Source organism: Streptomyces sp. NPDC028635 (assembly GCF_040637635.1).
Classification (GTDB): domain Bacteria; phylum Actinomycetota; class Actinomycetes; order Streptomycetales; family Streptomycetaceae; genus Streptomyces.
Genome location: NZ_JBEZWX010000001.1, coordinates 138,022 through 195,692, shown reverse-complemented (window position 1 = coordinate 195,692; position 57,671 = coordinate 138,022). Strand labels below are relative to the sequence as shown.

The 57,671-nt window shown below is 75.3% G+C and carries 30 protein-coding genes (2 of these 30 only partly in view); 5 read left to right on the top strand and 25 right to left on the bottom strand.

Annotated elements, in window-relative coordinates:
• From AB0E88_RS00610 to AB0E88_RS00535, 16 genes are all read right to left on the bottom strand, one after another.
• Positions 1-6,228 carry the 5' portion of an amino acid adenylation domain-containing protein gene (locus AB0E88_RS00610; protein ID WP_361621401.1) on the bottom strand. Its footprint begins 1,488 nt before the window's first position, so 6,228 of the gene's 7,716 nt are visible here — the first part of the coding sequence; it begins with the start codon at positions 6,226-6,228; the stop codon falls past the left edge of the window.
• 233 nt (positions 6,229-6,461) lie between these two features.
• Positions 6,462-7,784 carry a PLP-dependent aminotransferase family protein gene (locus tag AB0E88_RS00605; protein ID WP_361621398.1) on the bottom strand — a complete coding sequence of 441 codons (1,323 nt, stop codon included), beginning with the start codon at positions 7,782-7,784 and terminating at the stop codon, positions 6,462-6,464.
• Positions 7,781-7,999 carry an MbtH family protein gene (locus tag AB0E88_RS00600; RefSeq protein ID WP_361621395.1) on the bottom strand — a complete coding sequence of 73 codons (219 nt, stop codon included), beginning with the start codon at positions 7,997-7,999 and terminating at the stop codon, positions 7,781-7,783. Before AB0E88_RS00600 ends, AB0E88_RS00605 begins: the two co-directional genes overlap by 4 nt.
• Positions 8,000-8,055: 56 nt before the next feature.
• Entirely contained in the window at positions 8,056-8,811 is a 756-nt protein-coding gene (locus AB0E88_RS00595; protein ID WP_361621393.1) for an alpha/beta fold hydrolase, read from the bottom strand.
• Positions 8,808-9,836, bottom strand: a complete 1,029-nt coding sequence (locus tag AB0E88_RS00590) for an alpha-ketoacid dehydrogenase subunit beta (RefSeq protein WP_361621390.1) — start codon at positions 9,834-9,836, stop codon at positions 8,808-8,810. Before AB0E88_RS00590 ends, AB0E88_RS00595 begins: the two co-directional genes overlap by 4 nt.
• The gene (locus AB0E88_RS00585) at positions 9,833-10,879 is read right to left on the bottom strand and encodes a thiamine pyrophosphate-dependent enzyme (protein ID WP_361621387.1); all 1,047 of its coding nucleotides are present in this window, start codon (positions 10,877-10,879) and stop codon (positions 9,833-9,835) included. Before AB0E88_RS00585 ends, AB0E88_RS00590 begins: the two co-directional genes overlap by 4 nt.
• Positions 10,876-12,312 (bottom strand): enoyl-CoA hydratase/isomerase family protein, encoded by a 1,437-nt coding sequence (locus AB0E88_RS00580; protein WP_361621384.1) that lies wholly within the window; start codon positions 12,310-12,312, stop codon positions 10,876-10,878. The genes AB0E88_RS00585 and AB0E88_RS00580 overlap by 4 nt, the downstream gene beginning before the upstream one ends.
• A gap of 17 nt (positions 12,313-12,329) precedes the next feature.
• The gene (locus AB0E88_RS00575) at positions 12,330-26,915 is read right to left on the bottom strand and encodes an amino acid adenylation domain-containing protein (RefSeq protein ID WP_361621381.1); all 14,586 of its coding nucleotides are present in this window, start codon (positions 26,913-26,915) and stop codon (positions 12,330-12,332) included.
• The gene (locus tag AB0E88_RS00570; RefSeq protein WP_361621378.1) at positions 26,912-34,756 is read right to left on the bottom strand and encodes an amino acid adenylation domain-containing protein; all 7,845 of its coding nucleotides are present in this window, start codon (positions 34,754-34,756) and stop codon (positions 26,912-26,914) included. Before AB0E88_RS00570 ends, AB0E88_RS00575 begins: the two co-directional genes overlap by 4 nt.
• Before the next feature lie 120 nt (positions 34,757-34,876).
• A complete protein-coding gene (locus tag AB0E88_RS00565) occupies positions 34,877-35,584 on the bottom strand; it encodes a response regulator transcription factor (protein WP_361621375.1) in 708 nt (235 codons plus the stop codon).
• A gap of 687 nt (positions 35,585-36,271) precedes the next feature.
• Entirely contained in the window at positions 36,272-37,093 is an 822-nt protein-coding gene (locus AB0E88_RS00560; protein WP_361621372.1) for a 4'-phosphopantetheinyl transferase superfamily protein, read from the bottom strand.
• Between the two features lie 27 nt (positions 37,094-37,120).
• Positions 37,121-38,899 carry an acyl-CoA dehydrogenase gene (locus AB0E88_RS00555; protein WP_361621369.1) on the bottom strand — a complete coding sequence of 593 codons (1,779 nt, stop codon included), beginning with the start codon at positions 38,897-38,899 and terminating at the stop codon, positions 37,121-37,123.
• Positions 38,896-39,852 carry an aromatase/cyclase gene (locus tag AB0E88_RS00550; RefSeq protein WP_361621366.1) on the bottom strand — a complete coding sequence of 319 codons (957 nt, stop codon included), beginning with the start codon at positions 39,850-39,852 and terminating at the stop codon, positions 38,896-38,898. Before AB0E88_RS00550 ends, AB0E88_RS00555 begins: the two co-directional genes overlap by 4 nt.
• Positions 39,853-39,862: 10 nt before the next feature.
• Complete coding sequence (locus AB0E88_RS00545) at positions 39,863-41,680, bottom strand: FAD-dependent oxidoreductase (protein ID WP_361621363.1); 1,818 nt, start codon at positions 41,678-41,680, stop codon at positions 39,863-39,865.
• Positions 41,670-41,993 (bottom strand): antibiotic biosynthesis monooxygenase, encoded by a 324-nt coding sequence (locus AB0E88_RS00540; protein ID WP_361621360.1) that lies wholly within the window; start codon positions 41,991-41,993, stop codon positions 41,670-41,672. The genes AB0E88_RS00545 and AB0E88_RS00540 overlap by 11 nt, the downstream gene beginning before the upstream one ends.
• Positions 41,994-42,022: 29 nt before the next feature.
• Positions 42,023-43,633 carry a class I adenylate-forming enzyme family protein gene (locus tag AB0E88_RS00535; RefSeq protein WP_361621357.1) on the bottom strand — a complete coding sequence of 537 codons (1,611 nt, stop codon included), beginning with the start codon at positions 43,631-43,633 and terminating at the stop codon, positions 42,023-42,025.
• Between the two features lie 585 nt (positions 43,634-44,218).
• On the opposite strand from AB0E88_RS00535, the gene AB0E88_RS00530 reads away from it, so the two are divergent.
• Together AB0E88_RS00530 and AB0E88_RS00525 are read left to right on the top strand one after the other, a co-directional pair.
• Complete coding sequence (locus AB0E88_RS00530) at positions 44,219-45,295, top strand: serine hydrolase domain-containing protein (protein WP_361621354.1); 1,077 nt, start codon at positions 44,219-44,221, stop codon at positions 45,293-45,295.
• A gap of 10 nt (positions 45,296-45,305) precedes the next feature.
• Positions 45,306-46,061 carry an SDR family oxidoreductase gene (locus AB0E88_RS00525; RefSeq protein WP_361621351.1) on the top strand — a complete coding sequence of 252 codons (756 nt, stop codon included), beginning with the start codon at positions 45,306-45,308 and terminating at the stop codon, positions 46,059-46,061.
• Positions 46,062-46,131: 70 nt separating this feature from the next.
• Here the strand turns inward: AB0E88_RS00525 and AB0E88_RS00520 are convergent, their stop codons facing one another.
• Positions 46,132-46,998, bottom strand: a complete 867-nt coding sequence (locus AB0E88_RS00520; protein ID WP_361622287.1) for a methyltransferase domain-containing protein — start codon at positions 46,996-46,998, stop codon at positions 46,132-46,134.
• 194 nt (positions 46,999-47,192) lie between these two features.
• Between AB0E88_RS00520 and AB0E88_RS00515 the strand changes: the two genes are divergently transcribed.
• Genes AB0E88_RS00515 through AB0E88_RS00505 form a run of 3 tightly spaced genes read left to right on the top strand, consistent with a single transcriptional unit; the run spans position 47,193 to position 49,368 of the window.
• Entirely contained in the window at positions 47,193-47,627 is a 435-nt protein-coding gene (locus tag AB0E88_RS00515; protein ID WP_361621348.1) for an ester cyclase, read from the top strand.
• The gene (locus AB0E88_RS00510) at positions 47,627-48,496 is read left to right on the top strand and encodes an NAD(P)H-binding protein (protein WP_361621345.1); all 870 of its coding nucleotides are present in this window, start codon (positions 47,627-47,629) and stop codon (positions 48,494-48,496) included. Before AB0E88_RS00515 ends, AB0E88_RS00510 begins: the two co-directional genes overlap by 1 nt.
• Entirely contained in the window at positions 48,493-49,368 is an 876-nt protein-coding gene (locus AB0E88_RS00505) for an NmrA/HSCARG family protein (RefSeq protein ID WP_361621342.1), read from the top strand. Before AB0E88_RS00510 ends, AB0E88_RS00505 begins: the two co-directional genes overlap by 4 nt.
• Positions 49,369-49,438: 70 nt before the next feature.
• Here the strand turns inward: AB0E88_RS00505 and AB0E88_RS00500 are convergent, their stop codons facing one another.
• The 8 genes from AB0E88_RS00500 to AB0E88_RS00465 all read right to left on the bottom strand — a co-directional run.
• Positions 49,439-49,888, bottom strand: coding sequence for an ester cyclase (locus AB0E88_RS00500; RefSeq protein WP_361621339.1), 450 nt, complete (start codon positions 49,886-49,888; stop codon positions 49,439-49,441).
• 24 nt (positions 49,889-49,912) lie between these two features.
• Complete coding sequence (locus AB0E88_RS00495) at positions 49,913-50,950, bottom strand: zinc-binding dehydrogenase (RefSeq protein ID WP_361621336.1); 1,038 nt, start codon at positions 50,948-50,950, stop codon at positions 49,913-49,915.
• Positions 50,947-51,807 (bottom strand): NAD(P)H-binding protein, encoded by an 861-nt coding sequence (locus AB0E88_RS00490; protein ID WP_361621333.1) that lies wholly within the window; start codon positions 51,805-51,807, stop codon positions 50,947-50,949. Before AB0E88_RS00490 ends, AB0E88_RS00495 begins: the two co-directional genes overlap by 4 nt.
• 126 nt (positions 51,808-51,933) lie before the next feature.
• Entirely contained in the window at positions 51,934-52,308 is a 375-nt protein-coding gene (locus AB0E88_RS00485) for an ectoine synthase (RefSeq protein ID WP_361621330.1), read from the bottom strand.
• 238 nt (positions 52,309-52,546) lie between these two features.
• Positions 52,547-53,599 (bottom strand): hypothetical protein, encoded by a 1,053-nt coding sequence (locus tag AB0E88_RS00480; protein ID WP_361621327.1) that lies wholly within the window; start codon positions 53,597-53,599, stop codon positions 52,547-52,549.
• Between the two features lie 2 nt (positions 53,600-53,601).
• Complete coding sequence (locus AB0E88_RS00475; protein WP_361621324.1) at positions 53,602-53,865, bottom strand: acyl carrier protein; 264 nt, start codon at positions 53,863-53,865, stop codon at positions 53,602-53,604.
• 123 nt (positions 53,866-53,988) lie between these two features.
• Complete coding sequence (locus AB0E88_RS00470; protein ID WP_361621321.1) at positions 53,989-55,293, bottom strand: hypothetical protein; 1,305 nt, start codon at positions 55,291-55,293, stop codon at positions 53,989-53,991.
• Positions 55,290-57,671, bottom strand: partial view of a DEAD/DEAH box helicase gene (locus tag AB0E88_RS00465; protein ID WP_361621318.1) — the 3' portion only. 537 nt of this gene lie beyond the right edge of the window; 2,382 of the gene's 2,919 nt are visible here — the last part of the coding sequence; its start codon lies beyond the right edge, outside the window; it ends in the stop codon at positions 55,290-55,292. Before AB0E88_RS00465 ends, AB0E88_RS00470 begins: the two co-directional genes overlap by 4 nt.

The following is a 57,671-nucleotide window of genomic DNA, read 5'->3' as shown; positions in this document are numbered from 1 at the left end:
GGCGTCGGCCATGCGCACCGGCGCCTCGTCGGAGAGCGCGGTCAGGACGTCGGTGACGGTCACCGCGCCGAGGCCGGGCAGTTCCCGCAGCAGCCGGGCGCACTGGGCGACCAGCCGCTCGGCCTCGGCGTCGGCGAGCCGGGCCCGGTCGTGGACGGCGGCCAGGACCAGGCTGCCGTCCACGTCGCGGTAGGCGAGCAGGGTGACGGGGAAGGCGGTCTGGGAGCCGGCCGCGTCCGGCAGTTCGACGCTGATGCCGTGCTCGGCGAGCGTGGACTCCAGGTCGTCGGACGTACGCGGGTAGTTCTCGAACACGATGAGGCTCTCGACGAGCCGCTCGTCGGGCCGGCGCCCGCTCCACTCGTGGATCTGCCCGGTCGACACCCACTCGTAGGCGGCCATGTCCAGGGCCTGGTCGCGCAGTTCGGTCAGCAGCCGGGTGACCTCGGCGGACGGGTCGACCCGGATGGTCATGGGCAGCGAGTTCATCAGCAGGCCGGGCAGCCGCTCGACGGCGTCGAGGGCGATGCCGCGGCCGGAGACGGTGACACCGAAGCCGACCGGTGCGGCCCCGTCCACGCCGCCCGCCCGGTAGAGCAGCAGCGCCCACACGGCCTGCAGCGCGCTGGACTCGGTGGCGGCGCAGGACGCCGCCCAGGCGCGCAGCCGGTCGGCGTCCGCGGCGCCGATGCGGACCTCGGCGCGCCCCGAACCGCTCTGCCCCGTGGCCGGGCCGGGGACCGCGGGCCGCACGAGGGGGGCGGTGTCCGGGACGGCCGAGGACCAGAACTCCCGTGCAGGCGCGGTGTCCTGGGCCTTGAGCCAGCGCGCGTAGTCCCGGATGTCGGGACGCCGCTCGCCGCCCGCCAGGAGACCTCCGGCGAGGTAGGCGCGGTAGAACTCCTGCACCAGGACGGAGACGCTCCAGCCGTCGAGCAGGACGTGGTGGAAGGTGAGCAGGATCCGCACGGAGGGCTGCGCGCCCTCCTCAGCGGCCTCGTCGAGGAGGTTCACGCGCAGCAGTCCCGGGCTGCGCAGATCGAAGCCGCGCAGCAGGTCCCGCCGGGTCAGGTCCTCCCAGTCGACCGATCCGGCGGCGTGCCGGGTCACCTCGGCGCTCACGTCGTCGTGGAGCACCAGGCGCGGCTCGTCCTGCCAGTCGAAGGCGGCCCGCAGCACGGTCTCGCGGTCGAAGACGGACTGCCAGGCGGCGGTGAACCGGTCGGTGTCGAGGGGGCCGTGCCAGCGCCAGAACAGCTGCTCCACATAGCGGCCGGTGCCCTGGTGGGCGAGCGCGTCGAGGAGCAGGCCGTGCTGCTGCGGGGTCACCGGTACGGTCTCCGGCCCGTCCGCGGCCGGCAGGGCCGGCTGGGCGGCGGGGCGCGGTGCCGGTGCGGCGGCGCCCGGCGCGGCGATCTCGGCGGGGACGACGGTGTGGGGGTCGGCCCCCGCCAGGGTGGCCAGCACCCAGGCCAGCTGGGCCACGAGCGCGTCGACACCGGCCTCGTCGACACCGTCGGCGGGGCTCGGCACCCAGGTCAGTCCCATGCGCAGCCGGCCGCCGTGCACGATGCCGTACACCTCGATGCCGTAGACGCGTTCGCAGCGGGCCGAGTGCTCGCGCGGGATCGGCCGCTCCGACATGGTGAAGCCGCCCGACGGGCTCAACTGGTCGGCCTGGCCGTAGTAGTTGAAGCACACCAGGGCGGGCGGCAGCTCGCGCAGCAGTGTCCGCAGTGCGGGGTCGGGGGAGAACTCGCGGCAGGCGCCGAAGCCGACTCCGCCGTCGGGCACCGCGTTCAGGTCGGCGCTGATCCGCGCCAGGTAGCGCTCCGGGGGCAGCGCGCGGTCGGCACCGAGGACCACCGGGTGGATGGAGGTGAACCAGCCCACCGTGCGGTAGAGGTCGTCGCGGCCGTGGCGGCCGTGGGTCTCCACGTCGAAGGTGACGGTCCGGGCGCCCCGCCAGCGGGCCAGGGCCTGCGCGAACGCTCCGGTCATGACCTGGTGGACCTGGAGTCCGAGCCGGGCGGGCAGCGGGCCGATCAGCCGGGCGGTGACCTCGGGGTCGAGGGAGAACTCGACCCGGCGGATGCGCTCTTCGTCCGGCGCGGGGGTGGTGAGCAGCAGGGTGTGCGCCTCCTGGCGGGCCGCCGCCAGGGCTCGCCAGTGGTCGGCCTCGCCGGGGCGCTCGGCCACGGCGGGCAGCGCGGCGACCCAGTCCTCGTAGCGGCACGCCTCGGGCGGCAGGGCGGGCAGGACGCCGTCGGCCAGCGCGGTCAGCGCGTGTTCGAGGTCCTCCAGGAGGACACGCCAGGAGACTCCGTCGACCACGAGGTGGTGGACGGCGATCAGCAGGTGGGCGGGCGTGGCCGGGGAGCGCCGGTCGTGGACGAGGACGGCGCGCACGTGGACGCCCTTGAGCGGGTCGAGGCTGCCCTCGGCGTCCTCCAGGGCGCGGTCGAAGCCGCTCTCGTCGGTGATGTGGCGTTCCCACAGGACGTCGCGGGGCGGGTAGGCGGCGAACGGCTCGGCCGCGACCATGAGCCGGCCGGCCGGGTCCGTGTCGTCGCCGTCGCGTTCGAAGCGCGCCGACAGCGCCGGGTGCGCCGCGACGACGGCCTGCAGGGCCAGCCGCAGGGTGGTGGGGTCGACGGGGCGGTTGAGCTGGAGCAGGACGGACTGGTTCCACTGGTGCAGGTCGGTCCTGATGTGCCGGAAGAACCAGGCCTGGACGGGCGCGAGCGGTGAGGCACCGCCCGAGGGGGCGGGGGCGGCGGCCGTGCGTGCGGCCGGGGCGTGGCCGGGCGTCTGCCGCTCGTCGGTGCCGCCGCCCAGGTGCGCGGCGAGGTCGGCGAGCACCGGATGGCGGTAGATCTCGCGCAGGACCAGCGAGAAGCCCTCGCGGCGCAGCCGCGACACGAGTTGCATCGCGAGGATGGAGTCGCCCCCGGCCTCGAAGAACTGCGCGTCGTCGCTCGCGCTGCCCAGCAGATCGGCCCACACGGCCCGTACGGCCTCCAGGGCCCGCCCGGAGGCGGCGGGCGCCTGCTGCGGGGCGGCGTCTCCCGCGGTGCCGCCGGGGTTCGGGGGCGCGGCCGGGTCGCCGGGCGGCTGCGTCGCCGGTCGGGCGGGCGGGAGCGTCCCGGCGGCAGCGGTCCCGCCGGCCCCGGGCGCCGCCGGCGCGGTGCCGGCGGGACGGGCGCCGGCGTCCGGCGACGGGCCGGTACGCTCCGGCCCCCCGGCGCCGGCGGCCGGTGCCGTGCCGGACCTTGCTGCCGGGCCGTCGGTGTCCGGGAGGGCCAGTTGGGCCAGCGCGCGGCGGTCGGTCTTGCCGTTGGGCAGGAGCGGGATGCGCGGCACCTGGTGGATGTGCGCGGGGATCATGTGCGAGGGCAGCAGGGGCCGCAGAGCGGCGCGCAGTTCGCCGGGCGCGACACGCGTCACCACATGGGCCACGATCTGCAGGCTCCCGCCGGCGTGGCGGGCGACCTGGACGGCGGCGTCCTCGACTCCGTCCAGGCCGGCCAGCGCGGCGCGCACCTCACCGAGTTCGACGCGGTTGCCGTTGATCTTCACCTGGTCGTCGAGGCGGCCCAGGTGGGTGAGCACGCCGCCGGGCAGCAGCCGGACCAGGTCGCCGGTGCGGTAGACGGTGTCGGTGCGGCCGCCCAGCCGCAGCGAGCGGTAGCGGTCCGCGGTGCGCGCCGGGTCGCCGACGTAGCCGTCGGAGACGGTGCCGCCGCCGATCCACAGCTCGCCCGGCGCTCCGGGCGGCAGCAGCCGCAGGTCCTCGTCGAGGACGTAGCAGCGGATGTTGTCGAAGGGCACCCCGATCGGCACCTCGGCCCGGCGGGTCCAGAACGCGTCCTCGCCGCGGCTCCAGGAGAACACCGTGGAGTACGACGTCTCGGTCGGCCCGTAGGCGTTGTGCAGCCGGGCCGGGTGCACCGCCTCGAACGCGGAGCGCAGTTCGTTCGGCAGGGCCTCTCCCGTCGACACGACGGTGCGCAGCGTCCGGTTGGCCGCGAACGCCCGCGCCTCCAGCAGCAGCCGCAGCTGGGACGGCACCGCGTGCAGCAGGGTCACCGCGTGCCGGTCCAGGGTCTCGGCGAGCAGGTCCGGGTCGCGTTCGGCGTCCGGCGGCGCGACGATCAGGCGGGCGCCGGCCACCAGCGCGACGAGCATCTCGTGCGCGCTGACGTCGAAGGTGAAGGGTGCCTTGAGCAGCACCGCGTCGTCCGGCCCGATGCCGAAGTGCCGTATCGCGGCGAGGATGTCGGTGACCAGGGCGCGGTGGCTGAGCTGGACGCCCTTGGGCAGGCCGGTGGAGCCGGAGGTGTACAGCACGTGCAGGGCGCTTCGCCCGTCCGGGCCGGGCAGCCGGGGGCGGCCGCCGCGTACGGCGAGGTCGGCGAGCGTCAGCTGCCGGGGACCGGACGGGCAGGCGCTCGCCGTGTCCGGGTCCACCAGGGCGAGCCGCATGCCGCTGCTGTCGACGATGTGACGGCGGCGCACCTCGGGGTGGGAGGCGTCCAGGGGCACGTAGGCCGCGCCGGCGCGCAGCACCGCGAGCATCGCGGCGACCGCCTCGTCGCTGCGCGGCAGCAGGACGCCGACCCGGTCACCGGCGCGTACGCCGTGGGTCTCGAGGCCGGCGGCGTAGGCGTCGACGCGCTCGTCGAGCTCGCGGTAGCTCCAGCGGGAGTCGCCGAACTCGACGGCGGTGGCGTCGCCCCGGTCCGCGGCACGCTCGCGCAGCAGGGTGTCGATGTCCGTGTCGGGGACGGGGTGGTCGGTGGCGTTGAGGAAGTCGAGGGTGGCCCGGGCGCGCGGGCCGAGGCCATCGAGGTCGGCCACGGGCCGGTCGGGGTCGGCCACCAGTTGGGCGGCGAGGGTGGCGATGTGCTCGGTGAACGCCTCGGCGGTGGCGGCGTCGACGCGGCTCGCGTCGTACTTGAGCCGGCCGTGCAGCCCGCTCTCCCCCTCGTACAGCTCCAGGGTGAGCAGCCCGAGGCCGGGGGCGTGCACGTCCTGGCGCCAGTGGGCACGCAGTCCCTCGCGCAGCGCGACGCCGTCGGTGGCGGCGCTGGTGGCGTCCGCCCAGCTGTGCAGGACGAAGGTGCAGTTGAACGGCGGCCGGTCGGCGTCGCCGGGAGCGAGCCGGGCGATGCGCGGGAAGGGCAGCCGGGCGTGGTCGACGGCGCGGGCCAGCTCGGTCTGCACGGCGGTGACGAAGGCGGCGGCCGTCGGTGCCGGGCCGTCGCCGGGGCGCTGTTCGGGGGCGCGCACCAGGAGGGTGCGCACGAAGTGGCCGACGGTGCGGTCGAAGCGCGGGTCGGTGCGGGCGCCCAGCGGGACGCCGACGGTGGCCGCGGACTGCCGGCCGTAGGTGGCGAGGGCCTTGAGGTAGGCGGCGAGCAGGACGGCGGCGGCGCCCGCGCGGTGGGTGCGGGAGAAGGCCCGGACGCGGTCCCACAAATCCGCGTCGAGGTCGAGGGGTACGGCGGCCTCGCACGCCTCGGTGGCGCCGCCGGGGGTGTCGTGCGGGAAGTCGACGGTGAGGTCGGCGCCGTCGAGCCGCTCGAGCCAGTACGCCTCGGCGGCGGCCGTGTCCCGGGCGGCCTCGGCGGCGCGGTGGGTGACGTAGGCGTCGAATTCGGCGGCCGGTGCGGGGCCGGGCACGTCGCCGTGCTCGTACGCGGCGAGCAGGTCGGCGAGGAGGATGCCGGTGGACTCGCCGTCGACGACGACGTGGTGGACCACGAGCAGCAGGGTGTGGTGCTCGGGTGCGTGGCGCACGAGGACGGCGCGCAGGACGCCGTCGTGTTCCAGGTCGAGTTCGCGGCGGGCCTCGGCGGCCACCGCCCGGGCGGGCCAGACGCCGTCGGGGCCGGTGCTCGCGGTGCGCCGCTCCAGGCGGGGCACGCGGGCCGGGTCCAGGTCGAGCAGCGGCAGCCCGTCGCCGTCCTCGTCGTCGGCGACGCGCGCGGACAGCAGCGGGTGCCGGGCCACGGTGCGGGCCAGGGCGGCCTCGAGGGCTTCCGTGTCCAGGGGGCCGCGCAGGTCCACGGCGAGCGGCACGTTGTACGGGGAGGCGGCGGGGTCGGCGCGGTGCTGGAGCAGCAGGCCCAGCTGGTCCTCGGTCAGCGGCAGCCGCCGTGCCCGGTCCGCTCCGGGTGCGGCGGTCGCGGTCTGCCGCTCGCCCGGCGGCTGGAGCTTGGTCATCGGGTGTCTCCTGGGTCGGATCCGAGGCCTCGGCCCGGCGGTCTGCACCGCCCGCGCCGAGCGTGCCGCACCGCCCTGGCACGGCACTGACGAGCGGCTGATACGACGCCGCGCCCGCCGGCCCCGCCCGCCCGGCGGTCCTGGGGGACCGTGGGGAAGCCGGGGCGGGAGGGGAGGCGGGCGGGCCGGGGGGTGGCCGCTGGGGGGCCGCCGGGGGGTGGGCGCGGGGCGGGTCAGTGGGGGGTGCGGGAGGTGATGAACGCGGTCAGCCGGTCCAGGCCGGTGGTGATGTCCTCCCGCGTCAGCACACTGAACGACAGCCGCAGCTGGTGCAGGCCGCCGCCCGTGCCCGCGTAGAAGTGGTGCATCGGTGTCCACAGCACGCCGAAGCGGCGGGCGGACTCCTCGAGGGCCTCCTCGTCGGCCACGAACGGCACCGTGAGCACGGCGAACAGCCCGCCGGCGGGCACGTTCCAGCTCACCGGCCCGCCGCGCGGGAAGCGGGCGGCCAGCCCGTCCAGCAGCGTGCGCAGGTTGCGGCGGTAGACGGCGGCCTCGCGGGCGCAGGCCCGTTCCATGCTGCAGCCGTTCTCCAGCAGCAGTCCACCGATGGCGGCCTGGGCGACGGCGGAGGTGTTGAGCGTGAGCATGCTCTTGAGCTTGGCGAGCTGGTCGGTGAACACCCCGCCCTCCGCGACGGGTTGCCCGGCGACGACGTAGCCGATGCGGGCCGCCGGGTAGGCGGTCTTGGCGAACGAGCCGAGGTACACGACCCGTCCGCCGTGGTCCAGCGACTTCAGCGTCGGCGGCCGGCCCGCGCCGTCGTGGAACATCCCGTAGGGGTTGTCCTCGATCAGGAGGATGTCGTGCTCGTCCGCCACGCGCAGCAGGTGCCTGCGGTCCTCCTCGGACATGCGGGCGCCGCCGGGGTTGGAGAAGTCGGGGACGACGTAGGCGGCGCGGGGGCGCAGCCCGGCGGCGCGGGCCTCGGCCACGGCCGCGCCGACGGCGGCGGGGTCGAGCCCGGCGGGTCCCTCGGGTACGAGTCCGACCCGGGTCTCGGTGAGGCGGGCCGCGCCGGTGAAGCCGACGTAGGTGGGGGCGGCGGCGAGGACGACGTCCCGCTCGTCGCGGCGCAGCGCGCGCAGCACCAGGACCATGGCCTCCTGGCAGCCGGTGGTGACGAGGATGTCCTCGGGGCCGGCCTCGATGCCCTCGTCGAGGCGCAGGTGACGGGCGATCAGTTCGTTGATGACGCCTTTGGTGGGCCCGTACTGGAACAGGGTGCGGCGCACGCCGCGCGTGTCCAGGCCGCGGTCCTGCTCCAAGTACCGCGTGAACAGCCGCAGGTGACGGTGGAGCGCCTCGGTGTCGAAGAAGCCCTCGTAGGGGCGCCCCGCCGCGAACGACACCGCGTCCGGGTGGTCGCCGGTGATCTCGTTGAGCAGGGTCATGGACGTCAGCGCGGGATCGCTGAGGCTGGCGTGCAGGTCCGCCGTCGTCAGTGCGGACGCGGTGCGGCCGGGTGCGGCGAGCACACCCGCGCCCGACGTCATGCCGCCGTGCCCTTCATGGCCTCGGCGAGGCTGCGGGGCCGCATGTCGCTCCAGTGCTCGGTGACGTAGGTGAGGGCGCTGTCGCGGTCGGTGGCGGACAGTGCGACCGTCCAGCCGGCCGGGACCTCCGCGAAGGACGGCCACAGCGAGTGCTGGCCCTCGTCGTTGACGAGGACGAGATAGGTGCCCTCGGGGTCCTCGAAGGGGTTGCTCATGTCGTTGCTCCCGGTGTTCGGCGGCGGGTCGGGGTGGTCCCGATCCACTGTCGCCCTCACCCCTGCCAGCCCACTGACGTGTCGCTGACGAGGTCGGCGAGCACGTCCAGCAGGACCGGCGCGGGCTCCTCGGCCAGGTGGAAGTGGCCGCCCGGGAAGGTCTGCCACCGCACCTCGCCGTCGGTGACGCCGGCCCACTGCGCGGCCTCCTCGGCGGTCAGTTCCGGGTCCCCGGTGGCGCGGTGCACGGTCACCGGGGCGCTGAGGCGGGCGCCGGTCCGCTGCCGGTAGCGCTCGCCGAGGGCGTAGTCGGCGCGGGCGGTGCGCAGCACCATCGCGAGCAGGTCGGGATGGGCGGCCACCTCGTGCGGCAGCCCTCCCAGGCGCCGCAGTTCGGCGAGGAGCCCGGCGTCGTCGGCGAGGTGCACGGTGCCGGGCCGGACGCGGTGGGGCGGCGGCATCCCGGACACGACGAGCCGGACGGGCCGGTGCCCGGCGGCTTCCAGCCGCAGCGCGGTCTCGTAGGCGACGAGGGCTCCCAGGCTGTGCCCGTAGAGGGCGAACGGCTTGCCGAGCAGGGGCCGCGCGGCGTCGGCGGCGGCGTCGGCGAGCAGGTGCAGGTCGGTGTGCAGGGGCTCGCCGATGCGGTCGGCGTGCCCCGGGTACTGCACGGCGTGCACCTCGACGGTCCCGGGCAGCAGGGCCGGCCAGTCGCGGTAGGCGCTCGCCGAGCCGCCGCCGTGCGGGAAGCACAGCAGCCGCATCCGCGCCTCCGGGCGGGGGGCGAAGCAGCGGTACCAGGGGGTGTTCATGCCGCGGCCGTCCGGTGCGCGGGCCACTCCAGGCGGGCGACGGCGTCCAGGACCCGCCGGACACCGGGCAGATAGTGCGCCTCCACGAGGGGCGGCGGGTAGGGGACGTCGAAGCCGGCGACCCGCAGCACGGGCGCTTCCAGGCGGTAGAAGCACCGCTCGGTGATGGTGGCGGCGATCTCGGCGCCCGGCCCGGCGAAGCCGTGGGCCTCGTGGACGACGACGGCGCGGCCGGTGCGGTCCACGCTGGCGCACACCGTCTCCTCGTCCAGCGGGGACAGCGTGCGCAGGTCGACGACCTCCAGGCTGACACCGTCGGCGGCCGCCTCCTCGGCGGCCTGGAGCGCCACGGGCACGGCCGGGCCGTACGCGACGAGTGTGGCGTCGGTGCCCGGGCGGCGTATCGAGGCCCAGCCGAGGGGACCTGTGTCGGTGGGCAGTGCGGTGTGTTCCTTCTGCCAGTAGAGGCGCTTGGGTTCGAGGAAGATCACGGGGTCGTCGGACTCGACGGAGCGGCGCAGCATCGCGTACGCGTCGGCGGCGGTGGCGGGCGTGACGACGGTGAGGCCGGGCGTGGCCATGTAGTAGATCTCGGAGGAGTCGCTGTGGTGCTCCACGCCTCCGATGCCGCCGCCGTAGGGGATGCGGACGGTCAGCGGCAGGGGCAGCGCGCCGCGGGTGCGGGCCCGGAACTTGGCTACGTGGCTGACGAGTTGCTCGAAGGCCGGGTACGCGAACGCGTCGAACTGCATCTCGACGACGGGGCGGCGGCCGTACATCGCCATGCCCACGGCGGCGCCGATGATCGCGGACTCCGCGAGCGGGGTGTCGAAGCAGCGTTCGTCGCCGAACTCGCGGGCCAGGCCGTCGGTGATGCGGAAGACCCCGCCGAGGGCGGCGACGTCCTCGCCGAACACCACGACGCCGGGGTCGGCGCGCATCGCGTCCCGCAGGGCCGCGTTCAGTGCCCTGGCCATGGTGACCGTGGTGTCCGCCGCGCCGGGGGGCTGCGGGGTGCGGGTCATGCTCTGTCCTCCTGCCGCCCGGCCAGTTCGCCGGCCAGCCGGGCCGCCTGGGCGCGCAGCCGGTGCGGCGGGTGCCGGTAGACGTGCCGGAACATCTCGGTGGGGTCGCTCTCGGGGGGCGCGTCGAAGGCGCGGCGCAGCCGGCGGGCGAACTCCTCGGCGGCGCGGGCCGTTTCGGTCACGGCGGCCTCGTCGAGCGCGCCGCTCGCCAGCAGCCGGCGCTCCAGCCGGGCGATGGGGTCCTTGCGGGCCCAGGACGCGACCTCCGCGGCGTCCCGGTAGCGGGTGTCGTCGTCGGCGTTGGTGTGGGCCGCCATGCGGTAGGTGACCGCCTCGATCAGGGTGGGGCCCTCGCCGCCGCGGGCGCGGGCGGCGGCCTCGGTGACGGCGCGGTGCACGGCCTGCGCGTCGTTGCCGTCGACGCGTACGCCGGCGGCGCCGTAGCCCGCCGCCTTGTCGGCGAGTGAGCGGGCGGCGGTCTGCTTCGACAGCGGCACACTGATCGCGTACTGGTTGTTCTGGACGAGGAAGACGACGGGGGCGCGGCGTACGGCCGCGTAGTTGACGGCCTCGTGGAAGTCGCCCTCGCTGGTGGCGCCGTCGCCCACGAACGCGAGGGCCACCAGGTCCTCGCCGGCGGCCCGGGCGGCGTCGGCGAGACCGGCGGCGTGCAGGCACTGGGTGGCCAGCGGCGTGCACTGCGGGGCGGTGCGGTGGGCGCGGGGGTCGTAGCCGCAGTGGCGGTCACCGCGGAAGAGGGTCAGCACCTCGACCGGGTCGATGCCCCGGGTGAGCAGGGCGACGCTCTCCCGGTAGGTGGGAAACAGCCAGTCGGTGGCGCGCAGGGCCAGCACGGGCGCGGTCTGGCAGGCCTCCTGTCCACGCGACGACGGGTAGACGGCCAGCCGTCCCTGCCGGGTGAACGCGGTGGCCGTCGCGTCGAAGGCCCGGCCGGTGACCATGGCCCGGTACAGGGCCAGGGCCGTGCGGCTCTCGCCCTGCCGCGCGTCGGCGGGGGGCGCTTCCTCCTCGAGCACGGTCATCGGGAGTCCTTGCGGGCGGTGCGGTGGATCCAGGTGCGCTCGAGGGTGGTGATGAGGGCCGGGCTGTGCAGCAGGCGGGCCTGTTCGTAGGCGTAGCGGGCCAGGTACCGGCGGAAGAGGCCGGTGGGCTCCTCGGCGAGGGCGAGCATGCGCCGGTTGGCGCCCACGGCCGGGTGGTCGAGGTGCCGGGCGGCGCGGTCCACGGCCGTGTCCATGGTGTCGGCGGGCACCGTCTCGTCGACGATGTGGGCGGCCTCCGGGTCGCTCGCGCGCAGCGTGCGGCCCCCCAGGATCAGCCGGCGCGCGGCGCGCGAGCCGGTCAGGTGCAGCAGGCGCAGGTTGGCCAGGCCCGGGACCAGGCCCTCCTCCATGGCGGGCAGGCTGAACCAGGCGTCGTCGGCGGCGACCACGCGGTCCATGACGGGCAGGATCTGCATGCCGCCGCCGATGGCGAAGGAGTCGACGGCCGCGACCCACGGCTTGTCGGCGTCGGGCCACCAGCCGTCGCCGTGCGTGTCGTCCAGGCACAGTCCGCGCACAAACTTGGCGAGGTAGCCGGCCTCGCGGCGCAGCATGAAGCCGAGCAGCGAGATGTCGCCGTGGTAGAGGTGGGTGAGGTTGATGCCGGCGCTGAACACGCGGCGTCCGGCGTAGGAGGGGTGGGTCTGCGGGGCGCCGCGCAGTACGCCGACGTGGCTGGCAGGGTCGAGGAGCACGAGGTCCGTGCCGGTCTCCAGGGCCTCGACGGCGGCGTCGTCCTCGGCGTTGAGGAACTCGTCGTTGCACAGCTCCAGATGGGCGATGCCGTCACGGCGGGTGACGGTGGCCACGCCCAGGTCGGCGTGGCCGGTGAGCTGGTAGCCGGGCAGCGCGTCCAGCGCCCGGCCGGTGGGGCGGAGCATGGCGCGCAGCAGGTGCTCACCGGCGGCGGGGGCGTTCAGCACGGCCTGGAAGAACAGCCCGACGGCGACTTCCCAGCCCTCCTTGTTGCGCTGGAGGTGGCGGGAGTCCTCGGCGAGCTGGGTCCGGGTGGGCACCAGTCCGGGGAAGGCCCGCGCGGCCTGCTCGGTGAGTTCTTCCAGGCGCAGCGAGCGGGTGCGGCCGTCGGTCAGTTCGGCGTAGACGCGTTCGGCGTGCGCGGCGAGGAAGCGGCGCCGCAGGTCGTGCGCCTCCTCGTGCACGGTGGCCGCGTGCCGCTGCGCGGCCGGGGTGCGTCCGGTGCGCGGCCCGTAGCCGGCGATCCGCTCCACGGCCGCCTGCAGGTGGGCGGTGACCGCGGCCCGGTCGGCGGTGAAGTCACCGGACAGGGCGGGCGGCCGGGCGAGGTCCGGCCCGGGCGCGGTGGCCCGGCCGGCCGGGGCCGGCCGGGTGGAGGGGGCGACCGGGGCGGTGGCGGCCCGCGGGGTGTGGCCGCGCAGGGTGGGTGTGCGCACGGTGTTTCTCCGTTCGGTCAGGTGCGGTTCCGCCGCGCCTCGCGGTCCGCGAGCGTGCGGGCGATGACTCCCAGGACGTCGGGCCGGGCCAGGCCGGCGTGGTCGGTGTCCAGGTGGTGCTCCTCGAGGCGGCCGGTGAGGTGGGGGCGCCACGCGCCGGGGGTGAGCGCCGGGTCGGTGCGGCCGGCCGTGGCGGCGAAGAACACCATGTCCCCGTCGAAGCGGGCGGGGGTGAAGTCCTGGATGAGCCGGGTGTTGTTGAGGAAGACGCCGGTCATGCGGGCGATCGCGGCGTCGTCGAGGTGGGCCAGGGCGCTGCCGCTGTCGCGCAGGGCGGCGAGGACGTCGGGCCGCCGGAGCGGCGCGTCGCCGAAGGTCTCGGCGCGGTCCACGCCGGCGGCGTTCAGCAGGATCGCCAGCACCTGCTCCTCCCCCACCTCGTGCTCGGACCCGTCGTAGGCGCCGGGGTAGGCGTCGAGCACGGCCAGCAGGTCCACCGTGGCGCCCTCGGCCTGCAGCCGGGCGGCGACGGCGTGGGCGACGAGCCCGCCGAAGGACCAGCCGAGCAGCTGGTAGGGGCCTTCGGGAGCGGTCTTGCGGATCTGTTCCGCGTAGTCCCGGGCCATGGCGTCCAGGTCGCCGGGCAGGGGCTCGTCGCGGCTCAGACCGCGCGCCTGGACGGCGTACACCGGCCGCTCACGGTCGGTGTGGCGCAGCAGCGCCGAGTAGATCCAGCCGAAGCCGCCGGCGGGGTGAACGCAGAACAGCGGGGGCAGGGTGCCGCCGGCGCGCAGCGGCAGCACCACCGCGAACGGGTCGTGCGCGTCGTCCAGGGTGCCGTCGATCCGGGCGGCGAGGGCGGCCACGGTGGGCGCTTCGAAGAGGGTGCGCACGCCGACCTCGGCGCCGAGGACGGCCGTGATGCGGCCCGCGAGGCGGGTGGCGAGCATGGAGTGCCCGCCCAGTTCGAAGAAGTTGTCGTCGATGCCGACCCGCTCGGCGCCGAGGACCTCGGCGAACAGGGCGCACAGCACCTCCTCGCGGGGGCCGCGCGGCAGCCGGCCGCCACCGCCGCCCCAGTCGGGCTCGGGCAGCGCGTCCCGGTCGAGCTTGCCGTTGGGCGTCACCGGCAGCGCGTCCAGGGTGACGAAGGCGGCCGGGATCATGTAGTCGGGCAGCGACCGTTCGAGTTCGGCGCGCAGCGCGGCGGGGCCGGCGGCGCCGGGAGCGGCGTCGGGTGCGGCGACGACGTAGGCGACGAGGACCTTGTCGCCGGCCCTTCCCGGCCGGGCGACGACGACGGCGCGGGTGACGTCGGGGTGGGCGGCGAGCGCGGTCTCGATCTCGCCGGGTTCGACGCGGAAGCCGCGGATCTTCACCTGTTCGTCGGCCCTGCCGAGGAACTGCAGGACCCCGTCCGTCCCGTGGCGGGCGATGTCGCCGGTGCGGTACATCCGCCCGCCCGCGTCGCCGAACAGGGCGCCGAAGGGATCGGCGGTGAACCGTTCGGCGGTGCGGGCCTGCTGGGCGACGTAGCCGCGGGCCAGGCCGGCGCCGGCGATGTACAGCTCGCCGGGGACACCGGGCGGGACGGGCCGCAGCCGTTCGTCCAGGACGTAGGCGCGGGTGTTGTCCAGCGGGCGGCCGATGGGCACGGAGGCGGGCACCTGTTCCGCCGCGGTGAAGCGGTGCCAGGTGCAGCCGAGGGTGATCTCGGTGGGCCCGTACAGCACCTTGACGACCGTGCCGGGGCAGGCGTCGAGGACCCGTCGTACGGCGGTGGGTGACACGACGTCACCGCCGGTCCACACGTCCCGTACGCCCGCGAAGACGCCGGGGTCGTCGTCGGCGACGACGCCGAACAGCCCTGCCGTCAGCAGCAGTGAGGTGACGCCCTGCCGCGCCAGCAGACGGCGCAGGGTGGGCGCGTCGAGGTCGCCGGGCGGGGCGACGACGATCCGGCCGCCGGCCAGCAGCGGGCTCCACAGTTCGTAGGTGGAGATGTCGAAGGCGTACGGGGAGTGCATCAGGACGCGGGAGGAGGCCCCGGTCTCCCAGCAGCCGTCGACGGCGAGCGCGACGGCGTCGCGGTGGGTGATGCCGATGCCCTTGGGGGTGCCGGTGGAGCCGGAGGTGTACATGATGTACGCCAGTTGGTCGGGGGCCACCGTCACCTCCGGTGCCCGGGCGTCACCGGGCAGGTCGGTGTCGGCGGCGAGGGTGCGCACGCCGAGCCGGCCGGCGACGGCCGCGTACCGGCCGTCGGTGAGCAGCAGCGTGGCCCCGGTGCCGGCGAGCACCTGCCGCATGCGTTCCTCGGGGTGGGCGGTGTGCAGCGGGACGTAGACACCGCCGGCCATGAGGACGGCGAGGGTGGTGACGACCAGGTGCGCGGAGCGTTCCTGCAGGACGGCCACCGGGGTCTCCCGGGTCACCCCCTCGGCGATCAGGCGGTGGGCCAGGCGGGCCGCGCGGGCCTGGAGTGCGGCGTAGGTCAGGGTGGTGCCGTCGGGTTCGGTCACGGCGATCGCGTCGGGGGTGCGGGCGGCCTGTTCGGCGACGCGCCGGGGCAGGGACGCGTCGGCGGCTTCCCGGTGGTCCGGGCGGGCCGTGTCGTTCCATCCGGTCAGGACGAGATCGCGTTCGCCCTCGCCGAGCAGCGGGGCGTCCGCGACGGGCAGGTCGGGGTCGGCGGCGACGGCCGCCAGGAAGGCCAGGAGCCGGTCGACGAGCGCGTCGGCGGTGGCCCGTTCGAACAGGTCGGTGCTGTACTCCAGGACCGCGTCGATGCCGCGCGCCTCGCCGCCGGGGCCGTGCCGCTCGGCCAGGTTGAAGGTGAGGTCGAACTTGGCGGCGCCGAGGGTGACCACCTCGGGCCGGGCGGTGAGCCCGGGCAGCGCGAGGTCGGCCTCGGGGGTGTTCTGCAGGGCGAGCAGGACCTGGAAGAGGGGGTGGCGGGACAGGGAGCGGCCGGGGCTGATCTCCTCCACCAGCTTGTCGAACGGCACGTCCTGGTGGGCGTAGGCCGCGAGGTCGGTCTCGCGGACCCGCTCCAGGAGTTGCCGGAACGTCGGGTTGCCTGAGGTGTCGGTGCGCAGGACCAGGGTGTTGACGAAGAAGCCGACCAGGTCGTCCAGCGCCTCGTCGGTGCGGCCCGCGACGGGGCTGCCCACGGGGATGTCGGTGCCGGCCCCGTGCCGGGTGAGGACGGCGGCGAGGGCCGCGTGCAGGACCATGAACAGGCTGGCGCCGGCCGAACGGGCGAGGTCCAGCAGCCGTGCGTGCAGGCCGGCGTCCAGGGTGCGGAAGACGGCCTCCCCGCGGTGGCCGGGGACGGCGGGGCGGGGTCGGTCGGCGGCGAGCTGAAGCTCCTGCGGCAGCCCGGCGAGGGCGTCCTTCCAGTAGGCGAACTGGCGGGCCGCCGTGCCGGAGGGGTCGTCCGGGTCGCCGAGGAGGTCGCGCTGCCACAGGGTGTAGTCGGCGTAGGTGACGGGCAGCGGCGCGAAGTCGGGCGCACGGCCTTCTCGGCGGGCGGCGTAGGCGGTGGCCAGGTCGCGGGTGAGGGGGGCGAGGGACCAGCCGTCACCGGCGATGTGGTGCAGCAACAGCAGCAGCACGTGCTCGTCCTCGCCGAGCCGGAACACGGTGGCGCGCAGCGGCAGGTCCCGGGTCAGGTCGAAGCGGTGCCGGGCGGCTGCCTCCAGGGCGCCGGGCAGGTCGTCCTCGGAGGTGTCGCGCACCTCGAGGGCGGGCCGTACGGCGTCGGCGTCGAGCACCAGCTGCCGGGGGCTGCCGTCCTCCCCCTCGGGGAAGACGGTGCGCAGCGTCTCGTGCCGACGGGTCAGGTCGGCGAGCGCCGCGGTGAGCGCGGCGGTGTCCAGCGTGCCGGTCAGCCGCAGGCCGATGGGCATGTTGTAGCCCGGGTCGCCGCCGGTGAGCCGGCCGAGGAACCACAGCCGGCGCTGGGCGTACGACAGCGGCAGTACGGCGGGGCGTTCGGCGGCGGGCGCCGGCGCGGGCCGCCGGACGCCGTCGGCCCGTGCGGCGAGCGCCGCGAGCGCGGCCGGCGTGGGCCCCTCGAACAGTTCGCGCAGCGAGATCTCGGCGCCCAGCACGGTACGGATCCGGCTGATCAGCCGGGTGGCGAGCAGCGAGTGGCCGCCCAGGGCGAAGAAGTCGTCGTCGATGGAGACCGGGCCGGGTGTCTTCAGCACCTCGGCGAACAGGCCGCACAGGATCTCCTCGCCCGGGGTGCGGGGCGTGCGTCCGGCGCGCTCGGCGGGGGCCGGTGCGGGCAGGGCGGCCCGGTCGAGCTTGCCGTTGGGGGTGAGCGGCAGGTCGTCCAGTACGACGTAGGCGGAGGGCACCATGAAGTCGGGCAGGGTGCGGGCGAGCGCGGCGCGTACGGCCCGGGTGTCCACGTCGCCGCGGACGACGAGGTAGGCCACCAGGCGTTCCTCGCGGGCGAGGACGGCGGCGCGCGCGATGCCGTCCAGGGCGGTGAGCGCGGCCTCGACCTCGCCGGGCTCCACGCGGAAGCCGCGGATCTTGACCTGGTGGTCGGCGCGCCCGGCGAACTCCAGTTCCCCGTCGGCACTCCACCGCCCGAGGTCACCGGTGCGGTACATGCGCGCCCCCGGCTCATCGAACAGGGCGCCGTACGGGTCGGCGACGAACCGCTCGGCGGTCAGGGCGGACCGGCCCAGATAGCCGCGGGCGACTCCCGCACCCGCCAGGTACAGCTCCCCCGTCACTCCCGGCGGCACCGGACGCAACGCGCCGTCCAGGACGTACACGCGGTCGTGGTCGACCGGCCGCCCGATGGGCACGGCCGCCGGCCAGGCGGCGGGATCGGCGGGCAGGGTGTGGGTGGTGACGGCGTGGGTCTCGGCGGGGCCGTACACGTTGTGCAGGCGCCGGGCGGGAACGGCGTGCGCGAAGTCGCGCACCCGGGCGCTCGGGGCGAGCGCCTCGCCGCCCTGGAGGATGTCGGTGAGGTGCTCCAGGGTGCGGCCCTGTTCGGCGGCGGCCTCCGCCACCGCCTCGATGACGAGGTTGGGGGCGAACAGCTCGTTGACGCGCTGCTCGTCGAGCCAGGCGGTGAGCCGCTCGGCGCTGCGGCGGGTCTCCTCGTCGGGCACGACCAGGGTCCGGCCCGTGACCAGCGGTGCGAGGATCTCCTGCACGGAGAAGTCGAAGCCGATCGCGGTGAACTGGGCGGTGCGCCGTCCGGGCCCGCCGGGGAAGCGGCGGGCGTGCCAGGTGAGGAGGTTGACCAGGGCGGCCTGCGGCATCACGATCGCCTTGGGCCGGCCGGTCGAGCCCGACGTGTGGATCACATACGCCGGATGCTGCGGCAGCAACGGCTCCAACCGGTCCGCATCACCCAGATCCGACTCCGCATACCCGGACAGATCCTCCGGCACCGCGTCCAGCACCAGCACCGGATCCGTCTCCGCCAGCATCGACGCGACCCGCTCCGCCGGATACCCCACATCCACCGGCAGATACGCCGCACCCGCCTTCAGCACCGCCAGCAACGCCACATACAACTCCACCGACCGCGGCAACCGCAGCGCCACCACCCGCTCCGGCCCCGCACCCCGCTCCACCAGCCACCGCGCCAACCGGTTCGCCCGCGCGTTCAACCGCGCATACGACCACGACTCCTCCCCCACCACCAACGCCACCGCATCCGGCACCACACCCACCCGACGCTCGAACAGCTCCGGGACGCGCACACCGGCCGGCGGCCGGGGGGCGTCGGTGGTGTTCCAGTCGGTGAGGACGCGGCGGTGTTCGCCGGCATCGAGCAGTTCCAGCCGGCCGATGGTCGTGTCGGGGTCGTCCGCCACCGCCCGCAGCAGGCGCAGCAGCCGCTCGGTGAGCGCCTCCGCCGTGGCCCGTTCGAACAGGTCGGTGCTGTACTCCAGAGCGGCCCGGATGCCGCCGGGCGAGCCGTCCCCGGCCCGCTGCTCGACCATGCTCAGGTGCAGGTCGAACTTGGCGACGCCGACCCCCACGGGGACCGCCTCGGCGTTCAGGCCGGGCAGGTCCAGGCGGGCCTCGCCGCTGTTCTGGAAGGCGAGCATGACCTGGAAGAGGGGGTGGCGGGCCAGCGAGCGCTCGGGGCGCAGGCGCTCCACCAGCTTCTCGAAGGGCACGTCCTGGTGGGCGTAGGCCGCGAGGTCGGTCTCCCGCACCCGCTGCAGCAGTTGCCGGAACGTCGGGTCGCCTGAGGTGTCGGTGCGCAGGACCAGGGTGTTGACGAAGAAGCCGACCAGGTCCTCCAGCGCCTCGTCGGTGCGGCCCGCGACGGGGCTGCCGACGGGGATGTCGGTGCCGGCCCCGTGCCGGGTGAGCAGGGCGGCGAACGCCGCCTGCAGCACCATGAACAGGCTGGCCCGCTCCTCGCCCGCGAGGCCGGTGAGCCTGCGGTGCAGCGTGGGATCGACGCTGAAGGGGACCGTCGCACCGCGATGGGCGGCGACCGCCGGACGCGGGTGGTCGGCGGGCAGCGGGAGTTCCTCCGGAACGCCGTCGAGGGCGCGGGTCCAGTACGTGATCTGGCGGGCGAGGCGGCTGTCCGGATCGTGCTCGTCGCCGAGCAGGTCGCGCTGCCACAGCGTGTAGTCGGCGTAGGTGACGGGCAGCGGCGCGAAGTCGGGCGTACGGCCCTCGCGGCGGGCGGCGTAGGCGGTGGCCAGGTCGCGGGCGAGCGGCGGCCAGGACCAGCCGTCGCCGGCGATGTGGTGCAGCAGCAGCAACAGCACGTGCTCGTGCTCACCGAGCCGGAACAGCGTGGCCCGCAGCGGTGGTTCGCCGGCCAGGTCGAAGCCGTGGCGGGCGGCCCGGGTGAGGTCGCGTTCGAGCTGTCCGGCGGTGGTGGGCACCGTCTCGAAGGGGGGTGCGACCGCCTCGAGGACCTGCTGGCGGGGGACGCCGCCGTGCTCGGGGTAGACGGCGCGCAGCGCCTCGTGGCGGGCGACGACGTCGGTGAGCGCGGCGCGCAGGGCCCCGGTGTCGAGGGCACCGGTCAGGCGCAGGCTCATGGGGATGTTGTAGGTGGCGCTGGGCCCCTCCATGCGGTGCAGGAACCACAGCCGGTACTGGGCGAACGACAGCGGCACCTCGTCGGGACGCTCACGCGGTGTGAGGGCCGGGCGGGCCTCGTGGGCACCGTCGACCCGTTCGGCGAGGGCGGCGACGGTCGGGGCCTGGAACAGGTCGCGCACGGCGAGTTCCACGCCGAGCACGGTGCGGATCCGGCTGAGCAGCCGGGTCGCGAGCAGGGAGTGGCCGCCCAGGTCGAAGAAGCTGCGGTCGACGCCGACTCCCCCGGGCAGTCCGAGGACCTCGGCGAACAGGGCGGACAGGACCTCCTCGCGCCGGGTGCGGGGGGCCTGGCCGGCGGCGGCCGCGTCCTGGTCGGGGGCGGGCAGCGCGTCCCGGTCGACCTTGCCGTTGGCGGTGACCGGCAGCGCGTCCAGCACGACGTAGGCGGCGGGCGCCATGTGCGCGGGCAGCCGCTCGGCCACCTGGGCGCGCAGACCGTCGAGCAGCGCCTCGTCGCGGCGGCCGCGGGAGGGGTCGTTGGCGAGGGGCCGGTCGCCGGGGCGGGGCCGGTGGGCGGGGCCGGGGCCGGTGCACACCTCGAAGGTGGCGTCGTCCTCGCCCCAGGCGCACACGGCGCCCAGGCGGTGCACCCGGTCCGGGTCGAGGGCGTCCTCGGGCGGGGGGCCGTCCAGCAGGGCGACGGCCTCGGTGACGGCGCCGCGTTCCAGGGCGGCCAGGGCCCGGTGTTCGCGCACGGTGCGGGCGTTGGGCACACCGGTTACCCGGACGGGGTCGTTCGTGGCGAGGGCGCGGGCGAGCTCGTCGATCCCGGTGACGTCGGTGCCCCAGCGCAGTTCACGGGCGGCCGGCGCCGCGGCAGCCGGTGCGCCGGTGAGCAGGACGTCGTAGCGGTGGCGGCTCATCTCGTTGTGGTGGGCGCCCGCGCGCAGCATGACGTCGACGCCGTGCAGGCGCGGGTCGTCGGCGACCACGGTGGTGAAGAAGTCGGGGTCGAGCAGGAGTTCCTTCTCACCGGCGACGGACCGTTCGACGGCGCGGCGCAGGGCGGCGGCGTCGGCGAAGGTGCCCGCGCGGCGCAGTTCCACGGCGGCCCGGAAGGTGCGCAGCGTGCGCAGGTTGCGGATGTCGCCGAGGAAGATCGTGCCGCCGGGGGCGAGGAGTTCGGCGGCGCCGTGCAGGACGGCGGCCAGATAGGCGGCGTCGGGGAAGTACTGGACGACGGAGTTGAGGACGATGGTGTCGAAGCGGCCGCGCGGCAGCCCGTCCGTCACATGCGCGGGCTGGGTGCGCACGGTGCACTTCGCGGCCAGTTCGGGCCGGGCGTCGAGGTGGCGGCGCAGCTGCGCGACGACGGGGGCCGACAGGTCGGTTCCCCAGTACTCCTCGACGTGCGGGGCGACGCGGGAGAGGATCAGGCCGGTGCCGCAGCCGATCTCCAGGACGCGGCGCGGGCGCAGCGCGAGGATGCGCTCGGTGGAGGCGGCCCGCCACTCGGTCATCTCCTCCAAGGGGATGGCGTCGGTGGTGTAGCTGCTGTTCCAGCCGGAGAAGTCCTCGCCGAACGCACGGGCGAGCCCCGCCTCGTCGGCCCGGTACAGGGAGTCGTACGTCTCGCGCCACATCTCGACCTGTCCGGTGCCGTCGGCGGCCGGGTCGTGGCCCGGGTCGCGCACCACGTAGGCGACCAGGCGCTTGTCGCCGGGCTGGTCCTCGCGTACGACGACGGCGCCGGCCGCGACACCCGGATGGGCGGTGAGCGCGGCCTCCACCTCGCCGGGCTCCACACGGAAGCCGCGGATCTTCACCTGCTCGTCGGCGCGCCCGGCGAACTCCAGTTCGCCGTCGGCACGCCACCGGCCGAGGTCGCCGGTGCGGTACATGCGGGCGCCGCGCTCACCGAACAGGGCGGCGAAGGGGTCGGCGACGAACCGTTCGGCGGTCAGCGCCGCCCGGCCCAGGTAGCCGCGGGCCACGCCGGGCCCGGAGATGTGGATCTCGCCGGTGACGCCGGGCGGCACGGGCCGCAGCCGCTCGTCGAGGACGTACACGCGGGCGGCGCCCACGGGCCGGCCGGCGGGCGGGCTCACGGCGCCGGCGACCGGGGCGCTCATGGTGGCGCACACGGTGGTCTCGGTCAGGCCGTAGGCGTTGACCATGGCCCGGTCGCGCCAGAAACGGGCGGCCTGGCCGGGCGCGGTGACGTCACCGGCGACGATGAGGTCGCATCCGGGCGGCAGGGCGCCGTCGGGCAGGGCGGGCAGCGCGCTCGGGGGCAACGCGAGCAGGGTGACGCCCGCTTCCTCGACCAGCCGGGCCAGCCCCGGCCCGGGCAGCAGGTCGTCGGCGCTGCCGAGGACGAGCCCGGCACCGGTGAGCAGGGCGGCGGTCAGCTCCCACAGGGCCGCGTCGAAGCTGATCGACGCGAACTGCAGGACGCGGCTGTGCGGGCCGAGGCCGAACCGCGCGGCCTGCGGCGGGATGGTCGCCGCCACCGAGGCGTGCGCCACGACGACGCCCTTGGGCGTGCCGGTGGAGCCGGAGGTGTAGATGACGTACGCCGGGTGGTGGGGCAGCAGCGCGGTGACGCGGTCGGCGTCGGTCAGGTCCGTGTCCGGGTACGGCGAGAGGTCCGCCGGCACCGAGTCCACGACCAGCGCGGGCCGGGCGTCGTCGAGCATGAAGGCGATGCGTTCGGCGGGGTAGCCGGGGTCGACGGGCAGATAGGCGGCGCCCGCCTTCCACACCGCGAGGACGGCGGTGACCAGGTCCAGGGAGCGCGGCAGCCGCAGGGCGACGATCCGCTCCGGGCCCGCGCCGCGCTCGACGAGCAGGCGCGCCAGCCGGTTGGCCCGCGCGTTCAGCTCCGCGTACGTCAGCGAGCGTCCCGCCATGACGAGCGCGGTGGCGTCGGGGGTGCGCGCCGCCTGGGCCTCGAACAGCGCGGTGAGCGTGGCGGGCGCAGGCGTCTTCGCCTGCGGGTCCGGGGAGTTGAGGCCGACGAGCAGCCGGTGGCGTTCGGCGGCGTCCAGCAGGTCGACGGAACCGATGGTGCGCCCGGGGTCCTCGGCGACGGCGCGCAGGAAGTGCACGAGCCGTTCGCCGAGGGCCTCGACGGTGGTGCGTTCGAAGAGTTCGGTGCTGAACTCCCAGTCGCCGCGCAGGCCGGCCCGTGCGCCGTCGGCCGTGTGCTCCTCGATGAGGGCGAGCCCGAGGTCGAACTTGGCGAAGCCCACCCGGACCGGCTCGGCGGCGACGTCGAGGCCGGGCAGGGCGAGGCGGGCGGCGGGCATCGACTGCAGGGCGAGGACGACCTGGAAGAGCGGGTTGCGGGCCAGGGTGCGTTCGGGGTTGAGATGCTCGACGAGCTTTTCGAAGGGCAGGTCCTGGTGGGTGTAGGCGGCCAGGTCGAACTCCCGCACGCGGCGCACCAGGTCGCGGAAGGCGGGGTCGCCCGAGGTGTCGGTGCGCAGGACCAGGGTGTTGACGAAGAAGCCGACCAGGTCGTCGAGGGCGTCGTCGGTGCGGCCGGCGACGGGGCTGCCGACGGGGATGTCGGTGCCGGCGCCGTGCCGGGTGAGGAGGGCGGCGAACGCCGCCTGAAGCACCATGAACAGGCTGGCGTCGCAGGCCGCGGCGAGCGCGGCGAGCTGCTCGTGCAGAGCGGCGTCGACGTGGAAGGGCACCGTGGCGCCGCGGTGGCTCGCCACCGCGGGCCGGGGGTGGTCGGTGGGCAGGTCGAGGCGGGCGGGCGCCCCGGCGAGGGCGTCCCGCCAGTGGGCCAGCTGGGTGCCGTGCCGGCTCGTCGTGTCGTCCGGGTCGCCGAGGAGGTCGCGCTGCCACAGGGTGTAGTCGGCGTAGGTGACGGGCAGCGCGGTGAACGCGGGCGCACGGCCCTCGCGGCGGGCGGCGTAGGCGGTGGCCAGGTCGCGGGTGAGGGGGGCGAGGGACCAGCCGTCCCCGGCGATGTGGTGCAGCAACAGCAGCAGCACGTGCTCGTCGTCGCCGAGCCGGTACAGGGTGGCGCGCAGCGGCAGGTCCCGGGTCAGGTCGTAGGACCGGTCGGCGGCCTTGGCCAGCAGGCCGGCCAGCCGGGCTTCGTCGGCGTCGACGACGTCGAGGGCGGGCACGGTGTCGCCGGGCGGCAGGATGTGCTGGTACGGCTCGCCCGCGTGGCTCGGGTAGACGGTGCGCAGGATCTCGTGCCGGGCGGTCAGGTCGGCCAGCGCGGCGCGCAGAGCGGCCCGGTCGAGCCGGCCGCGCAGCCGGAGTGCGAGCGGGATGTTGTAGGTGCTGTTGGGCCCGTCGAGCCGGCCGAGGAACCACAGACGGCGCTGGGCGTGCGAGAGCGGCAGCCGCTCGGGACGGCGGGGTCCCGCGACGGCCCGCAGCGGGGGGCGGGCTCCCGCCGTGCCGTCGAGTCGCTCGGCGAGCCGGGCGACCGTGGGGGCGTCGAACAGGTCGCGCAGCGGCACCTCGGCGCCCAGGACACCGCGGATGCGGCTGACCAGGCGGGTGGCGAGCAGCGAGTGGCCGCCCAGGGCGAAGAAGTCGTCGTCGATGCCGACCGGGCCGGGTGTCTTCAGCACCTCGGCGAACAGGCCGCACAGGATCTCCTCGCGCGGTGAGCGGGGGCCGCGCCGTACGGTGGCCGTGGTGCGGGGCTCGGGCAGGGCGGCCCGGTCGAGCTTGCCGTTGGGGGTGAGCGGCAGGTCGTCCAGCTCGACGTAGGCCGTGGGCACCATGAAGTCGGGCAGGGTGCGGGTGAGCGCGGCGCGCAGGGCGGCGGGGTCCAGCGGCCCCTGCGCGGGCACGACGTAGGCGACGAGCCGCTTGTCGCCGGGACGGTCCTCGCGGGCGAGGACGGCGGCGCGGGCGACGGCGTCCAGGGCGGTGAGCGCGGCCTCGACCTCGCCGGGCTCCACGCGGAAGCCGCGGATCTTGACCTGGTGGTCGGCGCGCCCGGCGAACTCCAGCTCCCCGTCGGCACTCCACCGCCCCAGGTCACCGGTGCGGTACATGCGCGCCCCCGGCTCATCGAACAGGGCGCCGTACGGGTCGGCGACGAACCGCTCGGCGGTCAGGGCGGCCCGGCCCAGATAGCCGCGCGCCACTCCCGCACCCGCCAGGTACAGCTCCCCCGTCACCCCCGGCGGCACCGGACGCAACGCGCCGTCCAGGACGTACACGCGCAGGCCGGCCACGGGACGCCCGAGCGGGGCGGTGTCGCTCCACCGGGCGGGGTCGGCGGGCAGGGCGGTGCCGGTGACCACGTGCGTCTCGGCAGGCCCGTAGTGGTTGTGCAGGCGCCGGCCGGGCGCGGCGGCGGTGAACGCGCGTACGGCCGGGCCGAGGACCAGGGCCTCCCCGGCCTGGACGACGTGGCGCAGCGCGGGCAGGGTGCGGCCCTGTTCGGCGGCGGCCTCCGCCACCGCCTCGATGACGAGGGTCGGCGCGTACAGTTCCGCGACGCCCTGCTGGTCGAGCCAGGCGGTGAGCCGCTCGGCGCTGCGGCGGGTCTCCTCGTCGGGGACGGCGAGGGTCTTGCCGTGCAGCAGGGCGGAGAGGACCTCCTGGGTGGCGACGTCGAAGCCGATGCTGGTGAACTGTGCCACCACCGTGCCCTGCTCGCCCGGGATCTCGTCGGCGTGCCAGGTGAGGAGGTTGACCAGGCCGGCTTGCGGCATCACGATCGCCTTGGGCCGGCCGGTCGAGCCCGACGTGTGGATCACATACGCCGGATGCTGCGGCAGCAACGGCTCCAACCGGTCCGCATCACCCAGATCCGACTCCGCATACCCGGAAAGATCCCCCGGCACCGCATCCAGCACCAGCACCGGATCCGTCTCCGCCAGCATCGACGCGACCCGCTCCGCCGGATACCCCACATCCACCGGCAGATACGCCGCACCCGCCTTCAGCACCGCCAGCAACGCCACATACAACTCCACCGACCGCGGCAACCGCAGCGCCACCACCCGCTCCGGCCCCGCACCCCGCTCCACCAGCCACCGCGCCAACCGGTTCGCCCGCGCATTCAACCGCGCATACGACCACGACTCCTCCCCCACCACCAACGCCACCGCATCCGGCACCACACCCACCCGACGCTCGAACAGCTCCGGAACACACACACCGGCCTGCGGCCGCGGGGCGCTCCCGCGGCCGGGGCCGAGGGCGGGCAGGATCTCGCCGGGCAGCGGCAGGTCGGCGCGGCCGACGGGCAGCGCTGCGCCCTGCTCGGCGATACGGGCCAGCAGGGCGTCCAGGCGGGCCAGCAGCCGCTCGGCGCCCGCGGTGTCCAGGACGTCGAGGCGGTGGTCGAGCCGGAAGCGCAGCCGCTCACCGGGGATGGCGAGCAGGCTCAGCGGGTAGTGGGTGGCGTCGCCGACCTCGAAGGAGGCCAGACGCAGTCCGCGGGCCTCGGCGCTCAGCACCGCAGGGTCGAGCGGGTAGTTCTCGAACACGACGACGGTGTCGAAGAGGTCGCCCGCGCCGGCCAGCGCCTGGATCTCGGTCAGCGACAGATGCCGGTGCTCGATGAGGGCGGCCTGTTCCCGTTGCAGCCGGGACAGCAGCTCACCGAGGCTCTCGTGGGGGCGCAGGCGCACCCGTACCGGCAGGGTGTTGATGAACATGCCGATGGTGGACTCGATGCCGGGTATCTCCGGCGGGCGGTGGGCGACGGTCGCGCCGAACACGATGTCGTCGCGGCCCAGTTCCCGGCCGAGGAGCAGCGCCCACGCGCCCTGGACCAGGGTGTTGGCGGTCAGGCCGAGGGTGCGGGCGAGCGCGGTGAGACGGTCGGTGGTGGTCCGGTCCACCTCGTGCCAGATCTGTCCCGGCAGCGCGGCCGCGTGGTCGGCGCCGCGGCCCGCGCCCGCCCCCGCGACGAGGCTCGGCTCGTCGAGACCGGCGAGGGCCTCGCGCCAGGCGGCGCGGGCGGCTTCGCCGTCACGGCCGGCGAGCCAGGCGAGGTAGGCGCGGTAGGGGGTCACGGGGGGCAGGGACGCGTCGTCGCCGTGGTGCTCGTACAGCGTGAACAGTTCGCGCACCAGCAGCGGCATCGACCAGCCGTCGAGCAGCAGGTGATGGGTGGTCAGCACGAGCTTGTGATGGCCGGGGCCGAGGGCGATCAGTGTGAAGCGGATCAGCGGCGGCACGCCGGGGTCGAAGCGCTCGGCGCGGTCGGCCGCGGCGAGGCGGGCCGCGGCCTGCTCCCGTTCGGCCTCGGGCAGCCCGGTCAGGTCGTGGTCGCGCCAGGGCAGCGGGACCTCGCGCGGCACGAACTGGACGGGGCGTTCGACGTTCTGCTGCCAGAAGCCGGCGCGCAGGTTGGGGTGGCGGCGCAGCAGGGTGCCGGCCGCCGCCCGCAGCGACGCCTCGTCGAGCGGGCCGCGCAACTCGAAGACCATCTGGACGGTGTAGACGTCCTGGCCCTGGCTCTCGGCGCCGTAGGCGACCTGGAAGAGGAGCCCTTCCTGGAGCGGGGACAGGGGCAGGACGTCGGCGAGTCCGGACTGCGTCATCGGGCAACCTTCCAGGCGGCTTCGAGCTGGTCGATCTGGTCCTGGCTGAGCTGGACCAGTGACAGGTCGGACGGGGTGATGCCGCCCGCGTCGGGGCGTTCGGCGTGGGCGGCGAGGGCGGTCAGGGCGCGGAACCAGCTCTCGCCGAGGTCGCGCACGGCCTCCTCGTCGAGGAGCCGGGACGCCCAGGTCCACACGGCCCGCAGACGGGGGCCGGTGGCCTCGTCGAGGGTGAGCGCGTTGACCTCGACGGCGTGCGCGAGGGGCAGCCGCGGGTCGGTGCCGTCGGTGAGGGCGTCGGTGTCGGGGGCGGCGGCCCACAGCCCGTCGTCGAGGGCGGGGAACCGGCCGAGGTAGTTGAAGCCCAGATCGGGTGTGCCGTACGGGGTCAGCGCGGCCAGTGTGCTGCCGGACCGGGCGTCCAGGTGGCGCAGCACTCCGTGGCCGAGCCCCGAGTCGGGGATCTGCCGCAGCTGCTCCTTGACGCGTTTGACGGCCTGTCCTGCGGCCGGGCCGCCGGCGAGCGCCTCACGCCGGTCGAGCGGGCCGGGTGCGAGCCGTACCGGGTGGATGGTGGTGAACCACCCGACCGTGCGGGACAGTTCGGCGCCGCTGTCGCCGGGTTCACGACCGTGGCCCTCGACGTCGACGAGGACGGCGTCGCTGTCGCCGAGGCCGCGGCGCTGCCGCCAGTCGGCGACCGCCAGGGCGAAGGCGGTGAGCAGCACGTCGTCGACCCGGCCGTGGAAGGCGGCGGTGACGGTGGTCAGCAAGGCGGCGCTGGTCTCGCCGTCGAGGTCGAGGGCGATGCTGCGCGCGGTGCCCGCGGTGTCCAGCTCCGGGTCGAGGTGCTGCGCGGTCACGGGTGCCGCTCCCTGGGCCAGCATCTGTGTCCACAGCGCGAGTTCCCCGCTCCGCTGCCCGGAGCGCGCCTGCTCGGCGAGGTGGAGCGCCCAGGCGCGGAAGGGGGTACCGACGGGGAGCAGCGGGTCCACGGCGGCGCCCTGCCGCTCGCCGGCCTCCCAGGCCGCCCGCAGGTCGGGCAGCAGGATGCGCCAGGAGACGCCGTCGACGACGAGGTGGTGCAGGGTGAGCAGGAGGCGGCCCGGGCGGTCGGGTCCGGCGTCCAGCCAGACGGCTTCGCCGGTGCGGCCGGTGAACGGATCGAGCCGGCCGCGTGCGGCGGCGGCCTCGGTGGCGACGCGTGCGGCCAGGGCCGCGTCGTCCAGTCCCCGGGCATCCACGTGGCGCACCCGGTCCGCGGCCCGCACGGTGCCGGGCGGGTCGATGCGCAGGGTCCAGGTGTCGCCGCCGGTGCGGTCGAAGACGGCGCGCAGGACGTCGTGGTGGTCGATCAGCGTCTGGAGGGCGGCCGTCAGCCGGTCGAGGCCGAGGCCGGGCGGCACGGGGACGTTCATGGACTGGCTGAACGCCTCGACGGGGCCGCCGCGTTCGCGCAGCCAGTGCATCACCGGGGTGAGCGGGACCTCACCGGTCGGCTCGGCCGCGAGAGCGCCGAGCGGGGTGTCCTGCTCTTCGGCGGCCTCGCTGCCCGCCACCTGCGCCAGGGCGGCCACCGTCTTGTGCTCGAACACCTGGGCGGCGTTGACCACGAGTCCGGCGCGCCGGGCCCGCCCGACGAGCTGGATGACCATGATGCTGTCGCCGCCGCGGTCGAAGAAGCTGTCGTCGACCGAGACCCGGTCCACTCCGAGCACCTCGGCGAACAGCACCGCGAGGACCTCCTCGCGCGGGGTGCGCGGCGCCCGGTGCTCGCCCGCGGCCCCGAAGTCCGGAACGGGCAGGGCCCGGCGGTCCAGCTTGCCGTTGGGGGTGAGCGGCAGCGCGTCGAGTTCCATGAACGCGGCCGGAACCATGTAGTCGGGCAGCGCCGCCGCCACATGGGCGCGCAGGGCGGCCGGATCGGCGCCGGTGCCGGGTGCGGGGACGACGTAGGCGACGAGCCGCTTGTCGCCCGGCCGGTCCTCGCGCACCAGGACGGTGGTCTGGGCGACGTGGGGGTGGGCGCCGAGGACGGACTCGATCTCGCCGAGTTCGATGCGGAACCCGCGCACCTTGACCTGGTGGTCGACGCGGCCGAGGAACTCGAGGACGCCGTCGTGGCGGCGGCGCACCAGGTCTCCGGTGCGGTACATCCGTGCCCCGGCGGGCCCGAACGGATCAGCGACGAATCGTTCCGCCGTGGCCTCGGGCCGCTTCAGGTACCCGCGGGCCAGCCCGGCGCCGCCGATGTACAGCTCGCCCGGCACTCCCGGCGGCACCGGCCGCAGCCGGCCGTCGAGGACGTGGCAGGTGGTGTTGTCGAGGGGGGTGCCGATGGGCACGGTGGTCTCCTGCCGCCACGGCGCCCGCATCATGTGGTGCGTGGCGAACGTGGTGGCCTCCGTCGGCCCGTAGCCGTCGACGACCATCGTGCCGGGCGACGCGGCGAGCACCCGGGCGACCGCGGCCGGCGAGACGACGTCGCCGCCCGTCCACACCTCCCGCACGCCGGTGAAGCACTCGGGGGACTCCTCCGCCAGCAGGTTGAACAGGCCCGAGGTGAGCCACATGCCGGTGACCCGGCCGCCGGTGATCGCGCGGGCCAGGGCCGGCGTGTCCAGGTCGCCGGGCGGGGCGACCACGACCGTGCCGCCCGACAGCAGCGGCACCCACAGTTCGTACTGCGAGGTGTCGAAGGAGTACGGGGAGTGCAGCAGGACGCGTTCCTGGTTGCCGGTGCGCCAGCAGCGGTCGGCGGCCAGCGCGCAGACGTCCCCGTGGGTGATGGCGACGCCCTTGGGACGGCCGGTGGACCCGGAGGTGTACATCACGTACGCCAGCTGGTGCGGGTGCGCGGGCACCACGGGCAGCGGGGCGCCGGCGCTCGTCGCCCGGAGCGTCGGCGGCGCGTCGACGACCAGGACCCGGGCGTCACCGGCCCACGCGGCGCACGTGTGCTCGGCGTCCGTGGCCCGGTCGGTGAGGACGGCCCGCGCCCCGACGTCGGCGGTGATCATGGCCATGCGGGAGGCCGGGTAACGGGTGTTCAGCGGCACGTAGAAGCCGCCGGCGCGCAGCACTGCCAGCAGGGAGACGACGAGGTCGGCGGAGCGCCGCTGGAGGACCGCGACCGCGCTCTCCCGCCCGACGCCCGCCTCGGCGAGAAGCCGGGCCAGCCGGCCGGAACGTGCGTCCAGTTCGGCGTAGGTCAGTTCGGTGCCGTCGTCACCGACGACCGCGACGGCGTCCGGGGTGCGCAGGGCCTGCTCGGCGAACTGCTCGGCCAGCCCCCTGCCCGGCACCGGGCACGCGGTGTCGTTCCACTCGGCGAGCCGGGCGTGCTCGGTGGCGTCGAGCAGGTCGTGCGCGCCGATGGGCAGGTGGGGGGCGGCGAGGGCGCCCTCCAGGAGGGTGAGCAGCCGGCGCACCACCGACTGGGCGGTGGACCGGTCGTACAGCGCGACGTCGTACTCGAGGTCGCCGTCGATGCCGGTGCAGGTGCCCTGCGCGTCGCGGTGCTCGACCAGGTTGAACGTCAGGTCGAACTTGGCGACGCCGAAGTCGACGGGCTCGCGGCGCACCGCCAGCCCCTTGAGCTCGGGCCGCGCCTCGAAGTCCTGGTAGGACAGCACGACCTGGAACAGCGGGTGGCGGGCGGCCGACCGTTCGGGCTGGAGCCGTTCGACGATCCGGTCGAAGGGCACGTCCTGGTGGGCGTAGGCGTCGAGGGCCGCGGCGCGCACCCGGCCGAGCAGATCGGTGAAGGCCGGGTCGCCCGAGGTGTCGGCCCGCACCACGACCGGGTTGACGAAGAAGCCGACGAGGTCGTCGAGCGCGCTGTCGGGGCGGGAGGCCGTGGGGCAGCCCAGGGGGATGTCGGTGCCCGCGCCGAGCCGGGTGAGCAGGGCGGCGAGCGTGGCCTGGAGCACCATGTGGCAGGTGGCGCCGTGGGCGCGGGCGAAGGCGTCGAGGCGGGCGTGCAGCGCGGAGCCGATGGCGAGCGGGACCGAACCTCCGCGGTGTTCGGCGACGGGCGGCCGGGGCCGGTCGGTGGGCAGTTCCAGCTGGTCGGGCAGGCCGGCCAGGACGCGCTCCCAGTGAGCGAGCTGGCGTCCGGCCAGGCTCCGCGGGTCGTTTTCGTCGCCGAGGAGTTCCCGCTGCCAGTGGGCGAAGTCGCCGTAACCGACGGGCAGCGGCGGGAAGTCGGGGGCGCGGCCGGCGAGCCGGGCCGCGTAGGCCGTGGCGAGGTCGGCGAGCAGCGGGCGCAGCGACCAGCCGTCGGCGGCGACGTGGTGCAGCACCAGCAGCAGCACGTTGTCCCCGTCGGGCAGCGTGAAAAGGTGCGCCCACAGCGGCAGTTGCCACTCCAGGTCGAAGGGGGTGCGGGCCGCCTCGGTGAGCGCCCCGGCGAGCCGCTCCGGCCCGATGCGGGACTCCACCAGCCAGGGGCGGGCCTGTTCGGGCTCCAGCAGCCGCGGCACGGCGCCGTGTTCGCCCCGCGGGTAGACGGTGCGCAGGCTCTCGTGGCGTACGACCACGTCGTGCAGGGCGGCGCGCAGCGCCATCCGGTTCGGGGGCCCGGACAGGCGCAGCGCGAGCGGCATGTTGTAGGTGGGGGCGGAGTCCTCCACCTCGCGCAGCACCCACATGCGGTGCTGCGCGTAGGACAGGGGCGGGGGCCCGTCGCCCCGCCGGGGCACCAGCGGCGGCCGGGCGGGGGCGGCGGCCGCGCGGATGCGCGCGGTGAGCGCGGCCGGGGTGGCCGCCTCGAAGAGGTCCTGCACGGTGATCTGGGCGCCCAGTTCGTCGCGGACGGCGGCGATCAGCCGTCCGGCGAGCAGGGAGTGCCCGCCCAGGGCGAAGAAGTCGCTGTCGCCTCCCACCGGTTCGACACCCAGGACGTCGGCGAAGGCGCGGCGCACGGCCGCCTCCTCCTCGCTCGCGGGCGGGGCCTCCACCGTGCCGGGGACGGTGGCGCGGGCGGCGGGCGCGGGCAGCGCGGCCCGGTCGAGCTTGCCGTTGGCGGTCAGCGGCAGAGCGTCGACAACGGTGAACGAGGCGGGCACGCAGTGCGCGGGCAGCGTCCGCTCCAGCAGCGCGCGCCAGTCCTCGGGGTCGGGGTCGGTGCCGGCCACGGGGACCGCGTAGGCGGCCAGCCGCCGGTCGCCGGGCCGGTCCTCGCGGACGGCGGCGGCGGCCTCGGCGACGCCGGGGTGGGCGGCCAGCGCGCTCTCGATCTCGCCGAGTTCGATCCGGAAGCCGCGGATCTTGACCTGCTGGTCGCCGCGGCCGAGATAGGCGAGGGTACCGTCGGCGAGCCGGCGCACCAGGTCGCCGGTGCGGTACATGCGGGAGCCGGGCGGCCCGTAGGGGTCGGCGACGAACCGTTCGGCCGTCAGACCGGGCCGGCCGAGGTAGCCGCGGGCGAGGCCGGCCCCGGACACGTACAGCTCTCCGGTGAAACCGGGCGGCACCGGCCGCAGGGCGCTGTCGAGGACCCGGGTGCGCAGATGCGGCAGCGGGCCGCCGACCAGGGACGCCGCGCCCGGCCGGGCGTGGCCGGGGGCGAGTTCGGCGTGGGTGACGTGCACGGTCGTCTCGGTGATGCCGTACATGTTCACCAGCCGGGTGCTGCCGCCCCGGCGCGCGTACCAGCCGGACAGGCGGGCGGGGTCCAGCGCCTCGCCGCCGAACACCACGTGCCGCAGGGCGAGGTCCGGGGTTCCCGCCTCCGCGTCGGCGGCGTCGAGCTGGTGGAAGGCGCTCGGTGTCTGGCTGAGGACGGTGACGCGCTCACGGGCGAGCAGGGCGAGGAAGTCGGCGGGCGAGCGGCTGACGGTGTACGGCACGACGACGAGCCGGCCTCCGTGGAGCAGCGCGCCGAAGATCTCCCACACCGAGAAGTCGAAGGCGTAGCTGTGGAAGAGGGTCCACACGTCGTCGGGGCCGAAGCCGAACAGGGGCCGGGTGGCGGTGAACAGCCGTGCCACGTTGGCGTGCGGGACCAGCACGCCCTTGGGCCGTCCGGTCGAGCCGGAGGTGTAGATGACGTAGGCGGGCTGGTCCGCTCGGACCGGCACGCCCGGGTCGGTGTCCGGCTGGTCGTCGAGGGCGGCCGCGCGCAGGGCGTCCTCGTCGACGACCGTGACGGGAGCCGCGTCCGTGATCATCCAGGCGCGGCGGTCCGCGGGGTAGTCCGGGTCCAGCGGCAGGTAGGCGGCGCCGGACTTGAGGACGGCCAGGAGTGCGACGACCAGGTCGAGGGAGCGGGGCAGGGCGAGCGCGACGATCCGCTCGGGCCCGGCGCCCAGGGCGATCAGCCGGTGCGCGAGACGGTTGGCCCGGGCGTCGAGTTCGGCGTAGGTGAGCCGGGAGCCCTCGTGGGTGACCGCCACGGCGTCGGGGGTCGCGGCGGCGCGGCGGGCGAACAGGGCGTGCAGGGTGGCCGCGGGCGGCTCGGTGGCGGCGTCGGGCTCCTGAGGGGCGGTGCCCGCCGTTTCCGCGGTTTCCCCGGCGTGGATCCGGGCCAGGGGTACGCCGGCGTCGCTCGCGGCGAACCGCTCCAGGAAGCGGGTGAAGCGGTCCAGGTGCTCCTCGGTGGCCGTCTCGTCGTACAGCGCCGGGTTGGCCTCCAGGTCCAGGCGCAGTCCGGCCGTGTCCGCGTCCTCGTACACGGAGAACTTCAGGTCGTCGACGGGGCCGGTGGCCACCGGATGCACGGCGGTCCGCAGGTCGGGGCCGAAGTCGAGCGCCCGCGGCCCGGACACCAGGTTCACGACGGGTCCGCCGGAAGCCTCGCCGACGAGCCCGCGTTCGCGCCGCAGTTCCTCGTACGGGTAGCGCTGGTGGCGCAGGACCGGGGTGAGCGCGTCGCGGGTGGCGTCCACGAGGGAGTGGAGCGATCCGGCGGGACGCGGGGTGAGGGTGAGCGGCAGGACACCGGCGACGGCACCGGGGGCCCGGCGGGCGGCTGCGGTGCGGCGGGCCGCCACCGGCAGGCGCAGGGTGACGGTGTCCTGGCCGGTCAGCCACTGGGTGTAGGCGCCGACGGCGGCCAGGAAGGACGCCTGCCATCCGGTGCCGGCACCGGCGGCCAGGGCGGTGAGCCCGTCGTGCACGGCGGCGGGCAGCAGGGCGGTACGGCGCACCGGGCGCGGTGCGGCCGGGGCGGTCCGCCCGGCGAGATCCACGGATACGGGCCGGGGGGCGGTGAACCAGTACGCGCGGTCCTCGGCGTGGGCGTCGGAGCCCCGCCAGGCCTCCTCGGCGTCGAGCAGGTCCCGGATGCCGGCGGTGTCACCGGCCGGTCGCGGGTCCCCGGTGTCCGACGCGGTGCGGGTGTCCACCGGGGTGCGGTAGGCGCGGGCGACCCGTTCGGCGACGAGGCGCAGGCCGACGCCGTCCAGCAGCAGGTGGTGGACGTGCTGGAACCAGCGGTGGCGGCCGGGGCCGAGGGTGATCAGGGCCTGGGTGAACAGGGGGCGCCCCGCCGCGACGTCGAGCGGGGCGGACAGCACGTCGCGCATCCAGGCGTCGGCGGCGGCCTCCGGGTCGGCGGCGGTCGTGACGTCCACGTGGTGCAGCGGGAACGCGACCTCGTCCGGCACCCACTGGTGGACGGTGCCGTCGGCGACGGTGCCGAAGCACAGCCGCAGCGCGTCGGTGCGCGCGACCGTGGCGCGCAGCGCCGCTTCAAAACGGGCGACGTCGAGCTCGCCGGCGAGTTCCACGTACTCGCCGGTGTTGAACACCGGGCTTTCCGGGTCTCTCGCCTGGGCGAACCAGATGCCGAGCTGGGCCGCCGTCAGCGGCAGACGCACGTCGTCGGGTACACGCACACTTCCCCCAAGGTCCGGGCCGTCCGCGGCTGAGCGGCGCGATACCGCACCAGCCTCACCGGCCCGGTTGACGGTTCGCTGACCCACGCCTGATGCGGCCGGCGGGGGTGGCGGGGCGGGTCAGCGCAGGCCGGACTCGAAGGCGTAGATCGCCACGTGGACGCGGTTGCGCACCTGCAGTTTGTGCAGGAGGTTCTGCACATGGGTCTTGACGGTGTGTTCGGACAGCGTCAGCGACCGGGCTATCTCGGTGTTGGACAGGCCGCGCGAGACGAGGTCGAGGATCTGGCACTCGCGGTCGGTGAGCCGCGCGGGCGGCACGTCGGAGACCGGTGCCGTGGTGCGGGTGGCCCGTCCGGCCGGCGGCGGGCAGGCGCAGACCGGGGGTTCACGGGTCAGCGAGTATCCGGCGGCGGCCAGTGACACGGCCGCCGCGAGCTCCCGCGCGGTGGTCGTCGCGGGCAGGTGTCCGCGCAGCGCCGGGGCGGGCCGGGGGCCGGGCTCGGCACCGCCGACGGTGAGGACGGGGGTGTCCGGTCCGACGGCGTCGAGCAGCGCGCCGGTCTCCTTCTCGTCGCGCAGACCGTGCGCGAGCAGCACGTCGGGTGCGTGCGCGCGGACGGCGGCGAGCGCCCGCGGGCCGGGCTCGTCCTCGCCGACCACGGTGATGTCCCCCTCGCCCCGCCCGTCGAGCAGGGATCTGATGCCGGCCCGTGCGAGGGGATCGGGGCCGAGCAGGAACAGCCGTACGCCGCACGCGGCGGGGGCCTCCCCCGGCAGCACCCGCAGCACGGAGGTCCGTGCGAACCCGGTCGCTGTTTCCGTCATGACGCCCCCTCACACTGGTCGACGTCAGGCACGCTAACCGCGGCCCGGCGCCGCCCCCCGCCCCTTCCAGCAGCCCTCGAGGCCCGACCGAGCGGATCCAGAGCCCCACCCGCACGCGGACCGCCCGGCGGGCGCGGGGGCCCGCAGCTCCGGCCGGCCCACCGGCCCGGCGCACCTCCGCCCGGGCCCGCCCGGGGGCACCTCTGGCCGCGCCCCGCCCCGGCCGGGGGTGCCCGGCCCGGGCGGGGGTGCCCGGCCCGGGCGGGGGTGCCCGGCCCGGGCGGCGCAGGCGTCGCATTCGGCGACAGAGCCGCGGATGCCGACGGCGGGCGCGGCGCCCCGCCTGACGCGGCGCCGGGGAGCCGCGGCCGACGAACGCCGACGGCCGGGCGGCCGGGCGGCCCGGGGGGGGAGAGATCACGGACTCCGCCCCCGGCGCCGAGGCGGGTGCCCGGCGCGGGCGGCGGGGGGGTGCGTGTCGCCGACGCGCATGCGTTGAGTCTGACGCGGTGTCAGGGGGCACGGGCCACCGGCGCCCCTGCGCGTGCGGCGGCCGTCGCCACCGAGTGCCGGGGCCGGTGGCCTGGACGCGGGTGCCGGGGCTCGTGGCCGGGACGCGGGTGCCGGGGCCGGTGGCCGGGTCGCGGGTGTCGGGGGCGTGGGTGGGGGCGGGGGCCGGGGGGTCGCTCAGGGCGGGGGTTGGGACATCAGGGTCAGGAAGCCCGGGTCCAGCATGGTGCGGGCCGAGGTGTCGCGGGCCGGGTCCAGGCCCGCGTCGTGGCACGCCACGCTGAGCAGGTAGCGGCCCTGCACGGGGTGCGTGGCGAAGGACCACTCGCCGCGGGAGGCGGGTGAGCCGTCGGGGGCCAGGAGCCGGCCGTTGCGCAGGGAGAAGCCGAACTCCGTGAAGCCCAGCCGCATGCCCTGCCCCAGCGCCTTGGTGTACGCCTCCTTCAGGGTCCACAGCCGCAGCGTCTCGGCGGTCTGCCGGCCCTCCGGCAGGGCGGCCAGCTCGGCGGCCTCCGCCGGGGTGCACATCTGTGACCGCAGCAGGTCGAACCGCATCCGGCGGTCACCGGGTTCGGCGTCCACGCCGATCCGGCCGAGCCTCGACAGCCCCACGGCGAGCAGGTCCCCGGTGTGGGTGAGGCTGACGTCGATCTGATCGAACCCGCGCAGATACGGCCGGCCGCCCAGCCGGTAGGCGAGGTCGAGGGTCTCGGGCGCGACCCGCAGCGCGGCCGCCGCCGTGTACTTGATCAGCAGGCGTGAGGCGAGGAAGCGGTAACGGGACGTGGCGTCCGGGGCACGCCGGTAGCGGGTCCAGTCGCGGCCGAGGAGCTGACGCAGCCGCGGCTCGGCGAGCGCGGCCGGCAGCCACTCGCCCCACGACGTGTGGACGACCACGTTGCCGTACTCGGCCAGATCGTCGTACACCGTGCGCCACGGGCCGCCGACGCGCGGCACATGGACCGGGACGGCGATGCCCGGATGGTTCGTGAGGTCCATGGGCCTCTCCCCTCCTGCCGGCCGGCGCTACCCGGCGAGCTGTGTGGCGTACAGGTCGAAGCTGCGTCCCTCCCGGTGGCGGGTAAGCAGCTCCTCGAGGACCGATCCGGCGACGGAGTCGGGCAGTTCGGGGACGGGAAGACCGAGCCGCCGCCCGATCCGCGACAGGGCGAGGACCACCCACGCCGGATCGTCCAGGAAGGACCCCGTGCCGTCCTGGCCCTGCCACACGCCCAGGCACGCGGCCGCCGCCAGGACGAGGCCGTACCGCTCGGCGAGCGTGCAGGCGTACGGGTCGACGAGGACCGATCGGGCGGACTCGGGCAGCGCGGCGCACAGTTCACGCAGGGACCGCATCTCGGTGGCGAAGGCTTCGGCGAGGCCGGCGAGCGCCGACCAGACCGGCCCGGGCGCGCTCTGCTCGGCCAGCCGCTCGGCGCTGCCCACCAGGGAGGCGACGAGCACGTCGGACCGGCCGGCGACACCCAGCCTGCGGTAGTCGAGGGCCGGCAGCGGAGCCTCCGGCAGGAACAACCGGCTGGAGGGTTCGTCGGTACGGAACCACGACTGCCGTGCCAGCGTGCGCAGTTGGGGCACGATCACCGCCTGGCAGGCCGCCGTCCCCGCGTGTCCGAGCCCGGCCACGGGCAGGTCGCGCACCAGCTTCTGGAAGCCCCCGTACAGCGGTCCGCGGTCGTAGCCGTGCGCGCCGAGGACGGTGGCGAGCTCCTCCAGGTCCTCACGCAACAGCTCCGGCACGGTCATCTTCACCGCGGCGGCCGGCAGATGGGCGTCGTCGGGGAGCAGGCTCAGCGCCCGCAGGCCGGTGAGCGCCATGCTGTCGCAGGCCAGCAGGTCCGCGAAGACCCCGGCCAGGGCGGTGTGCCAGCGGCGGGCCGGCCGGTTCCCGGTGCGCCCGGTGGTGGCCGCGCGTACCGCGAACCGCAGCACGCTGTCGGCTCCGGCCACGACGGTGCCGGGGATCAGGCAGCGGTTGACCTGGTAGGTGCGCAGCGCGAGGGCCACGCCGTCGCCCGTCTCACCGACCAGGGCGTCGGCGGGTACCGGGCAGCCGGACAGTTCCAGTCCCGCGAACCGGCTGCCGCGCATACCGGTGGTGCGCACCCGCTCGAGCCGGCGCAGTGCCCCGGAGGGCAGCCGTGCGGCGTCGAGCAGCAGCACGGAGTGGCTGCGCGGGCCGGCGGCGGTCGCGGTGCGGGCGTAGGTGACGAACGTGTCGGCCCGGTCGGCGTTGATCACGACGTCCTTGCGGCCGTCCACGGTGAAGCCTCCGCCGGGGATGGACCGGGCGCTGAACTCGTCCCGCAGGACGGCGTTGGCGTGCGCGAGTTCGTGGTGCAGGATCGTCACCCGGCCGGGTTCCCCGCCCAGCAGCCGTGCCGCGACGTCGGCACGCTGACGCGCGTCGCCGGCCGCCCACACGGCGGAGGCGCCGAACAGGGCCGTGATCCCGAAGCCGAAGCCGAGCGCCGCGTCACGCCGGAACAGCGGGCGCAGCACCCGGGCGAGGACGTCCGGCCGGGAGAGGCGGCCGCCGAGTTCGCGGGGCACGAACTCGGCGCCGAGACCGGCCCCCGCGAGCAGCTCCTCCGTGGCGGCGGGCACCTCGCGGCGGTCATCGGCGGCCAGCAGCGCCGCGTAGCCGTGCGGGTTGCCCGGATCGTGGGGGTCGCCGAGCAGCCGCTCGTACCAGTCGGCCCGCTCGGCGCCGCCCCGCGGTGCGGCGTCCGGCCGGGCCGGTACGGGGCGCACCGGCGCGGCGAGCGTACCGGTGGGCGTGGTCACAGGACCGTGACCGCGCTCTCCGCGTGCTGCTTGGCGAGGTTCATGGTGGCGGTGCTGTTGCGGCCCAGCGCCTCGCGCACGAAGCGGCGCGCCGCGGCGACACCGGCACCCTCGCCGAGCACCCGCTCGATGTTCTCCTCGCGCAGCACGACGCTGTGCCGCGAGGAGACCGTCACGCCCGTCTCGTCGGGCACCACGTTCCACTCGCCGGTGTGCGCCGACATCAGCGCGGGGGTCGCGGTCTGCTTGTAGACGATGCGGCCGGCGTCGGGGAAGCAGACGCGCACCGACTCGGTGGTGTGGGTGGAGCCGTCCGAGGTGACCGTGTCCATGGCCATCACCTGCACACCCGGCTCGTCCTCCGTGACGTCCAGGCGGGAGACGTGCGGGACCAGTTCGGGCCAGTCCGCGACCCGGTAGAGGAAGTCGTACACCAGCTCGGCCGGGCCGTCCACGCGGACGGAGTCCTCGAAGGTGAGCACCAAGTCGTCGAGTTTGGTCCAGCCCTCGGCCAGGGTGCGCAGGTTGGCGAGTTCGGCGCGGCTGTTGCCGTCGGTGGCGCGCTCCACCCAGGCCACGGCCTCCGGGTCGTCGCCGGCGACGGTGAAGTCGTGCAGCAGGGTCAGCTTCGACCGGTCGGCACCGAGCGGCTCGACGATCCAGGTGCCGCCCATCGACTGCACGGGCTCGGCGGGCAGTTCCTGGCGGAACTCCACGCGGCGCGCGACATGGTCGAGCACCCGGCGGGAGGTCCAGGACTTGATCTGGCCATTGGCGGTGGCCCACATGCGCAGCCGCTCGCGCGTCCCGTCGAACTCCAGCTGCTCCACGTGCACGTTGGGCGGGAAGTACAGCGGCCACTGGACGGCGTCGGAGATCAGGCCGTAGACCACGCCGGCGGGCGCGGCCACCGTCACCTCGTGCGTCGTGCGGTGCACTCGCTCAGCGGACATCTCAGCTTCCTCATTTCGCGGGTCGGGACGGTGTCGCGGGCGGGCGGACACGCCGGCCGGCGGTCGGGCGGGGCGCCGCGGTGCCGTGGCCGGGCCGGGCGGCGGTCCTGGCGCCGGCCCTTGCTGCGACCGTGTCGTGCTCGGCTCGATGTGCGGACGAGTCCGGCTCGAGGCGCGGTGCAGAACCGGTTCCGGTCAGGCGCAGGGTGTCCAGGGCCCTGGTCAGGGCGGTGTCGGTGAGCAGGTCGCCGCGGGCGGCGAGGTAGCCGTCGGGGCGGATGAGCACCCAGCCGCCGGCGCGCAGGCCGAGGGCGCCGCGCAGCGCGCCGTCGCGGTCGGCGAGCGGCGCGGGGCCCGGGCCGGGGCCGAGGGTGCGCACGGACATCCACGCGCCGTGCCGGCGGGCCGCGGCGGCGGCCGTGCGCACGCAGGGCGAGTCGGGCCCGTGGTGGCCGGGGGCGACGAGCAGGCTGAAGCGCACGTCGCGCAGCTCGCCGGCGAGCGAGGGCGCGGCGGGCACCGCTGCGGCGGCCCGTTCCCCGGGGTAGAGCACTCCGGGGCGCCGGGGCACCATGACGGGGGTGTCCAGCGGAGTGACGACGGGGACGGGTTCGGGTGTGCCGCCGGTCGTCAGGGAGCTGCGGGCATAGTGGATGCGCAGGCCGGAGATGCCGCCGAGGACCTTGCGCTGCAGGGCGCGGCGCAGCGGCGGCAGGGCGCGGACGGCGCCGAGGACGGCGGGCAGCGCGACACCGGCCAGGGCGTTCTTGAGCTGGACGAGGAAGGTGGCGGTGCGGGTCGAGCCGAGCAGGGCGCGGCCGATGGGCACGCGTTCCTCGCCGTAGGTGTCGAGCAGCGCGTCGCGGGCGTGGCCCCGGTGCACCAGGGCCAGTTTCCAGGCGAGGTTGTACGCCTCCTGGATGCCGGTGTTCATGCCCTGCCCGGAGGCCGGGCTGTGCACGTGGGCGGCGTCGCCGGCGACGAAGACGCGACGCTCGCGCATGCGCGGCACCATGCGCTGCTGGAAGGTGAACACCGATGTCCACTCGGGTTCGCCGGCGCTCACCCGGCGGCCGACGCCCGCCGACAGCCGGGTGGCGAACCGCTCGGTGGCCCCGGTCGCGCCGGCCTCGCCGGGCGCGGTGTCGAGCAGCCGCCAGTGGCCCTCGCGGGCGAAGGGCACCATCATCATGGCCTGGCCGCCGGTGTGCACCCAGTAGATGCTGTCGGGCGGCAGGTCGGTGCGCACGGGGGCGTCGGCGAGCATCCAGGTGTCGCGGCTGTCGCCGACGAGCGGCAGTCCGAGCTGTGCGCGCACGGTGCTGTGACCGCCGTCGCAGCCCACGAGCCACGCCGCCGCGCAGGTCTCCTCGCGGCCGTCGCGGTGCAGCAGCGTGGCCCGCACTCCGTCGCCGTCCTGCTCGAAACCGGTCAGCCGTACGCCCCATTCGACGTCCACGCCGAGCCGGTCGACGGCGGAGCGCAGCACGGCCTCGGTGCGGGTCTGCTCGACGATGAGGCTGTACGGGAAGCGGGTGGGCATGGTGGCGTAGTCCGCCTCCAGCCGGAGCCGGGGGCGGCCCCCCGCGCACAGGGTGAAGGCCCGGTTCTCACGGCCGTGGAACAGGAGCGGGTCCACCACGCCCATCTGGTCGAGGGTCTCCAGGGTGCGCGGGTGGACGGCGATCGCCCTGCTGGTCCGGGCGGGCCCGTGGGCCGCGTCGACGAGCCGTACGCGCAGGCCGCGGCGGGCCAGTTCGTGGGCGGCGGTCAGGCCGACCGGTCCGGCCCCGGCGACGAGGACGTCCGGCCGGGCCTCAGCGGGCACCGACGGCCTCCGGGTGCGAAGCGGCGCCGGTGACGTCGTCGTCGTCCTCGTACAGGGCGGGTTCAGCGGTGACGAGCGGCCTGAGGCCGGCGACGAGGCGCTGGAACTCCTCGCTGGTGACCGCGGCGCGGTGCGCCTCGGCGCTCTCCCACTCGGCGATCTCCAGGCGGACGTCGGGTGCGCCGGCCTGGCGCAGGGTGCGGTGGCTGACGTAGCCGGGCTGGGCCGCCATGTAGGCGCTCACGCGGGCGCGCACGGACCGGAACGTCTCGGGGTCGCCGTGCACGGTCAGCTTGTTGACGAAGGTCACCATGGTCTTGTCCTCCTGGGGATGCCGGATGGTCAGGCGGCTGCCTCGGCGGCGGCCTGGGCGTGCAGCCGCTCGCGCAGCGCGCGCCGGGCGGGCTTGCCGGTGGGGGTGCGGGGTACGGCGTCGAGGGCCTCGACGCGGCGGATGCGCTCGAAGGGCGCGAGGCGGGAGTTGGCCCGCTCGGCGACGGCGTCGAGCACGTCGAGGACGGCGTGGGGCGGCTGGCCGGCCGCGGCGGGCGGGTCGCGCAGCACGATCCCCGCCCAGACGGCGCCGCCGTGGACGGGGTCGGGCCAGTCGGCGACGACGCACTCGGCGACCCGGGGGTCCTCGGTCAGGACGCGTTCTACGGCGGCGGGCGAGACGAGTTCGTTGTCGTACTTGAAGACGTCGTCGAGGCGGTCGACGAGGTGCAGCACACCGTCGTCGTCGACACGGCCGACGTCACCGGTGCGGAACCAGCCCTCCGCGTCGATGCGGGACGGCGTGTCCTCGCCGAGGTAGCCGGCCATCAGCTGGGGGCCGCGGACCTGTACCTCACCGGCCTCGCCCGCGCCGAGGACGCGGCCGCTGTCCAGGCCGACGATCCGGCACTCGGTGCCGGGCAGCACCCGGCCGACGGCGCCGGGGGCGACACGGTCCCCGGGCCGCTGGTTGTGGGTGAGCGGGGAGAGCTCGGTCATGCCGTAGCCCTGGATCACCGGCACCCCGAGCGCCTGGCTCAGGCGGCGGGCGGCGGCGGGCGCCAGGGCGCTGCCGCCGGACATGACGACCCTGAGCGAGCCGGCGGCGGGTGTCGCCCCGTCCGGTGCGGGCAGCCTCGGGTCGGCGGCGAGGCGGTGCAGGCGGGCGGGCAGTCCGTAGTAGTGGGTGGCGCAGCTGCGGGCGGCCAGGGCGAGCGAGGCCACCGGGTCGGGGTCGCGGCACAGGATCTGCGCGGCTCCCGCGTACACCGCCGAGTTCAGGTGCATGGTGTGGAACAGCGGCAGGTGGTTGAGGGTGACCGAGTCGGGGCCCAGGCGGTGCGCGAGGGCGATCTGGGCGGCGTTGGCGACGAGGTTGCGGTGGGTGAGGCGGACCCCCTTCGGCCGCCCGGTGGTGCCGGTGGTGAACTGCACGCAGACCACCGCGGACGCGTCGGCCGGGCCGCCGCCGATGCCGAACGGCTCGTCGGACACCGCGTCGAGCGCCAGGTGCAGGGGGACGGCGTCGGCGGGGACGACGCCGTCGGGGGCGTCGGTGACGACGATCGTGCGCAGGTGGGGCAGCCGGTCGCGCAGCTTCGTCAGCACCTCGGCGAGCGCCGTCGGCACGAAGGCGACGGAGATGCGGGCCGCGGTGAACACATGGTGCAGCGCGGCCTCCGAGAGCAGGGGGTTGACCAGCGCGATCGTGCGGCCGGCCCGGCTGGTGCCGTAGTAGAGCGAGGGGAAGACGGCGTCCAGGGTGTTGGCCACGCCCACCGTGGCGTCCCGGTCCACGGCACGGCTCAGCCACCTCGCCGTCCGGTCGGCCGCGGTGTCCAGTGCGGCGAAGGTGAGGGTGTCCCGCCCGGTGGTGAGGGCGAGGCCCTCGGGGTCACGCGCGGCGGCCCGGCGCGCCATCGCGTCCAGGGGCAGGTCCGGGTACGTGAAGCGCGGCACGGCGTCCTCCTCGGGCTTCGTCGGGCTCCCGCCCGGTCCGGCGGCGATCGGCAGGCAGCACCCTCACGCTCGGCACACCCGCTCGAGACCCCGTCGAGACCGGCTCGACCCGCCCCGCAGAGCCGACGGAGCGCCCTCCGGCCCCGGGGGTGGCGGGCGGCGCGCCGACGGCAGGGTGGAGGGCCGACGGCCGGGGAACGGGTGACGGCCGGCGGCCGGGAGACGGCCATGGGCCGGGAGCCGACCGGCGGCCACCGGCCCGGTGGCGGCCGGGTGGCGGACGGGTGGCGGCCCACAGGCCGGGAGCCGACCACAGGCCGGGGGGCGGCCATGGCCGGGAGCCGGGTGACGGCCACAGGCCGGGTGACGGCCATGGGCCGGGAGCCGGGTGGCGGCCCATGGCCGGGAGCCGACCGGCGGCCGGGTGACGGCCACCGGCCGGGAGCCGACCGGGTGACGGCCGGCGGCCGGGATACGGCCCTGCCGGGCGAGCGCTGCTCCAGTGGGGCCCGGGCGGCGCTCGACCGGAGGGGGCGAGCGTGCCGGTGGACGATACGGAAACCGGCACGATGGGAGCTCCCCGACATGACGCAGACGACGATCGACCGGCCGGATGCGACGGCCCTTCAGGAGGCCGTCCAGCAGGCCGCTGACCGGCTCGTCGAGGCCGGGGCCGCGGGCGTGCAGTTCCGGGTCACCCGCGAGGGGACCTCCTTCGTGGTCACCTCCGGTGTGGCGGAGCTCGGCACCGACCGCCCGGTCCCCGCCGACGGCCGCTTCCGCATCTCCTGCATCACCAAGCCGTTCGTCGCCGTGGTCGTTCTCCAGCTCGTCGCCGAGGGCAAGATCGACCTCGACCGCACGGTGGAGAGCTACCTGCCCGGCCTGCTGCCCTACGGCGAGAAGATCACCATCCGCAACCTGCTGCAGCACACCAGCGGCCTGTACAACTACATGGACTCGTTCCAGAAGCCGGGCGACCGCTTCCTGCGGGACCGCTACAAGCACTACGAGGCGGAGGACCTGGTCGCCATCGCGGCGGGCAAGCCGCTGGAGTTCGAGCCGGGCACCAAGTTCGCCTACTGCAACACGAACTACTTCGTCATCGGCCTGCTGATCAAGAAGGTCACCGGCCGCACCCACCGCGAGGAGATCACCGAGCGGATCCTCGAGCCGCTGGGCCTGACCGACACCGTGCTGCCCGGCGACGACCCGAACATCCCCGGCCCGCACGCCCGCGGGTACATGCAGATCGGCGGCGAGGCCGTCGACGTGACGCTCATGAACCCCTCCGAGGCGGGCTGCGCCGGCGAGATCATCTCGACCACGGCGGACCTCGACACGTTCTTCGCCGCCCTGTTCAGCGGAAAGCTCCTGGCCGAGGCGGAGTTCACGCAGATGACCAGCCCGCTGCCGCCGGAGATGATCGAGAACCTTCCGATGGGCATCGGCTACGGCCTCGGCATCATGAAGCTGGAGAACGACGACGACCTCGACCTGTGGGGCCACGGCGCCGGCATCCCCGGCTACGCCACCTTCGCGGCCACCACCCGCGACCTGAGCGCCCGCGTCCAGCTGTCGTTCACCATCGGTGACAAGGACTTCGGCCCGGAGGCCGAGCAGGCCGTCATCCGCGGGGTCAACACCGCCCTGTGCTCCTGAGGAGAGTCCCGTGCCGCAGCAGGTCGACCGGGCCGTCGTCGTCACAGGCGGCGGTACCGGCATCGGAGCCGCCACGGCCCGCGCGTTCGCGCGGGACGGGGCACACGTCCTGGTCGTGGGGCGCAGCGAGAACACCCTGAAGGAGACCGCGCGCGGACACGACCGCATCCGCACCCTGGCCGCCGACATCCACGACCGTGAGGCGCCCGATCTCGTGGTCCGCACGGCCCTCGAGGAGTTCGGCCGTCTCGACGTGCTGGTCAACAACGCGGCCGTCACCGGCTTCGCCGCGCTGGACGGCCTGGACCGCGACAGCGTCCGCGCCCAGCTCGGCACCAACCTCCTCGCCCCGGTGTTCCTCACCCAGCGCGCGCTGGACGCCCTGGAGGCGGCCAAGGGTGTGGTGGTCAACGTCAGTTCGGCCGGTTCCCTGGGGCGCCGGGCCTGGCCGGAGAACTCGGTGTACGGCATGGCCAAGGTGGCGCTGGACTTCCTGACCCGCACCTGGGCGGTGGAGCTGGCGCCGCGCGGCATCCGCTCGGTGGGCGTCGCCCCCGGTGTCGTGGACACCGGGGTGGGGGTGCGCGCCGGGATGCCCCCGGAGGCGTACGAGGCGTTCCTGGCCGAGATGGCGGGGAGGATTCCGGCCGGCCGGGTCGGCCGGCCGGAGGACATCGCCTGGTGGATCGTGCAGCTGACGCGGCCGGAGGCCGCCTACGCCAACGGCACGGTCCTGGCGGTGGACGGCGCGCTGTCCGTGACGTGAACCGACGCGCGGCGCACAGCAGAAGGCCCCCCGGGCGATCCCCGGGGGGCCTTCGCCGTTCCGGCCCCGCTCAGCGGGCGACGGTGGCCGTCACGTAGCGGACGGGTACGTCGATGTGGATGAGGCCGTCGTCACCGCGCAGGGCGTCGAGGCCCTCGGTCAGGCGCGTGCGCAGCGCCGCGGCCTCGTCCTCGGGCAGGTGCTGCCACAGCAGGCGCATGCCCTGGGTGTGGGACCAGGTGACCCAGTCCGCGCCCGAGGCGGCGGTCATGTCGACGCTCTCGTCCTCGATCCGCACGTCGTCGAAGCCGGCGGTGCGCAGGGCGGCCCTCAGGTCGGCGGGGTCCTCCAGCCAGGAGTGCAGCTGCTGGTGCAGGCGCTCCGGCTGCCAGGCGGCGGGCAGGTGGTCCAGCAGGGCCAGCGGGATCCACCGGGTGAACAGCGGCGGCAGGAACGGGAAGGTGTCACGGGTGAACACCGGGCTGGTGAACGCGATGCGGCCGCCGTCGCGCAGCAGCCGCGCGTAACGGGCCAGCGCCGCCCGGGCGTCGGGCAGGAAGATGACGCTGTAGCTGCCGAGGACCAGGTCGAAGGAGCGCTCGGGCAGGTCGGGCCGCTCACCGTCCATGACGCGCAGCTCGACGTTGGCGATGCCCTGGCGGTCCACCTCACGGCGGGCCTCGTCGATCATGGCCTCGGCGATGTCGATGCCGAGGGCGCCGCCCTGCGGGCCGATCAGGCGGGCGGCCGGCAGCAGCGTGGCGCCCAGGCCGCAGCCGACGTCGAGCAGGCGCTGCCCGGGGCGCGGGGCGGCGCGCTCCACGAGGCGCCGGCCCATCGGGGTGAAGAACTCCACCCCGAGCCGGTCATAGGTCGCCGCGGCCCCGTTGAAGGCGGCGGTGACTTTCGTCTTGTAGATGTCGGTGGCGGTGTCCACGGTCAACTCGGGCTCCTCGTCGCATGGATGAACGGCGCACCGTCATGGTCCGGGGGCCGGAACGCGGGGCGCTGGAAAGCGGTTCGAGGCCGGGTGGACCGCCGCTACGGGCGCCTTGCCCGGCGGTTTCGGGCCACCGCAGACTGACGGCCGGTGTCGCGGCGCCCTGGCCGTTCACCTGTGGAGGGGAATCGATGAGCAGTCATCTGCAGACGGTGCGCCGCATGGTGCGGGCGTACAACACCGGTGAGACGGAGGACGTGGCGGACTACATCCATCCGGAGTACCTCAACCCGGCGGCGCTGGAACACATGGACCTGCGCGGTCCCGAGGCGTTCGCGATGGCCGTGAAGTGGCTGCGGATGACGTTCTCCGAGGAGGCGCACCTGGAGGAGGTGCAGCTGGAGGAGCGCGGCGACTGGGTCCGCGCCCACCTCGTGCTGTACGGCCGTCACGTGGGCGACCTCGTCGGCATGGCGCCGACCGGCCGCCGCTTCTCCGGTGAGCAGATCCACCTGATCAGGCTCGTCGACGGCAAGATCCGCGACCACCGCGACTGGCCCGACTACCAGGGCACCTACCGGCAGCTCGGTTCGCCGTGGCCGGAGCCGAAGGGCTGGAGGGACTGATGGAGACGATCCTCGTGACCGGCGCCACCGGCAAGGTGGGCCGGGAGGCGGTGGAGCAGCTGGTGGCGCTCGGCCGCCCGGTGCGCGCGCTGAGCCGCAGTCCGCACGAGGCGGACCTGCCCGAGGGCGTGGAGGTCGTGGGGGGCAGCCCCGCCGACCCCGCCTCGCTGGCCGTGGCGTTCAAGGGTGTCGGCCAGGCCCTGGTGGTGCTCTCCGGTGACGTGGCGGGCGAGGCCCGCAATGTCGCCGGGGCCGCCGCGCAGGCGGGCACCGAGCACCTGGTGTTCCTGTCCTCGGCGAGCGTGCTGCATCCGCTGCCGCACGGCATCGGGGCGGAGCACCGGGCCGCCGAGGAGGCCATCGCGGCCGCCGGTGCCGCCACGACGTTCCTGCGCCCGGGCCCGTTCCACGCCAACACCTCCTGGTGGATCAGGACGGTCCGGGAGAGTTCCTCGGTGCGTGACTGGATCGGCAACAACCCGGGCGCGCCCATCGACGAGTACGACATCGCCTCCGCGGCCGTCGCCGCGCTCACCCGGGACGGGCACCGCGGCAAGGCGTATCTGCTCACCGGGCCCGAGGTGCTCACCTCCGAGGAGCAGGCCCGCATCCTCGGCGAGGTCCTCGGCCGTGAGCTCGCGTTCTCGGTGGCACCGCCGGAGGAGGTCGTCGGCGTCTTCGCCGGCATCACCGGCGACCGTGCCGCCGCGGAGACGAACGTGGCCGCCCTGCACAGCCCCGACGTGCCGTGGGCACGGCCCACGACGGCGGTCAGGGACCTGACGGGGCGCGAGCCGCGCCCGTACCGGCAGTGGGCCGTCGCGAACGCGGCCCTGTTCACAGCGGACGCGGAAGGGGCCACGGCATGACGGCACCGAACGAGGGCACGGTCCTGGTGATCGGGGCGACGGGCCTGCAGGGCGGCGCCACCGCCCGGGAGCTGGTGCGGCGCGGCCGGCCGACGGCGGCCCTGGTGCGTGACCCCGCCTCGGAGGGGGCCCGCGCGCTCGCCGCGTCGGGAGTGACCCTGGTCGCCGGCGACATGGACGACGAGGCGTCGCTGCGCGCGGCGATGGCGGGTGTGCACGGGGTGTTCTCCGTGCAGAACTTCATGACGCCCAAGGGGCTCGGCGGCGAGGTCCGCCAGGGCCGCGCGGTGGCCCGGGCGGCGAAGGCCGCCGGGGTGGCGCACGTGGTCTACAGCTCGGTGGGCGGCGCCGAACGGCACAGCGGGGTCCCGCACTTCGAGTCCAAGCGGCACATCGAGCGCTATCTGGAGCAGCTGGAGGTGCCGGCGACGGTGCTGCGGCCGGCGTTCTTCATGGACAACTTCGCCGCGCACGGTCCGCGCAACGTCGACGGCACCCTGGTGGTGCAGCTGGCGCTGAAGCCGCACACCCGCGTGCAGTTCGTCGCGGTGGACGACATCGGCTTCTTCGCGGCGCAGGCGTTCGACCGGCCGGGCGAGTACCTGGGCCGGGCGGTGGAACTGGCGGGTGACGAACTGACCGCGGAGGAGGTCGCCGCGGCGTTCGCGGCGCGCACCGGGCTGCCGGCCCGGTTCGAGGAACTGTCCCTGGACGAGGTGGCGGCGAACCCGTACATCCCCAACGCGCCGGAGATCTCCCTGATGTTCGAGTGGTTCCAGGAGCACGGCTACCGGGCGGACATCCCCTCCCTGCGCGCCGAGCACCCGGGCCTGATGACCTTCGCGACGTATCTGAAGGGCCTCGACCTGTAGACGCCTCCGGGTACGTGCCAGGGGCCGGGACCGCGATCGCGTGGTCCCGGCCCCTTGCGGCGGTGGCGGCTCAGCCGCCGAGAACGCCCGGGTCGACGAAGCCGAGCTCCTTGAGCATCGGCAGGTAGTTGAACACGTCGTAGTGCTCGATGATCCGGCCGGCGTCGTCGAACCGCAGCTCCTCCAGCATGTACCAGGTCACCTTCCTGCCGGTCGGGGCCTTGCCGAAGAACTCGCCCAGGTGCGTGGCCGTCACGGTGATGCGCAGGATCACACGGTCGCCCTCGGCGACGGCGCTGCGGACGTCCAGGTGCAGGTCGGGGAAGGCGGCGAGTCCGCCGCGCATCGCGGCGATCATCATCTCGGTGTCGACTTCGCGGTCTTCCGAGAAGTGCCGGATGCCGGGGGCCCAGTGCTCGATGATGCCGTCCAGCTCCCAGCGGTTCCAGGCGGCGGCGCAGTCGAGCGCGATCTGCTTGTTGCGCTCCTGCACGGACTTCTCGGTGAGCGTCGCGGTCATGGCGGGGTCTTCCTTACCGTCTGTTCAGGGAATGAGGACGTGCTTGCCGACGGTGGTGCCGTCGAGGAGCGCGCGGACGGCGGCCGGGGCCTCGTGCAGAGCGTGCCGGCCGGCGATCTCGGGGCGCAGCACGCCCTCGTCGACGAGCCGGTACAGCTCGGCCAGGTCGGCGTTGAAGTGCTCGCCGGGCTTGACGTAGTACATGGTCTGCCGGCGGCCGCGGGTCAGGCCGAGCAGGCGGGCGGCCCACCGCACGACGGTGCGGCGCAGCGCCGGGACGTGCGGGCGGAACCACTGGCCGGGCCGGTATCCGGCGACGGAGGAGTCGAACGAGACGAGGACACCGCCATCGGCGAGCATCGCCCAGCCTGCGTCGAGTCCGCGCCCGCCGATGTGGTCGAAGACGGCCCGCACCCCGTCCGGCGCAGGTCCGCGGACCGTGCCCGCGAGGTCGGGGTCGCGGTAGTCGAGCGGCTCGGCGCCCAGTTCCCGCACCGCGTCGTGCTTGGCGGGCGAGGCGGTGCCGAGCACCCGCAGTCCGTGGTGGACGGCGAGCTGGGTGAGCAGGGTGCCCACGCCGCCGCTGGCCCCGTGCACCAGGACGGTGTCGCCGGGGGCGAGGCGGGCCAGCCGGTGCAGCATCTGGTAGGCGGTGACCCCGTTGGTGATCAACGAGACGGCGACGGCCGCGTCGAGGTGGGCGGGCACGGGGGCGAGGATCTTGGCCGGCACCTCGACGTACTCCTGCCAGGCGCCCTGGCGGGGCATGGCGGCGACCCGGTCGCCGACGCTCCACCCGGTGACGCCGGGGCCGGTCTCGACGATCCGGCCCACGAGGTCGTAGCCCGGGACGAAGGGGAAGCGCGGCGGGAACGGGTGCAGGTGCTGGAGCATCTGCACCTCGGCGTAGGAGACGCCGGCGGCCTCGACGCGGACCACCACCTTGCCGGGGCGTGCGGTGGGACGGCTCTCCTGGCCGGTGACGATGCAGGTCTCGGGCTCGCCGCTCGCGGTCATGACGACACGCGGGTTGACGGCCGTGGCGGTGGTGTCGACGCTCACGCGGCCACCGCCTCGGTGGCGGGTGTGAGGTCCGCGGCGTGGTCGGCGGCCCACTGGGCGAAGGTGCGGGCGGGCCGTCCGGTGACGCGCTCGACGGTGTCCACGGGGACGGGCGGGTGGGCGACGGCGTCGGCGAGATAGCGCAGGACCATGTCCACGACCGGCGGCGGCATGAAGGGGGCCATCTGTGCGCGGGCCTGGTCGGGCGTGATCTCCTCGAAGGCGATCGGGGCGCCCACCGCCGTCGCGATGGCCTTGACCTGGTCGGCCTGGGTGAGGGCCTCGGGTCCGGTCAGGACGTACGCCTGCCCGGCGTGCCCCTCCTCGACGAGCGCGGTCACGGCGACGGCGGCGACGTCCGCCTCGTGGACCAGCACCCGCGGCGCGTTGCCGTAAGGGGCGCGGACCAGGCCCTCCGTGCGGATCGAGTGGCCCCACTTCCACAGGACGTTGGTGGCGAACTCGTCGGGGCGCACGAACGTCCACGCCAGGCCCGACTCCTCCACGGCGCGCTCCACCGCGCGGTGGTGTTCGCCGCTGTGGTTCTCGCCGGAGGTGTCGAGGACGGACGACGAGGAGAGCACCACGACGCGGCGCACGCCGGCCTCCTTGGCGAGCGCGACCACCTCACGGGCCGTCTCGGGCACGGGGAAGAGGTAGAGCCGCTCCACTCCCTCCAGGGCCGCGCGCACGGTCTGCGGCTGCAGCAGGTCGCCTTCGAACACCTCGACGCCGGCCGGGAGTCCGGCCGCGGCCGGGTTCCGGGTCAGTGCCCGCACCCGGGCTCCGGCGGCCACGAGCCCGTCGACCACATGGCGGCCGACCGCTCCTGTCGCTCCTGTCACGAGAACTGTCACGCCTGTTCCACCCGTCGCTTGTCGGCCCCCGAGGGGATCGGTACTTGTCGCTGTCAGGCTGCAAACGCCCGCTGGAGGGCACGTGGAGAGCGGCTGGAACAGGTGCCCTCCGGCGGGCGGGCCCGGTCAGTAGTGGGAGAACTCCGCCGAGTCCAGGTTGTGGGTCTCGTCGCCGCGCAGCGCCGGGGTGAACACGCACACCAGGCGCAGGTCCTCGTGCGGGGCGGCGACGAGCCAGTGCGCGTCGTGCCGGTCGAGGGCGTAGAGGGTGCCGGGTGTGATCGGGTGCGAGACGCCGGCCTCGTCGACGACCTCGCCGCTGCCCGCGATGCAGTAGCAGGTCTCCAGGTGATTGCGGTACTCCAGGCGGGACTTGGTGCCCGCGCGTACGACGGTGTCGGTGACGCTGTAGCCGATGCCGTCGGTCTCGGTGAGGAAGCGGCGGCTGAGGCCGTTGCCCCACTCGACGCCGGGGACGTCCTCGAGCTTGCGGACGATCATGGGGGTCTCCTCTCGTACGGTGTGCCGGCCGGGGTCGGCGGGCACGGTCGGCGGTGCGGGATGGGGGTATGGGGGGCTGGAGGGCGGTACGGGGCCGGGCGGCCGGACGCGCGACCGTGTGCCGTCCGAGCTGTGGCGTCCCCGGGATCAGGCGTTCTCGGGGCCGGACGGGCACGGGGTCGGACGGGGACGGGGTCGGACGGGGACGGGTCGGACGGGGACAGGGTCGGGCTCGGGGTCAGACGGCCACGGGGGTCGGGCGCGGGCCCGGCCGGGCCGCCGCCGTGCGCAGCCGGTCGGCCAGGGCGAGGGCCGAGCCGTCGCGCAGGGCGGTACGGGCGGCGCGCAGCGCCTGGTGCCAGTCACCGGTGCGGCGCGCGGCGACCGCGAGCGCGGCCGCGTTGAGGCAGACGGTGTCCTCGGCCGCGGGGTGCCCTTCCCCGGCGAGCAGCGCGCGGAAGGCGGCGACGGGATCGTCGCCCGGCCGCACGTCGGCCAGGTCGCCCGAGCGCAGGCCTAGGGCGGCCGGCTCGAGGGTGAACTCGTCCTCGCCGCCGTCCTCGTAGGTGCGTACCAGGCTCGGGGTGAAGGCCAGGAGCTCGTCGGCGCCGAGGTCGTTGGTGCACAGCCACACCGAGCGGCCGTCACGGCGCGCGACGTGGCCGGCGGCGGCGCGCAGGCCGGTCGTCAGCCGGGCGTCGGAGACACCGGTGAGCTGGGCTGCGACGGGCACGTCCGCGAGCAGCGGTCCGAGGGCGTTGACGAACCGGCCGAGCGGCCGGAAGTCCAGCGGCAGCACACTGCGGGCCAGCAGGGCGATCTCGGCCGGATAGACGAACGGCCCGGTGAAGGCGATGCCGTGGCGGCCGAGGATCTGCTCGGTCTCCTCGTAGGAGGAGGTCAGCGGGATGCCGAGGCGGTGCAGCAGGTCCACGGAACCGAGCGCGGAGGTGTAGGCGCGTGAGCCGCTCTTGACGACGGGGGTGCCCGCCGCGGCCGCGACGAACGCGGCGGCCGTGGACAGGTTCAGCGTGGGCGGCCCGCCGCCGGTGCCCACGATGTTGGCGGCGCCGTCGAACCGCGGCGCCGGCGCCGGGCGGCGCTCCGCGAGGGAGTCGAGGAGGGCGGTCAGCGTGGCGCGGTCCGGCATGCGGGTGGACAGCGACGCGAGCAGGGCCGCGCTCTCACCGCGGCGCAGTCCGCCGCCGTGCAGCGCGTCCCACAACGACCTCCACTCGCCGAGGTCCACGGGCCGCTCGCGGGCGATCAGCGCGGTGACGGCGGCGTGCATGGTCAGGCGGCCTCCGCCCCGGCGCGTGCGGCGGTGGCGACGAAGTGCTCGATGGCCGCCACCGACCGGAACGACTCGGGCTCGAGGTCGATGTCATCGGTGGTGATGCCGTACCGGTCCTCGAGCCAGGCGATCACCTTCAGCAGTCCGAGGCTGTCGATCACGCCGCTGTCGAGCAGGTCGGTGTGGTCGTCGAGTTCGGCCGCCGGCACGTCCGGCAGGAACTCCTCGACCACGAACTCCTTGATGGCCTGGGCGTAAGGCATGGTCTCTCCTTGGTGAGGCGGTCGTGCACGCCACGACCGGATCCGGTCCCGCCCTTGTCGCTGTCGATGGTGGACCGCGGGGCTGGAGCCCGGTTCGAGCCGTGCTGTACGCCGCCTCGGGCCTCAGTGCGTCTGCAGGAGTTCGGCCAGCGCCTCGGCCACGTCACCGGCCGGGGGCCCGGCCGGCCACCAGGTACCCGCCCGCTCCCGGTAGGGGTACCAGCGGCCGTCGCGCCCCTGACGCAGCTGCATGCCGCGGCCCGTCAGCGTCCAGTGGTTGGCGTCGACGGTGATCGCGGGCAGTTCGTCCCCCTCCCATCCCGCGGCCAGTTCGGTGCGGGCGCGCGCGATCTGGAGCCCGGACGGTGTCCAGGGGTGTTCCAGGACCTCCAGGGCCGCGCGGCCGCCCGTGCGCCACGCGGCGACGGCCCGGTCCAGTTCGGCGGGGCGGGCGCAGTGGCCGCGCAGCCGCTCGGGGACGCGGGGATCGGGGTGGGTGGCGGCGAGGCGCACGGTGTCCTGCCACTCGTCGAGCGGTGGCGGGGGCGCGGCGCCCAGCCCGCACACGTAGGCGAGCAGGTCGCGGGCGCGCTGGGCCGCGTCGGCGACGAGCCGGTCCAGCGGGTCGGCCTCGATGCCGGTGACGGGCTCGTCACGGGAGGCGGGCTTCTCGGGCAGCGGCGGCAGGGCGGGCAGCGGCACGGCGGGGCGGGCGTAGGCCTCGCGCTGGGCCGCGTACGGCTCCTCGCCACCCGGCTCCCCCACGGCGTCGGCGTCTTCGACGTCGTCGTAGTCGTCGCCGCTGTCATCGCCGTCGTCGCTGTCGTCGGCCGTGGCGGTCATCGCCCGCAGCAGGAGGACCGACTTCAGTTCCTCGACGGCCTCCTCGGCGTCCCGGCCGCGGATCAGCGCCAGCAGCCACGGGTCCGTCTCCAGCAGCCAGGAGACCTGGTAGCACAGCGCGGTCGCGTGCGGGCAGGGGTGGCCCAGCGTGTCGCAGTCGCAGTCGGCGTCGAGGTCGCCGTAGCCGGGCAGCAACCGCACCCGGGCGTCCTCCGCAGCCTCCAGCAGGTCCTCGGGCAGTTCCCCCGCCAGCACCGCCTCGGTCTCGGCGGGCCGGTCGGCGGTCCGTTCCCACAGCAGGTCCCACTCGTCGGCGTCCAGCTCCTGCAGCGTGAGCACCGTCGTGTACGTCTCCTCGCCGCCGTACACCTCGGCCGCGACCCGGCCCGGGCTGACGGTGATCGGGCCGATCCGGCCGGTGCGGGCGAAGGACCGGCCCTTCTTCAGCGGCTCCTCCTCCGGCCAGACGTCCTCCACGGCCTCCGCCCACGCCCTGGCCCAGAAGGACTGGCCGCGGGCCCGGCCGCCCCGGCGTGCCGCGAAGGCGGGAAAGCCCCGTGCGCCGCGCTCCTGTGCCCCGCTCATCCGATGCTCCTCAGTTCCACCAGGTTGGCCAGCTCGTCGTCGGTCAGCTGCGTCAGGGCCTGCTCGCCGGCTCCGAGCACGGCGTCCGCGAGCTCCTTCTTGGACTCGAGCAGGGCCGCGATGCGGTCCTCCACGGTGCCCTCGGCGATCATCCGGTGGACCTGCACGGGCTTGGTCTGGCCGATGCGGTAGGCCCGGTCGGTGGCCTGCGCCTCCACGGCCGGGTTCCACCAGCGGTCGTAGTGCACGACGTGGTCGGCGCGGGTCAGGTTCAGTCCCGTTCCGGCCGCCTTCAGCGACAGCAGGAAGACCGGGACCTCGCCGTCCTGGAAGCGCTGCACCATCTCTTCCCGCCGCGCCACCGGCGTGCCGCCGTGCAGCATCAGGGCGGGCACACCGCGCTCGCTCAGATGGCGCTGGAGGAGCCGGGCCATGGCGACGTACTGGGTGAAGACCAGCGCCGCGCCGCCCTCGGCGGTGATGGTGGCGAGGAGTTCGTCGAGCAGGTCGAGCTTGCCGGAGCGGCCCGCGAGCGGCCCGTCCTCCTCCTTGAGGAACTGCGCCGGGTGGTTGCAGATCTGCTTCAGCCCGGTGAGCAGCTTCAGCACCAGGCCGCTGCGCGCGATGCCGTCACCGCCGGCGCGGATCTCGGCCATCACCCGGCTGGTCTGCGCGCGGTACAGGGCCTGTTGTTCGGCGCTGAGCGCGACCGGGCGGTCGGTCTCGGTCTTGGGCGGCAGCTCGGGGGCGATGCCGGGGTCGGTCTTGCGGCGCCGCAGCAGGAACGGCCGTACCAAAGAGGCGAGCAGCTGGGCGGTGGGCCGCTCCGGGGCCGCTTCCGCCGCTCCGGCGCGTTCGGCCTCCACGGGCGCGATCCAGCGTCTGCGGAAGTGGCCGTGGCTGCCGAGGAGTCCGGGGGTGGTCCAGTCGAGGATCGCCCACAGCTCCGACAGGTTGTTCTCCACGGGCGTGCCGGTGAGCGCGATCCGTGCGCGCGAGCCGATCAGCCGCAGCGCCTTGGCGGTGGAGGAGTGCGGGTTCTTCACGTGCTGGGCTTCGTCGGCCACCAGCAGGCTCCACGGATGGGTGCCGAGCCGGGCGGCGTCCAGGCGCATGGTGCCGTACGTGGTCAGCACGAAGCCGTCGCCGGCACCGTCGAGGGTGCGGCCCGGCCCGTGGTACCGGTACACGCGGGTGCCCGGCGCGAACCGGCCCACCTCCCGCTCCCAGTTGCCGAGCAGGGAGGCCGGGCAGACCACCAGCGTCGGGCCCCGGGTCTCCTCGTCCTCCTGGCGGCGCAGATGCAACGAGATCAGCTGGACCGTCTTGCCCAGGCCCATGTCGTCGGCGAGGCAGCCGCCCAGGCCGAGCGCGGTCATGCGGTCCATCCAGCGCAGTCCGCGCAGCTGGTAGTCGCGCAGGGTGGCCGCGAGCGCGGCGGGCTGGTCCGTGCTCTCCCCGCCGCCGTCCGGGTCGGAGAGGCGCTCGCGCAGGGCGAGCAGCCAGGCGCTGGGCTCGACCCGCACGCGCTGCCCGGCGATGTCGGTGTGCCCGGTCAGGGCGACGGCCAGGGCCTCGATGGCGGTGAGCGGCTTCAGTTCGCGTTCGCGGGCCTTGCGGGCGGTCGCGGCGTCCACCAGCATCCAGCGTCCGCGCAGCCGTACGACGGCCCCGTGCGCGGCGACGGTGTCCGCCTCCTCCTCGGTGAGCGGCTCGCCGTCGAGGTCGATGCGCCAGCGCAGGTCCACCGTGCCGTCGCCGTCGAAGAACCCGCGCAGGTCGGCGGGCGGCACCCGGTCGGCGCCGACCACGGCGACGGCCGTGAGCGCCCCGGCGGCCTCGTCGGGCCAGGACACGTCGATGCCGAGCGCGGCCAGCCGGCCCGCCGCCCCGCCCAGCAGATCGCGCAGTTCGCGATCGCTCAGCTCCAGCTCGCGCGGTACGGGCAGCAGCCGTTCCAGCGGCTCCCAGACGCCCGCGGCGCGGCGCACGGCACGCACCGTCTCGGCCTGGGCGTGCGGTCCGAGCGCGTGGTCGGCGCGCGCGAACAGTTCGCCCGCGTCCAGGGCCAGGGTGGGATCGGCCAGGCTGTGGGCGCGCGGCACCAACCGTGGCACGGGCGGACCGTCCTGGGCGGGCTCGAGCTGGACGCGCAGGGATATCCGCACACCGGAGTCGAGTCCGGCGGAGATCTCCTGCGCCCAGGCGCGCAGTTGGGGGACGTGCTGGGGTTCGGCCGCCGTGAACGCGGCCCTGCCGGTGGCGGCCGGGGCGGCCGCCGTACGCGGCAGCGTGTCGGCGACGGCGTCGAAGAAGGCCCGCACCGACGCCGCCGGGTCCGTGCCGGGTGCCGCGATGGCCTCCGGGGGCGCCGCCTG

What these genes read in the sequence shown, in the direction of transcription:
- AB0E88_RS00605 (WP_361621398.1), bottom strand. Translation starts at nt 7,784, where the DNA reads ATGACGTCGGGCGCGGGTGTGCTCGCCGCACCCGGCCGCACCGCGTCC.
- AB0E88_RS00600 (WP_361621395.1), bottom strand. Translation starts at nt 7,999, where the DNA reads ATGAGCAACCCCTTCGAGGACCCCGAGGGCACCTATCTCGTCCTCGTC.
- AB0E88_RS00595 (WP_361621393.1), bottom strand. Translation starts at nt 8,811, where the DNA reads ATGAACACCCCCTGGTACCGCTGCTTCGCCCCCCGCCCGGAGGCGCGG.
- AB0E88_RS00590 (WP_361621390.1), bottom strand. Translation starts at nt 9,836, where the DNA reads ATGACCCGCACCCCGCAGCCCCCCGGCGCGGCGGACACCACGGTCACC.
- AB0E88_RS00585 (WP_361621387.1), bottom strand. Translation starts at nt 10,879, where the DNA reads ATGACCGTGCTCGAGGAGGAAGCGCCCCCCGCCGACGCGCGGCAGGGC.
- AB0E88_RS00575 (WP_361621381.1), bottom strand. Translation starts at nt 26,915, where the DNA reads ATGACGCAGTCCGGACTCGCCGACGTCCTGCCCCTGTCCCCGCTCCAG.
- AB0E88_RS00565 (WP_361621375.1), bottom strand. Translation starts at nt 35,584, where the DNA reads ATGACGGAAACAGCGACCGGGTTCGCACGGACCTCCGTGCTGCGGGTG.
- AB0E88_RS00560 (WP_361621372.1), bottom strand. Translation starts at nt 37,093, where the DNA reads ATGGACCTCACGAACCATCCGGGCATCGCCGTCCCGGTCCATGTGCCG.
- AB0E88_RS00550 (WP_361621366.1), bottom strand. Translation starts at nt 39,852, where the DNA reads ATGTCCGCTGAGCGAGTGCACCGCACGACGCACGAGGTGACGGTGGCC.
- AB0E88_RS00540 (WP_361621360.1), bottom strand. Translation starts at nt 41,993, where the DNA reads ATGGTGACCTTCGTCAACAAGCTGACCGTGCACGGCGACCCCGAGACG.
- AB0E88_RS00530 (WP_361621354.1), top strand. Translation starts at nt 44,219, where the DNA reads ATGACGCAGACGACGATCGACCGGCCGGATGCGACGGCCCTTCAGGAG.
- AB0E88_RS00515 (WP_361621348.1), top strand. Translation starts at nt 47,193, where the DNA reads ATGAGCAGTCATCTGCAGACGGTGCGCCGCATGGTGCGGGCGTACAAC.
- AB0E88_RS00510 (WP_361621345.1), top strand. Translation starts at nt 47,627, where the DNA reads ATGGAGACGATCCTCGTGACCGGCGCCACCGGCAAGGTGGGCCGGGAG.
- AB0E88_RS00505 (WP_361621342.1), top strand. Translation starts at nt 48,493, where the DNA reads ATGACGGCACCGAACGAGGGCACGGTCCTGGTGATCGGGGCGACGGGC.
- AB0E88_RS00500 (WP_361621339.1), bottom strand. Translation starts at nt 49,888, where the DNA reads ATGACCGCGACGCTCACCGAGAAGTCCGTGCAGGAGCGCAACAAGCAG.
- AB0E88_RS00485 (WP_361621330.1), bottom strand. Translation starts at nt 52,308, where the DNA reads ATGATCGTCCGCAAGCTCGAGGACGTCCCCGGCGTCGAGTGGGGCAAC.
- AB0E88_RS00480 (WP_361621327.1), bottom strand. Translation starts at nt 53,599, where the DNA reads ATGCACGCCGCCGTCACCGCGCTGATCGCCCGCGAGCGGCCCGTGGAC.
- AB0E88_RS00475 (WP_361621324.1), bottom strand. Translation starts at nt 53,865, where the DNA reads ATGCCTTACGCCCAGGCCATCAAGGAGTTCGTGGTCGAGGAGTTCCTG.
- AB0E88_RS00470 (WP_361621321.1), bottom strand. Translation starts at nt 55,293, where the DNA reads ATGAGCGGGGCACAGGAGCGCGGCGCACGGGGCTTTCCCGCCTTCGCG.